The organism is Rugamonas rubra, assembly GCF_900114705.1.
Taxonomy (GTDB): domain Bacteria; phylum Pseudomonadota; class Gammaproteobacteria; order Burkholderiales; family Burkholderiaceae_D; genus Rugamonas; species Rugamonas rubra.
In genome coordinates this window covers 393,555-449,670 of sequence record NZ_FOTW01000004.1, presented here as the reverse complement: position 1 = coordinate 449,670, position 56,116 = coordinate 393,555, and the positions used below count along the sequence as shown (strand labels likewise).

Here is a 56,116-nt window from a genome sequence, read left to right as displayed (position 1 = left end):
CGCGTCGCAAGCCTGGATCAAATGAAAGCGCGACGAACCGACGGCGTTGGGATCGTCGCCGCTGCGGAAAGTCGCCTTGGTCGAAATTAATACCTTGTCGCGCCGTCCCTTGATCGCCTCGCCCAATACGGATTCGGCCACACCACCGGAATAGACATCGGCGCTATCGAACATGGTTAATCCGGCATCCAGACAAATATCCACCAAACGCTTCGCCTCGGCCACATCGGTATGTCCCCACGCGCCGAAAAACTCCCCCTTGCCGCCGAACGTGCCCGTGCCGAAACTTAATACCGGCACCTTGAAACCGGACGCGCCCAAGTAACGATGTTCCATTATTCACCTCTTCGCTAAGAAATTGTTTCTGGATTGAATGGGCCAGACACGACAGAGCCCCCGACTGTGCAATATACCGGGGAATGGATTTGTTCGCCGCCGCCTTCCCAATTTGTCCAAAGGGCCGGGGTAGGCGTTCACGAAACACACCTTCCCACCTCGCACTTATGCCAAAACTTAGCACGAATAAACCAGAATTCGGCTTGACACCAATGCCCAGGCCGCACAGCGCCAGACCGTTGGGCAAGTGAGAAGTGTCTGCGGGATGGCCCAGGCGGTGCGCCGTGGTGATGAACTATTTCCCTGAACAGGAAAAGCTGAATTGTCTCAACTATTTTTCGATGCCGAATCTTGATAAAGCCGAACTTCCTCAACTACCCAGTCGATAAAATGCTGCTGCTTGAGTTTAGATATATCCTGCTGTTGCCACACCAACCAATATGGATAGGCGTAAGACACAGCAATAGCGCTTATTTTGATCAAATCACCTTTTTCCAGTGCTCTCGACACCAAACTCCTACGTTCCAGCGCAACGCCTTGCCCCAATAAAACGGCGCCCAAGACGATATTCGAATCATTGGCGAACAAACCATCGCGGCTATTCGGCTCGGCTACGCCGGCCGCCTGACACCACTCCGTCCATGGCGCGTCCGGTGTGCGAACCAACGGACACGCCATGATTTCCCCGGCCGACGTTGGAATATCACCATCGCGAAAACGCGGCGAACACACCACGATTAACTCGTCCTCGAACAAGGCCACCTTTTCCATATCCGGCCAATGCCCCTGCCCCATGCGGATACCAATATCGACCAAGCCGCTGCGCAAATCCTGCACCGCCAAACTGGTCTGCAAACGCAGCCGATAATACGGATGCAGTGCACGGAAATTATCCAGCCGGGGCAATAGCCAATGCAGGGCAAACGACGGCAGGGTCGCGATGACCAATTCGCTGTCCTGCGGCCGCCCCTGCGCCAATTGCGTCGCCTGGACAATGCCGCGCAGCGCGGCGCGGATGTCCAGCGAATACAAGCGGCCCTCGTCGGTCAGCCGCAGCCCCCGCCCCTCGCGCACGAACAGCGCCAGCCCCATCAACTCTTCCAGCAGCTTGATCTGCTGGCTCACCGCCGAATGCGTGACATGTAGCTCGCGCGCCGCCAGCGTCACGCCGCCCAGGCGCGCCACCGCCTCGAAGCAACGCAGGGCGGTCAGGGGAGGCAAATGCATCATGTAAGAATTCCTAACGTAATCCGTCGATTATTATCGCTATTCGGATCGGCAGGCGCGGCATACACTGTTTCCTCGCGCTTTTTACCGCCATTGACGAGATCGCCGCGCAGAATCGGCCCGATCCGCCATCAAACTGATAGTTATTCTAACGGGGAAACAATGAAACTGATCGGAATGCTGGACTCACCCTACGTCCGCCGCGTCGCCATCTGCCTCAAGCTGCTCAAGCTCGACTTCGAACACCAGTCGATCTCCGTCTTCAGCACCTACGAGCAATTCAAACAGATCAATCCCGTGGTCAAGGCGCCAACATTGGTGCTCGACAACGGCCAAATCCTGATGGACTCGACGCTGATCATCGACTACCTGGCCCACTTGACGCCGGCCGGCGCCAAGTTGCAGCCGGAGGGCGCCGAGGCGCGCCTGCGCGCCTGCCGGCTGACCGGCCTGGCGCTGGCCGCCGCCGAAAAAGCCGTGCAGATCGTCTACGAACACAAGCGTCCCGAGGACAAGCAGTACACGCCCTGGCTGGCGCGCGTCAGCGAGCAACTGCTGGCGGCCTGCGGCGCGCTCGAGGCCGACCTAACCACCGCGCCCCTGCCGACGCCGGGCCAGCCGTTCGGCAATACCGAAGTGACCATCGCCGTGGCATGGAACTTCATCCAGATGATGATGCCGACGCTGGTCGCAGCCGACCATTTCCCCCAGCTCAAGGCCTTCTCGGCCCTGGCCGAACAGCGCGACGAATTCATCGGCACGCCGGCGGAATAGGCCATCAGGCCATCGGCCCCGCAATTCCAGGGATAAATATTTTCCCACCCAGTATTGTGCTTGCCGCCGCGCCGCCCCATGTTAGTTAGGCAAGAACACCCGTTCTTGCCCAACCACCCGGGAAAACATGCCGCAAGAAGCAACACCAACGGCGTCCGCCATCCATTGCGCCGACTGCGCCGTGCGCCGACTCTGCCTGCCGATGGAACTCGGCACGGCCGACGTGGACAAGCTCGACCGCATCGTCGGCCGCCGTTTCCCGCTTGCCCAGGGCGAGCGGCTGTACCGCACCGGCACGCCGTTCGCCAGCCTGTACGCCGTGCGCGAGGGGCAATTCAAGGCCTACCGCATCAACCGCGACGGCAGCGAGCAGGTCACCGGCTTCCACTTCAGCGGACAACTGCTGGGGCTGGACGCCATCGCCAGCGGCGTGCACAGCTGCGAAGTGGTGGCGCTGGAGGATTGCGCGGTGTGCGAGCTGCCCTTCGCCGACCTGGAGGCGCTGCTGGCCAAGATGCCGGCGCTGCGCCAGCAATTCCACCGCATGGTCGGCGAGGAGATCGCCCGCATGCAGAGCGTCGTGCTGCTGCTGGGAAAAATGAAGGCGCGCCAGCGCCTGGCCACGCTGATCGTCCGCGCCGCCTCGGTCTACGAGGCGCGCGGCTATGCGATCGACAAGTTCCAGCTGCGCATGACGCACGAGGACCTCAGCAACTACCTCGGCGTCACGCGCGAATGCGTCAGCCGGCAGTTGACCAAGTTCAAGCGGGAGGGATTGGTGCGGGTGGCGCCGCGCGAGCTGGAGGTGCTCGACTTGCCGGCGATCAAGGCGATCGCGGCGGGCGGGGTCCGCTAGCCGGCGGAGCCGGGCGGCCCCGGCCGCGCCGGCCGCGCCGGCGCGCTCAGTTCGCCGTCGGTTTCCCGCATTCGCCGCAAAAACTCGCGTCGGGTTCCAGGCCGGTGCCGCAGCCGGTGCAAAACTGCCGCGCCCCGAGCGCCGACGCCAGCGCGGCGGCCGCCACCGGCGCCGCCGGCAACAGCCCCGCCGCGCTGGCGCCACCGACCAGTTGCGCCATCACGCCGATCTGTTGCGCACGTTCGAAGTCCTGCGCCGAGCTCGGCGCAACCACCATCGAGCGCGCTTCGCCGAACTGTTTCAACGACGCGGCGAGCTCATCGGCCACGCCGGGCAGGCCGCGCATGCCGATCAACTGACGCTGGGCGTCCTTGCCGAAGATCACGGTGTCGATTTCGGACACCCAGACACGCATCGTCATCGACTCGACATTGATGACACTCTTGCTGGTCTGCACGTTGCCGGACAGCTGGTTGCCGACGCGCACGTCGGCGGACTCGAAACTGCCGCCGATGTCGACCCAGATCAACTCCGAGACGAAGTCGAAGCGGCCCCACAGCACGTGCGCGGCGCGGTAGCAGAACACGCCGATGATGAACTGGCTGAGCGAAAACGCCAGCGTCGTCGAGGCCGGCGCGGCGGCCACGATGTCGCGCGCGGCGACGAAGGCGCCGGCGGTGCCGGCGACCAGATACACCAGCGCCAGCCCGGTCAGGCAGGTCAGCCAAAAGAACTGCGGCTGCGACAAGGCGTGGCCGACGCCGGTGGCGATGCGGTTGGGTAGCGGACGCGGCTGGCTCTCCTCCAGCAACTCGGCCGTGAACTGGCCCTGCCGCCCTTGGATCTGCGGCGAGCGGCGCGTGTAGCGCCGGTTCGGAATATTGCTGTACCAACGGCCCATCAGCATGCGGTCGAGCTCCTCGACCAGCTTGTTCGGATGGGCGTTCATGGTCACCGTCTCGGTGACGCGCGCGGCGCCGACGGCCTGCGGCGGCGGCTGCAACTGCCTCCTCAGCGCCAGGCCGAAAACGGCGCATCCCAGCAGCGTGCACAGCAGCGCGCCGCAGACCACCCCGTTGATCGAAATACCGTCCAGCGCCGGCAGATGCGGCGACAGCAGGCCCAGCAACACAGGCCCCAGCACCGCCAGCACGATCAGGCTGACCAGCCCGCCCATGCCGACGTTGGCGGCCTCGGTGACGCCGCCGCCGTTGCCCCGCTGCACCATCGGCCGCATGATCTGGACGAACGCGAAGGCGCCGTAGGCCAGGCCGATCCAGCCGTTCAAGGGACCGGCTCCGAACATCAACCAGCACAGCAGGAAGCTGAGAAAGGTCGCGCTCAAGGCGAGGAAATTGTTGAACTGGGTTTGCGCCGACGCCTGGATCACCCTGGGCGCGAAGATCAAATGCGGCAACCAGGCGTACAGCAGGCCGTTGAGCGGCCCGGACGGCTCGTTGAAGGTCAGCGCGTTCTGCCGCAGCGTTTCCTTGTAGTAGGCCGCCCGCTGGCTGTCGCCGTCCTGCTCCGGCGCCACCGTGGCGGCCAGGCTGTCGGGCCGGTTGCGGCCGAAGAAATAGCGCAACTGGGTGAACGCGCGCGCCAACAGCGCGATGCCGAAAAACAGCAGGCTGGCGGCGATGCCCACCACGGCCAAGGCCCGCCCGTCGAGGCCGCGCGCGATGTTGTCGCGGATACCGAGCATGATGACGATGCCCACCAGGATCATCAAGCCGCCGGACAACAGCAGGGCCAGATTCTCCACCTTGTACGGATTGGGAAATTCGAAGACCTGGTTGTCCGGGTTGAATTCGTAACTCATAGACACTCGTGTGAAATGAAGGTGGTTAACGGAGCGCCGGCGCCGCCCATCAAGGGCGCGCCGGCGCGCACTGCCAAGGCCGGGCGACTACAGCGGGTTCTTGGCCCCGCATTCGCCGCAGAAAACATCGTCCGCCGCCAACGGCGCGTGGCAACTGGCGCAGGCGCGCGCGGTGGCGGCCGGCGTAGCCGCTGCGGCTGGTGCGACCGACGCGGCCGGCGCGGTCGGCGCGGCCTCCTGCGGCGCACGCTGCGCCGCCTTGACCTCCTGCAACTTGGCACTGGCGCGCTCGCGCGCCTCCTGCGCGCGTCGTTTGGCCTCGTCCACATGGCCGCGCAACTGCTCCTCGGCAGCATCGAAGTGCAGGCCTTCAATGGTTTGCAAATAGATCAGGCAAGTGCCGTTGATGAAGGTCAGGAAAGGAATGATCATGCCCACGGTGAACAGCAGCCCGGTGGCAAAAGCGAAGGCGCCGAAATAAGAGGTCGCGCCGTCCATGCCGTAGCCGCCCAAGCCGCCCAAGCCACCCATACCGCCCATACCGCCCATACCGCCCAGCATCATGCTTTGGACCATGCCCATCGCGTTACCGGAGGCGTTGATGCCGACCGCCGAGGACAAGCCCAGCGTCGTCATATAGCCGGTCATCAGCACAAAAGTCACCACGCCGGACAGGAACAGCACCAGCAGCGAGAGGATGACCAGTTGGGTAATCACCGGCAGCAAACGCTGGCGCACGATCACCAGCATGCGCGCCGCAGTTTCCCAGATCGTGTTGCCGGACCAAATGGCCGGCGCCGCCAGCGGCATCACCACGTAGAACATGCCGGCCGTGGTCAGCCCCAGGATCACCGTCAAGATAGGAAAGGCGACGCTGTAGACCAAGGGTCCGAGGCCGGGAATTTTACACACGGCCAACACCAGCAAGGTCGCCAGGGCCAAGCCGACAAAGGCCAGGAACAACAGTACGGCCAGCCCCAACAAGCGGTGAACGGTGAACAGCGCCTGCAGGAAGGCGTCGACCAGGCCGATGTCCTGGCCCTGGGAACGACGCATCAGGACGATGCCAACGGACGAGTAGCCGACCAGACCGAGCACCAGCGAGAGCAGGAAAAACAGGCCGCCCAACAACACGCTGCTCTTGGCCAGCCAGCCGCTCAGGGCCAGGAACAGGAAAAAGGCGAGACCGGCCAGGGCGCTCATCGCCAGTGCGCGCCAATTGGTGACGGCTTCGGCGGCGCGAAGTAGAGCGTAGGAGTTCGATCCGGATGGAGCGGCTGTGGTCATAATGGTTCCTGTAAGAGGTCGAATGGAGTGGCTCAGCGGTCAAGCGAGGCCAGAGTGCGCGCGCCGGACAACTCGGCCACCTGCATATTGGTTTCCTTGGCGATCATCGGACGGCCGTTGAGGAACACCTGGGTCTTCAAGCGGTAGATGCCCTGCGGCGCGCCCTGCGGCAAACGCAGCGTGAAACTGTTGTCGTACTCGCCGCTGCCGGCGCTGTCGTTGACTTTTTTCTCGCCGCGCTTGAACTCCTCGCCCGTCGGCGCGTAGGCGATCAGCACTTCGCGGATTTCCTGCACCGGCTCGTTCGCACCGGACACGGCGCGGATGGTCGACTGGATCTTGATCGCGTCGCCCGCCTTGACGATGCCGTTGGGGGTCACCAGGGTGGAGTAGGAATCGATTTTGGCGTTGGGCGGCAACTGGTTGCGGTTGCTCACCCGGTATTGGCGGTCCACCTCGGCGGAGGACTTGGTCTGGCGCGAGGCGATCTCGACGACGGCGCAGGCGGCCAGGCCGGCCACGGCGCCCTTCACGGCGCCGCTCTTGCCGCCAAGGAAGGCGCCCAGCAGCGCGCCGCCAGCGCCGAAGGCGGCGCAACGCATGGCGGTGTCGCTATTGCTCGACCCGCCGGCCGATTCGCCGCCGGTGGTGGCGCAACCGCTGAGCAACAAGCTGCCGGCGCAGACGGCAAGGATGGTTTTCTGGATGTTCATAATGTGTCCTGTGGGTTAGTCGATCGAACTGCCGGATTTCAATGCTTCCATTTGCCGAGTCTTGGCCCGCTCGATGAGCGCCGTGGCGGCGCCGTTGCGCGGCTCCAGCAGCAAAACGGTCTCCGCCGTGGCGATCGCCTTGTCGTACTGGCGGGCGGAGATGTAACCGTCGGCCCGGCTCAGCAAGGCGCCAACCTTGCGCGCCAAACCGTCGGCGGCGGCACCGTCGGCCAGACTCGGCACGACGCGCGCCGGCGCCGCAGGCGGCAAGGGCTTGGCCAAGGCCAGCGGTTTGGGTGCGACGGTCGGTGCCGGCTTGACGACGGGCGCCGGGATGGGAGCCGGGGCCGGCGCAGGGGCCGGGATTTCCTCTTGCACGGCGACAGGTGCTGGGCTGGCGGGTGCTGCCGGAACAGCCGGTGCCGAGCTTTCCGCCGCAGCCGCGCCAGTATCGGCCGGGACGGATGCGGCGGCATCGGTCGGCGCATCCGGCACGGCCACCGTGCCGGGTGCCTTCTGGCCGCTCCACCACAGATAGCCCCCACCTGCGCCGGCCACCGTCACCAGCGCCGCGAGCACGATTGCAGTGACCTTCAGCCTGTTGTCCGCTGGGGCACCGGACGATACCGTCTTCGCCACGTGTTCTGGTGCGATTTCAGGCTTAGGGGCGGGAGCGGGTGCGGGTGCGGGTGCGGGTGCGGGTGCGGGTGCGGGTGCGGGTGCGGGTGCGGGTGCGGGTGCGGGTGCGGGTGCGGACTGCAAATAGTGCGACTCGGCGGTGGCGGCAACATCGGAGGCGGTCGCAGCGAAGGCAACTGCCGCTGGTGGCAAACTCGGCTTGCCTAGTTCTACCGGCTTCGTCGCTGCGTCCACACTCACAGTGGTTCCACACTTCTTGCAAAATTTCGCACCGACGACTAGTGGATGGCCACAACTACGGCAATTCGCCGCGCCCGTGTCAACCGGAGATGCTGCGACGACACTATTCTGATCTGGACCCAGCGGCGCCGGCCAGACCGGAGGGAGGCTGGCCGGAAGAACCTCCTGTGACACCGTCGAGAGCGGCGCCGACGGCGCGGCACAACCGCATTTCTTACAGAATTTCGCGCCGGATGGCAAGCTGCCGGCGCAGTCGGGGCAATTCGCCACCGAGAGGGCATCTTGCGCGGCAAGCACACTGCCGCAGGCCTTGCAGAACTTCGTGCCGTCCTTGTTCGCGGTGCCGCATTTTCCGCAATTCGCCATCAATCACCCCTCTTGTCTAGATTTTATTAAAATTTCCATAAATCAATATTTCCGGAGGATAATAGCACTTATGGCAACGTGTGTCTAACGGGCAATACTAGAAACAAGACGGATGAGCATGTTTCCCATGTATTTCGTTAGAAAAGCGTGGAGTTGGCGCCAAACGCAAGCGAACGCCGCACTCCGCACAGTCGGAAGGCTGTTGCTTATTTGAAAAAGAGAGTGAGAAATTAGGCAAAACAATTTGCAGTGTGCCTGTGAGCGCGGTCGACGGCAATGCGGTGCGAGAGGTGTCGGAGCTGCGTTTGTGATGAATCAAGCAGATGTCCAAAGCGGCGGGAGGCGCCGGCCCAAAACGACAAGAGGGAGATGCGTTCGCCTCACGCATCCCCCTCTTGTCTTGTCGCCGCGCAAACCAACGTTGCGTGGTCTTCTCAGCTGGGCCACTACAGCATGGTGGCCGCTATCTCGCTATCGCAGATGATTGATTGCTTCCAACGTTTTCCCAACCGCATTGTGCGCGGCGATCCACCCCGAAGCCAGCAGCACGGACTGACATTCGGCACACTCGCTGAATGGAGCGCAATCGTGTTTCAACTCAACATAGTGGGCGCCGACGATCTGCTTTCCGGTATAGCTATCCACCTTGGCCGGCTTGGCCGACTTGGCCGACTTGGCGTTCAAGGAACCGATCGCCTTGCCCAGCGTGCCGACCTCCTGCGAAGGGTCCAGCCAACGCTCGAAGGCGCTGGCGTTTTGCCCGTCGGGCACGTACCAAGCCTTGCGGTCGGCGTTCCAGCGTGCGCCGAGCGCCTTTGCCTGGTCTTTTTCCGAGAACGGAACTTTTAGAAGAATCATTTTTTCAAGGCCACAAAAGACGGGGTCAACCACGGAACGAACAACGTTCCGCTTCAGTTGGCGTATTTTACGCTGGGAAGCCAAGGAGGATCGCATTCGCCACGCGAATGCAAGAAATACCGGCCGTACATGCTCTGCGGCGGTCAGCGCCCAAACGCTTGCACCCGCCCGACCGGAGTAGTAACATCACTACATTATCTAGGCATGCAAGGGTGTCGCCATGACCATTACCACCATATCAAGCCGCGAGTTCAACCAAGGGGCGAGCGAGGCAAAACGTGCCGCAAACAACGGGCCGGTGTTCATCACCGATCGCGGCCGACCGGCCCATGTGCTGATGAGCTTTGAGCACTATCAGCGGCTCACCAAGCAGCGGCGCAACATTGCCGATGCGCTGGCCATGCCGGGTACTGCCGACATCGAGTTTGAAGCGCCGCGTGTGCTCGTCGACACTCGGCCGGCTGACTTCTCGTGATGTTTGTTCTCGACACCAACGTGGTGTCCGAACTGCGTAAGGTGCGGCTTGGTACGGCCGATACGAACGTGACGGCATGGGCGGAAAGTGTCGATGCCGCCGACCTCTTTGTGTCGGCCATCACCATCATGGAACTGGAGCTTGGCGTGCTGTCGATTGAGCGAAAGGACGCCGCTCAGGGGGCCATGTTGCGCTCGTGGCTAGAGCAGCACGTATTGCCCGAGTTCTCCGGACGCACCCTGCCTATCGATACCGCCGTGGCACAACGCTGCGCCCGGCTGCATATACCCGACAAACGCGGCGAACGCGATGCACTCATCGCGGCAACCGCCCTTGTGCACGGCATGACGGTGGTCACGCGCAACGTCGCTGATTTTAGACCCACGGGAGTGGCCCTTTTCAATCCATGGGAAATATCGCAGTGACGGCAGGCAGATGTTTGCCGTTAGCGGCAGGATGAAGCACAAAACGTGACCGGAACCCAGCAGCCAAAGTCTTCCGTCGGAAACTAGGCGAGGACGGCGTCGTACCAAATTAAGCACTTAATTTAGTCGCGCCGTGCTATCATCTCTTACCAACTTTGACGGAGGGCGGTATGAATTTTTCAAACATTCAACCCATTAGCTACTTGAAGACGAACACTAGCGATGTGGTCAAGCAAGTGCTGGAGACCCATGACCCGGTGGCGATTACCGTCAATGGCAGAGTTCAGGCCGTTGTTCAAGACCCCGTTAGCTATCAAAAGACTCAAGACCAACTTGCTATGCTTCGGATTTTGGCTCTCGGCAGAAAGCAGATTGAAGAAGGCAAAGTAATTGATCATGATGATGTTGTCGCTCTTCTGGAAGCGGAAGACAACGAAAGCTGATTACACAAATGAAAATCATTTGGACTCAATACGCCCTGAACGACCTACAAGACATTCGTGAACACCTCAAAGTGAACCAATCCGCTACCTTCGTTAAGAAGGTGACTCAAGAGATTTTGGCCGAGGTCAATTCTATCCAAGAGTGGAAAACCAAAGGCACCTTTGTGCCAGAGCTGGAAGACCTTCATTTGACGACTCACCGTCAACTCTTGGCCGGTCAGAATCGTATCATCATCGAGCGCGGACACGACGATACTGTCTATGTTCATATGATTGCTCATACGCGCCGCGACTTGGAAGCTTTGATTCGTCGTCGCTTGCTCAACTCTTAGTTGCAGAAAGGATGCTCTTCGGAGCTTCCTTTTTTGATTGGCTGAACATGAACCGTGACTGTCAAGACCCGCTTGCTTGCACTCGCGCTGGCGTAGGCTTGCACATAGGTTAGCGAATACGCTAACCCCTTGATTTTATTGGTGGGCCTCCCGTGAGTCGAACACGGCACCAACGGATTATGAGTCCGCTGCTCTAACCAAGCATGAGCTAGAGGCCCAGTTTTGTACTGCTGCGCTGGGACCGTACCAACCTATCCTCCGACGCGCTCGTTACTGAAACGAACTCGCGAGGATATAGGCTGGCACGGGCTCTAGTCAAGTCTTAGTTACCTTCCAAGAAGCTTTTCAGCTTGTCGGAGCGCGACGGGTGGCGCAGCTTGCGCAGCGCCTTCGCCTCGATCTGGCGGATCCGCTCGCGCGTCACGTCGAACTGCTTGCCGACCTCTTCCAAGGTGTGGTCGGTCGACATCTCGATGCCGAAGCGCATGCGCAGCACCTTGGCCTCGCGCGGCGTCAGCGAGTCCAGCACATCCTTGACCACGCCGCGCATCGAGGCGTGCAGCGCCGCGTCGGACGGCGCCAGGGTGTTGTTGTCCTCGATGAAGTCGCCCAGGTGCGAATCGTCGTCGTCGCCGATCGGCGTCTCCATCGAAATCGGTTCCTTGGCGATCTTCATGATCTTGCGGATCTTGTCCTCCGGCATTTCCATCTTGATCGCCAGCGTCGCCGGATCGGGCTCGGCGCCCGTCTCCTGCAGGATCTGGCGCGAGATCCGGTTCATCTTGTTGATCGTCTCGATCATGTGCACCGGAATGCGGATGGTGCGCGCCTGGTCGGCGATCGAGCGGGTGATGGCCTGGCGGATCCACCAGGTGGCGTAGGTCGAGAACTTGTAGCCACGGCGGTACTCGAACTTGTCGACCGCCTTCATCAGGCCGATGTTGCCCTCCTGGATCAGGTCGAGGAACTGCAAGCCGCGGTTGGTGTATTTTTTCGCGATCGAGATCACCAGGCGCAGGTTGGCCTCGGTCATCTCGCGCTTGGCCTTGCGCGCCTTCATTTCGCCGGCCGCCATCTGGCGGTTGATGTTGCGCAGGTCCGGCAGCGGCAGCACGACGCGCGCCTGCAGGTCGATCAGGCGCTGTTGCAACTCCTTGACGGTCGGAATGTTGCGGCCCAGGATGGCGCTGTAGGCGTGGCCGGCGTCGACTTCGCCGTCGACCCAGTCCAGATTGGTTTCATTGCCAGGGAACACCTTGATGAAGTGGGCGCGCGGCATGCCGCACTTGTTCACGGCCACGTCGAGGATCTGCTTCTCGATGTGGCGCACCTCGTCGACCTGGCCGCGCAGGGTGTCGCACAGCTTCTCGACCACCTTGGCGGTGAAGCGGATGCCCAGCAGCTCGTGCGAGATCGCCTCCTGCGCCTTGACGTAGGCCTTGGAGTTGTAGCCGTCCTTTTCGAAGGCCTTGCGCATCTTGTCGAACTGCAGAGAGATGACGTCGAACTTCTCCAGCGCGGTGGTGCGCAGCGCCTCCAGTTGTTCGGCCGAGAAACCGGCGGCGCCCGAGGCGCTGGCCGCTTCTTCCTCTTCCTCTTCCTCGGCTTCCTCTTCCTCGGCCTCCTCCTCGTCGTCCTCGCTGGCCGCCGGGGCGGCCACCGGGGCGGCCGGCTCGCCTTCGCTCTCGTCGACCAATCCGTCGACAATCTCGTCGATCTTGATCTCTTCGGCGCGGATGCGCTCGGAAGCGGCGATGATCTCGGCGATCGTCACCGGGCAGGCGGAGATCGCCTGGATCATGTCCTTCAGGCCGTCCTCGATGCGCTTGGCGATCTCGATCTCGCCCTCGCGGGTCAGCAGCTCGACCGAACCCATCTCGCGCATATACATGCGCACCGGGTCGGTGGTGCGGCCGAAGTCGGAGTCGACCGTCGACAGCGCCGCCTCGGCGGCGGCCTCGGCCTCGTCGTCGCTGGTGACGGTGGCCACGTTGTCCGACAGCAGCAGCGTCTCGGCGTCGGGCGCGTGTTCGTAGACGGCGATGCCCATGTCGTTGAAGGTGCCGATGATGCCCTCGATCGCTTCAGGATCGACGATGTTCTCGGGTAGATGGTCGTTGATCTCGGCGTAGGTGAGGAAGCCGCGCTCCTTGCCGAACTTGATCAGGGTCTTGAGTTTCTGCCGGCGCCGCTCGAGCTCCTCCTCGGAGGCCTCGGTGTCGGACGAGAAGGCGTCCTTCAGCAGGGCCTTTTCCTTGGCTTTGCGGTCCTTGGCCTTGGCCTTGTCGACCGCCTTCAGCTCGGCGCGCTCGACCGCGTTGAGCGCGGCCACTTCGTCGTTTTCCGGCTGGAATTCCTTCGGCTTGCGCCCGCGCCGGCCCGGCACTTTCACCGACGGCAATACGTATCCCGACGTGTCGATCGCAGCCAAGGTGGCCGCGTCGGTGGTCTGGCTGACCGACGGCGGGTTGCTGGCGACACGCGTTTCCGCCTTGTCCGCGGTTTTCGCGGCTTGGCTGGTCACTTTGTTGGGCTTGGCAGCCACATTGGATTCAGGTTTCTTGATTGGCACAGGCGCTTTCGATTACACAACGACTTGCTTATTAGGATAAAGTTTCTTGCGGCCCTTTTGGGGCCTACGTCTTCGAACCTGCCGACTGCGCACGCTCGACATTACTACGACTACTTACACCTCGTTGGGCACGATCCGCGACCGCAACAGATCCCTACCTGGTCCCGTTCGGACCGATTTTGGCAGAAATTCTACTGCATTTGACGCGCGAGTGGGGGCGAGAACCATGAGTGGCTTACAGGCGGACAGAACTGCCGCCATCGACGGCGAGCGGTCCCGCGCCGTCTAAACCAAAGCTGGCCCCAGCCGCCGACGCCGCCTTGCTGCGCCGATCAAGAGCCTAACTTACTGAAAACAAATACAAATTCTGAATTAAAAAACAATGCCAAAAAACACAACACTTAGCGTTTTATTATAGCACGCTGTTTTGCAATTTCCAGGGGGCGAGAGGAGGTGGCGCCGGGCACCATTTTCACCCCTGCCCCATGCCAGTTAGCGGTTGGCCAGCTCGGCCTCGGCCTCGCGCAGCAATTGGTCTTGCTGCGAGGTGATTTCCCGGTAGCGCACGCCGATCTCGTCGGACGACAGGCCGGCGGCGAACAACTGGCTCAACTCCTGCTTCAGCGCGTCCATCTTGATCTGGCGGATCGCCCCCTTCAACCACAGCCGCACGGCGTCGAAGTCCGACTCCGGCTCCTTGACGATCTCGCTGATGATCTCGTCGTATTCGGCGCCCTGCGACTTCAAATGTTGCGCGAAAGCCGCAAAACCGCCGTGCTGGCCCAGCGACTGGCCGGCCGCCACCAGCTGCGCCAGCCGCTCGGCCGGCTCGGCGCCGAAATAGGCGAAGCTGGCCAGCGCCGCCTCGTCGATGTCCAGCGCCAGCGGCGGATGGGCCACCAGGTGGCGCACGATCTGCAGCTCCAGCCCCACCGGCACCGGCCGGCCGCTGCGCGGCGGCGCCTTGCGCGCCACGGCGACCGGCTTGGCCAGCTCGAACAGCACCTCGATCTCCGACGGCGAGCTCTGCGTCAACTGCGCCAGGCCGCGCACGATCTGCAGGCGCAGCGACGACGGCGTCATCGCCTGCAGCAGCGGCTTGGCGTCGAACTGGGCGCGCGCCCTGCCCTCCGGCCCGTTCAAATCATGCTCGCCGCACACCTCCTTGAGCAGGAACTGCGACAGCGGCATGGCGTCGTGGATCTCCTGTTCGAAGGCCTCGGCGCCGTTGGCGCGCACATAGCTGTCCGGGTCGTGCTCGGTCGGCAGGAACAGGAACTTGATCGTCTTGTTGTCCGACACGTGCGGCAGGCAGGCCTCCAGCGCGCGGCGGGCGGCGCGGCGGCCGGCCTTGTCGCCGTCGAAGCTGAAGATCACCGTGTCGGTTTGGCGCAACAGTTTCTGCACGTGGTTGGTGGTGCAGGCCGTGCCCAAGGTCGCCACCGCCTGCGGGAAACCCATCTGCGCCAGCGCAACCACGTCCATATAGCCCTCCGTCACCAGCACGTAGCCGGCGTCGCGGATCGCCTGGCGTGCCTCGAACAGGCCGTACAGCTCGAAGCCCTTTGAAAATAGCGGCGTTTCGGGGGAATTCAAGTACTTCGGCTCGCCGTGGTCCAGCACCCTGCCGCCGAAGGCGATCACCTGGCCCTTGGTGTTCTTGATCGGAAACATGATGCGTTCGCGGAAACGGTCGTAGCGCTTGCGGTTGCCGCCGTCCTCGTCGACCTTGTCGATCACTAGGCCGGACTCGGCCAGCACCACCGCCTCGTAGTCGGGGAACACCGAGCGCAGGTTGTCCCAACCGCTAGGCGCGAAGCCCAGGCCGAAGCGGGCGGCGATCTCGCCGGTCAGGCCGCGGTTCTTCAGGTAGGCGATGGCGCCGGCGGCGCCGCGCAACTGGCCGCGGTAGAAGTCGCAGGCGTGCGTCATGGCCTCGGTCAGCGCCATGCTGTGCGCCTGCATCTGGGCGCGCTGGGCCGGCGGAATCTTGTCGTCCTGCTCGGGCACCACCATGCCGACGTTCTGCGCCAAATCCTTGACGGCGTCGACGAAGCCCATGCCGGAGTATTCGATCAAAAAGCCGATCGAGGTGCCGTGCGCGCCGCAGCCAAAGCAGTGGTAGAACTGCTTGGTCGGGCTGACCGTGAAGCTGGGCGATTTTTCACTGTGGAAGGGGCACAGGCCCATGAAGTTGGCGCCGCCTTTTTTCAGCTGCACATAGCGGCCGACGACGTCGACGATGTCGACGCGGTTCAGCAGGTCGGAGATGAAGGATTGTGGTATCACTTGGCTGGGCGGTCTTGTTATGGATCAGACTATACCGCCGCACCCCGCACCGGACTTGATCCGGCGCAGAGTGTGGCGCGGGGGACGGCAGCAACCCACAAGGGCAAGGACCAGGGTCAGACCCTAGGGTCTGACCCTCGACTCCGCCGCAGCTTGGGCTCGGGACGCCGGCGCTCTTGCCTTAGGCCGGCGCCAGGGCCTTCTTGATCAGGGCCGAGACGGCGCCCATGTCGGCGCGGCCGGCCAGCTTCGGCTTGACGATGGCCATCACCTTGCCCATGTCCTGCGGACCGGTGGCGCCGGAGGCGGCCACGGCGGCGGCCACCTCGGCGGCCACCTCCTCGTCGGACAGGCCGGCGGGCATGTAGGCCACCAGCACGGCCAGCTCGGCCTTTTCGATGTCGGCCAGGTCGGCGCGGCCGCCGGCTTCGAACTGGGTGATCGAATCCTTGCGCTGCTTGATCATTTTCTCGACGATCGCCACCACCTGGGTGTCGTTGACTTCGATGCGCTCGTCGACTTCCTTGCGCTTGATCTCGGCGAGCAGCAGGCGGATCGTGTTGAGCTTGCCGGTTTCCTTGGCGCGCATCGCGGCTTTCATGTCTTCGGTGATTTGTTCTCTCAAGCCCATCGTTTTCTCCTGGAATGACACAATATGAATCACAATATTAATGCGTTATAAATGCGAAAACCCGCTGCGGCGAACCGGAGCGGGCAGGCGACTCATTTGGACGGAACCGCATCCAAACGAAACAGAACACAACCCGTGGCGGCCAATGCGCCGTACTACCGGGGCCTGTTCTGAATGAACAGTCTTAGAATAATTTTTTCGGCAGTTGCTGGCTGCGGATGCGCTTGTAGTGGCGCTTGACTGCAGCTGCCAGCTTGCGCTTGCGCTCAGCCGTTGGCTTTTCGTAGAACTCGCGTGCGCGCAGTTCGGTCAGCAGACCGGTTTTTTCGATGGTGCGTTTGAAGCGACGCATTGCGACTTCGAACGGCTCGTTTTCTTTAAGGCGAATAGTGGTCATGTAAAAATTCAAACCGTTGATTTATAGGAAGAGAGAGATAGTAGCAGCTTTTTGCCAGAAATGGAAGAGGTCTGGCAGCCGAACCGGCCTGGAAAGCGCATTTCGTCGTGAAAACAACGTCGCTGGACCAGGCGGAATATCCGCGTCGCCAAGCATGTTTGCGGCGACTGGGTTCGCTCTCCGAAGGGAAATTATAGCAGCAATGCGGGCCGCCGCCGACTCCGTTGGCAAACCAGGCAAACGAAGCGGCGCCGGCGCAACAGTCGGCGCTGCCCGCCGGGCGCTGCCGGGCCGCCTTGGAGCGCCTAGACCGCCTGCCCCGCCGCCACGCCCGAGGCCCAGGCCCACTGGAAGTTGTAGCCGCCCAGCCAGCCGGTGACGTCGACGCTCTCGCCGACGAAGTACAGGCCCGGCACCTTGTTGGCCATCATGGTCTGCTGCGACAGCTCGCGCGTGTCGACGCCGCCGCGCGTCACCTCGGCCTTGCGGTAGCCCTCCGAGCCGCTCGGCACGATGGTCCACTGGTTGACGGCCAGGCCCAGCTTGCGCAGCGCGGCGTCCGGCAGGTCGGCCAGGCGGGCGTCCAGCGCCAGCCCGTGGGCCTGCAGCAGGCCTTCGGCCAAGCGGGTCGGCAGCCACTGCGACACCACGTTGCCGAGCTGCTTCTTGATGCTGCCCTTGCCCTCGATCAAGGTCTGCGCCAGGTCCATCTCCGGCAGCAGGTTGACGACGATGGGCGTGCCGGGCTGCCAGAAGCTGGAGATCTGCAGGATCGCCGGGCCGGACAGGCCGCGGTGGGTGAACAACAGGTCCTCGCGGAAGCGCGCGCCGCTCGGGTTGCGGCCCTTCAGCGAGCCGGTCTCGACGTCGACCTCCAGCGCGATGCCCGACAGCGCGGCGAACGGCGCCCAGCTGGCGTCGTCGAAGGTCAGCGGCACCAGCGCCGGGCGCGGCTCGACCAGCTTCAGCCCGAACTGTTTGGCGACGCGGTAGCCGAAGTCGGTCGCGCCTATCTTCGGGATCGACAGGCCGCCGGTGGCGATGACCACGCTGTCGGCCTCGATGTCGCCGCTGTCGGTGCGCAGCGTGAAGCCGCCGCCGTCGATCCGCTCGACCGCCTCGACCTTGCACGGCATGCGCCAGTGCACGTCGCCGGCGGCGCACTCGTCCTTGAGCATCTCGATGATCAGCTCGGCGGACTCGTCGCAGAACAACTGGCCCTTGTGCTTCTCGTGGTAGCCGATGCGGTATTTTTTCACCAGCGCGAGGAAGTCCTGCGGCGTGTAGCGCGACAGCGCGCTCTTGCAGAAGTGCGGGTTCTGCGACAGGAAGTTCTGCGGCCCGGCGTTGATATTGGTGAAGTTGCAACGGCCGCCGCCGGAGATGCGGATCTTCTCGGCCAGCTTGCCGGCGTGGTCGATCAGCACCACGCGTTTGCCCCGCTGCGCGACCACCGCCGCGCACATCATGCCGGCCGCGCCCGCCCCGATTACCGCCACATCAAACTGTTTTGCCATATTCAACCCCGCACCTGCACTGTTTCAAAGGCGTGATTGTAAACGGCTTTGCCGCCGGGGCCGCCGGCCGGCGCTGGGCAGGCGCTATTCGGAAGGTTTGCGTTCGAAAACGGCCATGCTCGCATTCGACACCGATTTCGGCTCGAATGAATTGCAAACGACTGGGCGCGCATGTTCACACTGCCTGCAAATGAGCTTGCAATCGACGGCACCAGCTCGCATTCCATGCACGCATGACTTGCGCCAACGGCAATAACGGCCCACATCGGCAAACCCGCCGCCAGCATGCGCTCGCGGATCTTGACCATGCGCTTCGGTTCGAGCTGGCCGCTGAACATTGCACGGATCTCCGTCACCTCGATACTGAACGTTCGGTGATGAGATTGAGTCGATAGCCGTGACACGACAGAACCGCCCCACCAATTCCGACCGATGATACTGACATCGAATAGAGCGAGACAATTATGACCAACGTAAAGCAAGTACAGGCTGTTCGCATGAAGATGACGGAACGGGCGCAGCAGAAAATGGATCTGCATTTTCCAGGCTGGCCTGATTTCTGGGTGTGGAGCCGCAAACGTGACGCCGGATACATCAGCATTCCTCGCATCTTGCCTATCGCAATGCAGACGATTTGCGTTCAAGACACGTGGCAGGCCGAGCGCGATGCAGCAGCAGCCAAGGTTGCAGCCGCCATGCCGCAGCCAGCGCCAGCGCCGCCCCAGTCCAGCCAATCAGGGGGGGGGAGGAGATGGGGCAACAAAAATTTGAGGCCAGAATGCGAATGGCCCACCGAAGTGGGCCATTCTAACTCTCTTGTTTCTGGGGGGAGGCTCACGCCAACAAGTCCCAGAACTCACAGCAAAAATTATATCCCCTTTCGTGAACATGCACCATTTTTTCAGAAGCAAGGTTTACATGGCACTCTCATCACACCAAATCACGGTCATCACATCCACCCTTTCTCCGGCGAGGATGGGGACGTATTTCAGTGCAACAGGTTTTGGGGCTGAAGCGACAGCGCTTGACATCTACGCCTGGAACGCCCTAGTTTCTGGTGCCTTCTTCTCGGCTCTGCACGTTTGTGAAATTGTTATTAGAAATGCAATCTCACATGCACTCGAGCTTAAGTATGGCAGCAGCTGGCCTTGGGACGCTGGTTTCGAGCGCACGCTGTCCAAGTGGTACAAGGGCGAACTGCAATTAGCCCGGAAGGGCATTCCCATTGGTTCCACCGGCAAGGTTATCGCTGAATTGAAGTTTGGCTTTTGGTGCAAGCTGTTCACCGCAGGTCAAGACCAGCATATTTGGAACGCACACTTGAATACCGTGTTCCCGTTCCTCCCCTTCCCGCTGAAAGTGTCGACCGCCCGGAAGATGCTGTACGACGACATGGAGGCGTTGCGGGGTTTCCGCAACCGTATTGCCCACCACGAACCGATCTTCGCGTACCCGCTTGCACAGCACCAGGCGCGGATACAGCGGCTCATCAAGCTGCGCTGCGAGCAAACCGAGCAATGGTTGTCACAGTGGGAAATCGTGACCTTCGCCCTGGCTGCGCGCCCGTAAAAGGGGGGCTATTCGAGCGGCTCGCTGACGCGCTGGCGCGACTGCAGCGTGCGCGACACCAGCAGGCACTGCGCCACCTGCTCGGCGATCGATTCCGGCACCGGCACCTCGCCGCGCAGCACGGCGGTTATCCAGGCGGCGGTGGTGGCGGCGTCGCGCTCCTCCGGCAGCGCCGGCAGCGCGCCCACCTGGGTCTGCTTGGGCACCAGCATGCTGCGCAGGCCGCCGTGGAACCAGTCGATCTGCTGCGCCTTGTTGGCGTTGGCCACCGTCTCGCCCTCGGTGCCACGCATCAGGAAGGCGTCGCCGCGCTCGTGCAGCGCCGCCGTGGTGAAGTACTCGCCCAGCATCTCCAGGTATTCCGGGTGGGTGTAGGAGACCAGCCGCAGCGCCGGCCCGGCGAAGGGCTGCATGATCTTGACCAGGGTGTGGGTCGAGTTGCGCACGCCGAGGATGCGGCGCAGCGACAGCATGTGCGCCAAGGGCGGCGCCAACTTGTCGATGGTGATGAAGGCGACGTGGCCCTGCGCCAGCGCCTCCTCCGCCTCGGCGTGGTCCTGCGCGGCGGCCACGCCGAGCGCCTCGAACACCTCGGCCGAGGCGACCCGGCCGGCGTCGCGCGCCACGCCGTGCACCAGCACCGGCACGCCCTCGCGCGCCAGCAACATGGCCAGCAGCGGCGTCAGGTTGGCCATCTTGCGGGCGCCGTTGTAGCTGGGGATGCAGACCGGCGCGAACGGGCCCGGCGGCGCCGTCAGCGGCGCGAAGCAGGCCTCGGCGGCGTCGAGGAAGCCGGCGATCTCCTCCACCGACTCGCCCTTGATGCGCATGGCCAGCAGCACGCCGCCCAGCTCGAGGTCGGAGACGCGGCCGACCAGCATGGCGGCGTACAGGTCGTGGGCGTCGTCGCGCGTCATGCTGCGCGCGCCGTTCTTGCCGCGGCCGATCTCTTTGATCAGGCGGGCGGCCGGGAAGGGGTCGTGGAGTGTCGTCATGCCCGACAGCTTACACGCAAACCGGCCACACCTTCCAGCCCAGCGTCGACGGCGCTTCGCCCGCCGGCAAAAGGCTTTCCGCGTGGAAACGCGCGTGGCCGAAAAGCCGCGCCGGGCCGGCCAAGCGGGCCACTGTCGAGGCCAAAATGCTGCATTTCAGCTACACTATGAATCCCCCGACGCAAACATTGCGCCATCATTGTAGATAGAGAAGCAGAGAACCATGATCTCCCCAGACATCGAAAACATCAACGTCACCTCGTTCGCGCCGATGCCGACGCCGGCCGCGCTGCACGCCAAGCTGCCGTTGACCGAGCGCGCCTCGGCCACCGTGATGAAGGGCCGCGAGGCGCTGCGCAACATCATCGACCGCAAGGACAAGCGCCTGTTCGTGGTGGTCGGGCCGTGCTCGATCCACGACCCGGTCGCCGGCCTCGACTACGCCCGCCGCCTGCTGCAACTGCAGGCCGAGGTGGCCGACACCATGCTGCTGGTGATGCGCGTGTACTTCGAGAAGCCGCGCACCACCACCGGCTGGAAGGGCTACATCAACGACCCGGACATGGACGACTCCTTCCGCGTCGACGCCGGCATGGAGAAGGCGCGCCAGTTCCTGCTCGACGTCTGCGAGCTGGGCCTGCCCACCGCCACCGAGGCGCTCGACCCGATCTCGCCGCAGTACCTGGGCGACCTGATCGCCTGGACCGCCATCGGCGCCCGCACCACGGAGTCGCAGACCCACCGCGAGATGTCGTCCGGCCTGTCGACCCCGGTCGGCTTCAAGAACGGCACCGACGGCGACATCAGCATCGCCATCAACGCCATCCTGTCCTCGGCCCACCCGCACTCCTTCCTGGGCATCAACAGCGCCGGCAACGTCGCCGTCGTACGCACCCGCGGCAACGCCTACGGCCACGTCGTGCTGCGCGGCGGCGACGGCCGGCCCAACTACGACTCGGTCTCGATCGCCATCGCCGAGCAGGCGCTGGACAAGGCCAAGCTGCCGGCCAACCTGGTGGTCGACTGCTCGCACGCCAACAGCTACAAGAAGCCCGAGCTGCAGCCGCTGGTGATGGCCGACGTGGTCAACCAGATCGTCCACGGCAACCGCTCGCTGGTCGGCGTGATGATCGAATCGAACATCGTCGGCGGCAACCAGAAGATCCCGCAGGACCTCAGCGAGCTCAAATACGGCTGCTCGGTGACCGACGGCTGCATCGACTGGGACACCACCGAGAAGATGCTGCGCGACGCCCACGCCCAGCTCAAGCAGCGCCCCTAGGCCGTCCCGCCGCGCCGGCGCGGCCTAGCCGAACACCGGCACGCGCGCATGCGGCGCGAAGGAACCGGCCAGCGCCGCCTCGGCGCGGCTGGCCGGTTCGTTCAGCTCCTCCAGATCCAGATAGATCCTGCCGTCCTCCAGCCGCACCGTGTACGAGCGCGGATAGCCCTCCTGCCCCTGCGGCGCGCAGGCCAGCGCCAGCGCCTTGTTCCAGCGCCGCCGGCCGGCGGCCGGCGTCTCGCTCGGCGGCGCGGCGCGCACCGGCGTGCCGTCCAGGTAGGGTCCGCCCTCCAGCAGCGCGACCACGCGCTCGTCCTCGCCGCGCATCAGCAGCACTCCCGGCAGGTCCTGCCAGGCCAAGCCGCGCGGCACCTGCCGCGTGCCTAGCGGCGCCAAGTCCTTGAGCCGGCAGATCAGTTTCCATTGTCCAGACATCGTTCACCTCCCTCGTAAAGCCATCCATCCTTGATGCAAGAACGGTGCCACGCGCCGGCCGCGTTTTTCTCTCAACATTGAGAAAAATGCACAGCCATAGTGCGCCGACCTGCGCCAGTTCGGGGAGTCGGGCCGGGCACTTTCCTTTACAATGGCGGATTACTCCTTCAAATGTGCACCCTTCATGATCGTTCTCGGCGTCGAATCCTCCTGTGACGAAACCGGCCTTGCGCTGTACGACACGCAACACGGCCTGCTGTCCCATGCCCTCTACTCGCAGGTGGCAATGCACGAGGAGTACGGCGGCGTGGTGCCCGAACTGGCCTCGCGCGACCACATCCGCCGCGCCATCCCGCTGCTGCAGCAGGCGCTGGCCGACGCCAAGCTGGCGCCCCAGGACATCGACGCCATCGCCTACACCCAAGGTCCCGGCCTGGCCGGCGCGCTGCTGGTGGGCTCCTCGGTGGCCTGCAGCCTGGGCCTGGCGCTGGACAAGCCGGTGCTCGGCATCCACCACCTGGAGGGCCATTTGCTGTCGCCGCTGCTGGCCAAGGAGCCGCCGGAGTTCCCCTTCATCGCGCTGCTGGTCTCGGGCGGCCACACCCAGCTGATGCGGGTCGACGGCGTCGGCCAGTACACCCTGCTCGGCGAGACGCTCGACGACGCCGCCGGCGAGGCATTCGACAAGTCGGCCAAGCTGCTCGGCCTGGGCTATCCGGGCGGCCCGGCCATCTCGCGCCTGGCCGAATTCGGCGACCCGCTGGCCTACAAGCTGCCGCGCCCGATGCTGCACTCGAAGGACTTCAATTTCAGCTTCTCCGGCCTGAAGACGGCGGTGCTGACGGTGGTGAAGAACCATGAAGAGAAGGTGATCGCCAACATCTGCGAGCAGGACAAGGCCAACATCGCGCGCGGCTTCGTCGACGCCATCGTCGACGTGTTGACCGCCAAATGCGTCAACGCGCTCAAGCACACCGGCCTGAAGCGGCTGGTCATCGCCGGCGGCGTCGGCGCCAACAGCCAGCTGCGCGCCTCGCTCAACGAGGCCGCCGCCAAGAAGCGCTTCAAGGTCTACTACCCCGAGCTGGAGTTCTGCACCGACAACGGCGCCATGATCGCCTTCGCCGGCGCCATGCGCCTGCAAATCAACCCCGACGCGGCGCAGCGCGACTACTCCTTCAACGTGCGGCCGCGCTGGCCGCTCGACGAGATCAAGGTGGTCTGAGCCGTCCAACCCCGCAACACCCGCCAGCCGACTGAGCCCGCGGCGCGGACTGGGGTCAGACCCCGTACGGGGTCTGACCCCGCCTCACCCGGGGTGCGCCAGCATACCCACAACACCAATCACGCCGCCTCGCGCTGCGCCGGCCGCGCCTGGCGCTGGTAGAGGAAGTGCAGCACGCTGGTGCGGTACTCGATGTACAGCGGGTCCTGCGCCAGCGCCAGCCGGTCGCGCGGTCGCGCCAGCCGCACCTGCAAGATCTCGCCGATGGTCGCCGCCGGCCCGTTGGTCATCATCACGATGCGGTCCGACAGCAGCACCGCCTCGTCCACGTCGTGCGTCACCATCACCACCGTCGACTGCGTCGCCGCGACGATGCGCAACAGCTCGTCCTGCAAATGCGCGCGGGTGAGCGCGTCGAGCGCGCCGAAGGGCTCGTCCATCAACAACACCTTCGGCTCCATCGACAGCGCGCGGGCGATGCCGACGCGCTGCTTCATGCCGCCCGAGATCTCGTGCGGCCGCTTGGCCGCCGCCGCCGTCAAGCCGACCATGGCCAACGCCGCCATCACCCGCTCCTTCAACTGCGCGCCCGACTCCTTGCCGCCGAAGACACGCTCGACCGCCAGATGCACGTTCTCGTAGCAGGTCAACCAGGGCAGCAGCGAATGGTTCTGGAACACCACCGCCCGCTCCGGCGACGGCCCGGCGATCTCGCGCCCGCCGCACAGCAGCACGCCCTCGCTGGCCGTGGTCAGCCCGGCGATCAAATTGAGCAGGGTCGACTTGCCGCAGCCGGAGTGGCCGATCAGGGTGATGAACTCGCCCTTCTGCACCGTCAGGTTGACGTCGCTGAGGGCGTGGAAGCTGCCCTTCTTGGTGTTGAAGACCATCTCGGCGTGCGTGATCTCGATGAATTTATTGGCGCCCATGTCAGCCCTCCACTTCTTCGTAGGTGAACGATCTGGCCACGGCGACCAGGATCTGCTCCAGCACCAGCCCGACCACACCGATGATGACGATGGCGATCAGGATGTGCGGCACGTTCAGGTTGTTCCACTCGTCCCAGACCCAGAAGCCGATGCCCACGCCGCCGGTCAGCATCTCCGCCGCGACGATCACCAGCCAGGCCGTGCCGATGGCCAGGCGCACGCCGGTCAGCATGTAGGGCAGCACGGACGGCAGCAGGATCTTGGTGACGATCTTCCACTCCGACAGGTTGAGCACGCGCGCCACGTTCATGTAGTCCTGCGGCACGCGCTGCACGCCGACGGCGGTGTTGATGATCATCGGCCAGATCGAGCAGATGAAGATCGACCAGATGGCGGCCGGGTCGGCCGACTTGAACACCAGCAGGCCGATCGGCAGCCAGGCCAACGGCGACACCGGCTTCAACAGGCTGATGATCGGGTTGAACATCCCGCCGAGGAACTTGAAGCGGCCGATCAGGAAGCCGAGCGGAATGCCGATCACGGCGGCCAGGCCGAAGCCCATGCCGACCCGTTTGAGCGAGGCCAGCACGTTCCAGCCGATGCCCTGGTCGTTCGGCCCCTTGCGGTAGAAGGGATCGGAGAACAGGCGCACGGCCTCCTGCCAGGTGACCAGCGGCGTCGGGATGCCGTTGTTCCCGCTGGCCAGGATCTGCCACACCAGCACCAGCAGGGCCAGGCCGAGCAGCGGCGGCAGGTACTTCATCACGTGGGGACGCAGACGCGACTTGCCGCCGGCCAGCACCACGCCCTTGGCGGCCAGGCGCGCGCTGCGCGGCGGCTTGGCCGGCGCCGCCGCGACGGGTGCCACGGCCGATGCCGTCGCTGCCGTCGCTACGGCCGTTGCCGCCGGAACGGCGGCTGCCGGCGCGTCCGCCGCCACCGCCGGCGCGGCCAGATTGTTGAACACTGCGCTCATATGCGGTCCCTCCTCAGGCTTTGATTTTGAACGAGTCGGCGTAGGCCTTGGGGTTCTTGCCATCCCAGACCGTGCCGTCCATCAGCTTGGTGCTACGCATTGGCGACTTCGGCACGCTGACCTTGGCCATCGCGGCGGCGTCCGTATAGACGCCGATCTGGTTGATCTGCGTCGCCACCGCCAGGTAGTCCGGCTCGCTCTTCAGCAAGCCCCAGCGCTTCTGCTGCGTGAGGAACCACATGCCGTCGGACAGGTAGGGGAAGTTGACGCTGCCGTCGTTGAAGAACTTCATATAGTTCGGGTCGTCCCAGGTCTTGCCCAGGCCGTTCTGGTAGCGTCCCAGGATGCGCTGGTTGATCACGTCGACCGAGGTGTTGACGTAGGACTTGTCGGCGATGGTCTCGGCCATTTTCTGCTTGTTCGACAGCGAGGCGTCGATCCAGCGGCCGGCGTCGAGGATGGCGGCGGTCAGCGCGCGCGCCGTATTCGGATACTTCTTGACCCACTCAGCGCTGGTGCCGAGCACCTTCTCCGGGTGGTCGCGCCAGATGTCCTGGGTGGTGGCGGCGGTGATGCCGACGCCGTCGACAATGGCGCGGTGGCCCCACGGTTCGCCGACGCAGAAGCCGTCCATGTTCCCAACCCGCATATTGGCCACCATCTGCGGTGGCGGCACGGTGATGATCTTGGCGTCCTTGAACGGGTTGACGCCGTGCGCCGCCAGCCAGTAGTACAACCACATGGCGTGGGTGCCGGTCGGGAAGGTCTGGGCGAAGGAGTACTCGCGCTTGTCGGTGGCCATCAGCTTGGCCAGCGAGGTGCCGTCCACCGCGCCCTTGTCGGCGATCTTCTTCGACAACGTGATGGCCTGGCCGTTGTGGTTCAGGTTCATCAGCACCGCCATGTCCTTCTTCGGCCCGCCCACGCCGAGGTGGACGCCATACACCAGGCCATACAGCACATGGGCCGCGTCGAGTTCACCGTTGACCAGCTTGTCGCGCACGCTGGCCCAGGAAGACTCCTTGCTCGGCACGATCTTGATGCCGTACTTCTTGTCGAAGCCGAGCACCGAGGCCATCACCACGGAGGCGCAGTCGGTCAGCGGAATGAAGCCGACCTTGACCTCCTCTTTTTCCGGCTTGTCCGAGCCGGCGGCCCAGGCGCCGCCTCCGACCAGGCAGCCCAGCCCGGTGGCGCCGACGGCGGCGCCGGCTTTCAGTAGTTGGCGGCGGATCGGCTTAAATGGGGTATCGCTGCTCATCGTATCCTCGTGCTGGTCGCTATGGGCCGCCGGGTGGCGGCCCTTCCACCTCTCTACAGCAATTGGTGTGCCAGCAAACGCGGAGAGCATCGCGCCCCGATTCGAGACGTTTGCGCTCCGTGTTGGCGCGCAGGACGACGTTGATGAATTTTTCGGCACCGTTTTTGTGCACAGCAGCATCGCGCGCGCACCGCCAGCGCGCAGGCGCCAGTTAGCCGTTCAGCGCCTGGTCGGCGCGCAGGCGGGCGACGATCAGGTCGATGAAACTGCGCAGCCTGGCCGAGCCACGCCGGCCGTCGCGGTGCACCACGCTGATCGGCACGGCTTCCGGCTCGTAGTCGCGCAGCAGCGGCACCAGCTGGCCCGTCTCGACGTGGCGCGCGGCCTGGTAGGACATCAGCCGGGTGATGCCCAGCCCCAGCACGGCCGCCTCGATGGCGCCGTCGTTGGTGCTCACCACCAGGCGCGGCTTGACCCGCACCGACACCGTCTGGCCCTGCCGGCCGAACTTCCACTCCGGCGACATGCTCACGCTCGATGCCAGGATCACCGTGTGGCGCGCCAGCTCGGCCGGCGAGTGCGGCACGCCGTGCCGCTCCAGGTAGGCCGGCGCGGCGTAGACCATGCGCCGCACCCGGCCCACGCCGATCGCCTGCATGCTCGAATCGGGCAGCTCGCCGATGCGCACGCCGACGTCGAGCCCCTCCTCCAGCAGATTGGTGACGCGGTCGACCAGCAGCGCCGACACCTCCATCGCCGGATAGCGCGCCAGATAGTCGACGATGCCGGGCATGACGTACAGCTTGCCGAACAGGACCGGCGCGGTGACGGCCAAGTGGCCGCGCGGTTCGGCGTTGGTGCCGGCGGCCGCCTCGTCGGCCTCGTCGACCTCGGCGATGATGCGGCGGGCGTCGTCCAGATAGCGCCGGCCGGCCTCGGTGACGCGCACGTGGCGCGTGGTGCGGTCGAGCAGCTTGACGCCGAGGCGCTCCTCCAGCGCGGCGATGGCGCGCGTGACGGCCGGCGGCGACATGCCGAGGCGGCGCGCGCCGCCGGCGAAGCTTTGCTCGTCGCCGACGGCGACGAGGACGGTCATCAAATGTAGTCGGTCCATGGCGGGCGTCATTTTCCTTGCGGGTGGTGGGCCGGCCGGCGCGGCCGGTAGGCGGGGAACAGGCGCGCGCCGGCGGCGGCGATGAAGTCGATGAAATGGCGCACCCGCAGCGGCATCTGGGTGCGCCGCTGATAGTACAGGAACAGGCCGTGCTCGCTGCTAGCCTGCTGCGGCAGCAGGCGCACCAGGGCGCCGCTGGCCAGGTCGGCCTCGGCCATGTAGCCTATCAGCTGGCCGACGCCGGCGCGCACCGCCTCCAGCTCGCCCTCCACCGTGTTGAAGCTGGCCACCACCGGCACGTCCTGGTAGACGGTGGCGCCGTCGATGGTCAGCTCCCACGGCATCAGCCGGCCCGTGTTCGGGTGGCGGAAGCCGGTGCAGCGGCGGCCCGCCCCGGCCAACTCGGCGACGTCGCGCGAACAGGCGCACGCCCAGGTTCTCCTCAAGCTGGCGCACCGCCTTGCTAACGGCCTGCGGCGTCAGGCCCGCCTCGGCGGCGGCGGCGCTGAAGCTGCCGGCGCGGACGACGCCGATGAACAGGGTGATGACGCGGGCTTTATCCATGCCGGTGCGGCCTTCCATTTACAACCAACAGATGAAAATAAAACAGCTTTCCTATGGCTAGTGTAGCAGCTCCGCCCACCCTACACTGGCCCCTGTACATTCCACAGCCCCTCCCCTCTCAAAGGAAAACGATCATGGCAAACGCAAACAACGGCAACAATAGCAACAACAAGGTATGGCTCATCACCGGCGCCTCGCGCGGCTTCGGCGCGCTGATCGCGCGCGACGCGCTGGCCCGGGGCGATGCCGTGGTGGCCACCGCGCGCGACCCGCAAACCGTCATCGACGCGCTGGGCCAGCACCCGCAATTGCTGGCACTGAAGCTGGACGTGCGCCACGAGGCGCAGGCGATCGGCGTGGCGCAGCGCGCGCTGGAGCGCTTCGGCCGCATCGACGTGTTGGTCAACAACGCCGGCTACGGCCTGCTCGGCGCCGTCGAGGAGGCCAACTCGGAGGAGGTGCGCGCGCTGTTCGACACCAACGTCTTCGGCCTGCTCAACGTCAGCCGCGCGGTGCTGCCGCTCATGCGCCGGCAGGGCAGCGGCCACCTGGTCAACCTGTCGTCGGTGGGCGGCTACCGCTCCTACGCCGGCTGGGGCATCTACTGCGCCAGCAAGTTCGCCGTCGAGGCGCTGAGCGAGGCGCAGGCGATGGAGCTGGCGCCGCTGGGCATCCACGTCACGGCGGTCGAGCCGGGCTACTTCCGCACCGACTTCCTCGACGCCGCCTCGCTGGTCAGCACGCGCAACCGCATCGATGCCTACGCCGAGACGGTCGGCGCCATGCGCGCCCACGCCGCCGGCGTCAACCACCGCCAGCCGGGCGACCCGCAAAAGCTGGCCAAGGCGGTGCTGACCCTGGTCGACAGCGCCGCCCCGCCGCTGCGCCTGCAACTGGGCAGCGACACCGTGGCCGGCGTGCGCGAGAAGAACCGCGCGGTCGAGGCGGAGATGGCGGAGTGGCTGGCGCTGGCCATCTCCACCGACCACGACGACGTGGCGGCGGCGGTCAAGGCATAGCCCCCTTAAGGCGCCAGCGGCTCCAGAACCACCCAACGGCAGAAAGCCAGGGTCAGACCCTCAGGGTCTGACCCTAGGTGCGCGCCTGAGGGTCTTGTTGGCTTGGCTGCGTCGCTTGCAAGGCGGCGCCGCCGCGTCAACGCGACGGCCGCCCGGCCCTCGCAAGGACTGGCGCCCTTGCCGGCGCCACGGCGGCCGGCGGCGCCAGCAGGTCGGCGCGCGGATAGCCCCAGCCGGGCACGTTCTGCGGACAGGCCGCCTGCCGGCTGTCGGCGATGCGCAACGATGAAAAATTGCCGCGCGGCGTGCCGGCGAAGCGGTAGTCCGACAGCTCGCCGTCCGCCAGCGCCGGGGCGCGGGCGAAGCGCAGCCAGGCGTCCACATAGCAGCTGTCGCGCCGCAGCCCGCGCAGGGCGGACAGGCTGGCGCGGCGCTCGCCGTATTGGATCAGCGCCGCCGTCAGCGGCTGTGCCGGCGCCTGGTCGAGCAGGCCGCGCGGGCAGGCCTGCGGCGCCAGCCACTGCGGCGCCAAACTGAGCACGCCGCGCCGCATGCGGTAGCGGTCGGCCGCCTCGTCGAGCTCCACCGCGACAAAGTTCCAGCACAGCGGCTGGCTGGGGAAGGCCGTCATCGCCACGTCGACCGTGCGCGCAGCCGGATCGATCTGCCGCAGCGCGGCGCGGATGCGCTGCGCGCCCAGCACCGAGCCGACGCCCTGCGCGCCGACGAAGACGACGCCGAGCAGCAGCGCCAGCAACAGGGCGCCGCGTCCGCGCGCGCCGTCGCGCCGCTGCAGCGCGGCCATCAGCGCGGCGACCGCCAGCAAGGCGGCCAGCGCGCCCGGCGCCAGATAGCCCTTCCACGTGAAGAACAGCAGCGCCGCCGCCAGCAGGCCCAGGCCGAGCGCGCGCGCCGTGCGCGCCCCCGTCAGCCAGGCCAGCGGCACGCCGAAGGCGACCCAGAACAACGGCTCGACGATGAACACCATGTCGCCGTAGAACCAGCGCCCGTCGAAGGGATAGAAGGGGTGGATGCCGTAGGAGTTGGTGAAGTCCATCAGCAGGTGCAGGCCGAGGCCGAGCAGGATGCTGGCCGCCAGGCCGACCCGCGCCGCGCCGCTGCGCCGCAAGAGCGCGCGCGCCGCCGGCCACAGTCCCCACAACAGCGCCAGCAGCAGCAAGGCCTGCGGCAGCGCGAACAGCAGCGTGTGGGTGTGGCCCCGGTGGTTCAGCAGATAACCGAGCGGGTCGGGCAGCAGCTTGGTGAGGAACAGGTCGAGGTCGGGGAAGTTGCTGGCCAGCGCGCAGGCTGTCAGCAGCAGGCGGTGGCGCGTGCGCTGGCCGGCGCTGTCTGGCTCGGGCGCCAGGCTGCGGTGGATCAATTCGCCGGCGCCCAGGCCGATCAGCGAGTGGGTGATGTTGTCCATCGTTCCTGGTCGGCTTCAATCCGGCGCCAGCAGCTGCTCCAGCCGGCGCGGGTAGTGGTTCAAAAAATCGCGGGTGACCGCGTAGTGTTCGGTGTCCTCGTAGGCCACCTCGTTGATGCCGGCGTCGTCGAAGCGCAGAATCTTCGCGTTCGGGTAGGCCAGCAGGATCGGCGAATGGGTGGCGATGATGAACTGCGACTGCTCGCCCACCAGCCGGTGGATCGCCGTCAGCGCGGCCAGCTGCCGGCTGGGCGACAGCGCCGCTTCCGGCTCGTCGAGCAGGTACAGGCCGCGGCCGCGGAATTTGTTCAGCAACACCGCCATGAAGGCCTCGCCGTGCGACTGCTGGTGCAGGGACTTGCCGCCGTAGCCCGCCAGATAGCCGGTCTGGTCGGCCAGGGTGGCGACGTTGGAAAAACTCTCGGCGCGGAAGAAGTAGCCGTCGCTCGGCACCTGGTAGCTCTTCGACAGGCGCAGCGACTGGTGCAGCGGGCTCTGCTCGCCGGCCGAATTGAGCCGCACGTTGCGGGTGCCGCCCTCGATGCTGTAGCCCAGCGCCAGCGCGATCGCCTCCAGCAGGGTCGACTTGCCGGCGCCGTTCTCGCCGATGAAGAAGGTCACGTCGGCGTGGAAGGCGACGCTGTCGAGCTGGCGCAGGGCCGGCACGTTGTACGGGTGGCGCCGCAGGTCGATGTCGGCGCCGTAGCTCGCCCTGACCTGCTGCAAATACGGCCTGGCCTGCAGCGCCATGCTAGCGGCTTCCGCCGGCGGCGGCGTTCCAGAGGGCTGTTGGCATGTTCGTTTCCAGTGCCGGGCTCACGACGCGACGCGGTTGCGGCCGCCGTCCTTGGCGCGCCGCAGTGCCTCGTCGGCCTGGCGCAGCAGGCTCTCGGCGTCGGCGATGCCCATGTGGTCGAAGGCGCCTACGCCGATGCTGGCGGTGACTTCCACCACGCGCGCGCCGGCCGTGTGCAGCTGCGCCGCCAGCTTGGCGCGCAGCGTCTCGGCCAGCTTGCCGGCGCCCTCGCGCGGCGTGTTGGGCAGCACCACGCACAGCACCTCGCCGCCGTAGCGGCCGGCGATGTCGATCACCCGCACGCTCTCGCGCAGCAGGCGGCCGACGTTGGCCAGCACCATGTCGCCGGCGGCGTGGCCGTAGCCGTCGTTGACGCCCTTGAAGTCGTCCAGGTCGATCATCAGCGCCGACAGCGGCGTGCGGAAGCGCTTGGCGCGCGCCACCTCGAACTGCAGGCGCTGCAGCAGCGAGCGGCGGTTGTGCAGGCCGGTCAGCTCGTCGCCCAGCGCCAGCTGCTCCAACTCGCGCTGCGAGCTGTCGAGCGTGCGCTGGTTGGCGCGCAGCTCGATCAGGGCCATCACCTGGCGGCCCAGCCGCGCCAGCGTGCGGCGCTGCTCCTCGTCGAGCGCGCCGGGCCGGCTGTCCATCACGCACAGCGAGCCGATCTGGAAGCCGTCCGGCGAGGTCAGCGCCACGCCGCTGTACATGCGCATGTGCGGCGCGCCGACGGTCAGCGGCAGGTGGGCGGTGCGGTAGTCCGCGCTCAAATCGGCGATCTCGGTGGCGGCCTCGCCCAGCACCGCCAGCGCGCAGTAGCTGTCCTGGCGCGGCACGCTGCCCAGCGGCAGGCCGTGGCCGGCCTTCAGCCAGACCCGCTCGGCGTCGACCAGCGCGACGGCGGCGTAGGGCACGCCGCACAGCTTGGCGGCCAGCTCGGCGAGGAAGCTGAAGTCGTCGCAGGGCGGCGTGTCGAGGATCTTGTAGCGCTGCAGCGCGGCGACGCGGAACTGGTCGGCCGGCGGTCTGGCGACGCCGAGTATGTGGATTTTTTGTGCTGCCGGCATGAGCCTCCCTGGATCGCCGCTGCGGGTACCCGCGCTATGGTGGCCTGAGTGTAGCGCAAAAGCGCGGCGGCGGGAGACTTGGCCGCCGCCGCCGTGGCCGGCCGTTTAGGCCGCCGCCAGAATCTGCCGCAGCGCCTGTTCGAACACCTCGGCCGGCTGGCCGCCGGAGATCAGGTGGCGGTCGTTGATGATCACCGCCGGCACCGAGTTGATGCCCTGTTGGATATAGAAGTGCTCGCGCTCGCGCACCTCGTCGGCGTAGCGGTTGGACGCCAGCACCTCGGCGGCGGCGGCCTCGTCCAACCCGGCGGCGCCGGCCACCCGCGCCAGCACCTCGCGCGAGCTGGGGTTTTCGCCCTGGGTGAAGTAGGCCTCCAGCAGCGCGTGCTTGAGCTCCTTCTGGCGCCCCTCCAGCTCGGCCCAGTGCAGCAGGCGGTGGGCGTCGAAGGTGTTGTAGATGCGGCTGCGCTGGTCCATCGCGAAGGTGAAGCCGACCTCGGCGCCGCGCGCCCGTATCATTTCGCGCGACTGCGCCTGCTGTTCCGGCGTGGCGCCGTACTTCTCGGCGATGTGCTCGCCGATGTCCTGGCCCTCGGCGCCCATCTTCGGATTCAACTCGAAGGGCTGGAAGTGCAGCTCGGGCTGGGCCGCCGCGCCGATGTTGGCCAGCGCCGCCTCGAGCGACTTCAGGCCGATGGCGCACCAGGGGCAGGAGACGTCGGAGACAAAGTCGATCTTGATGGGTGTACTCATGGGTGGGCCTTCGCAATGGGTGGGCGCCGCCCGGCGGCGCTATGGCAAGCATATGATGGCAGCAAAAGCGAAATCAAGTCGCCGACGGGATCAATTGCAATTATTGAAATAATTACACTGAACTGGCATCCATTGTTCCGCCGAGAGGAATTCGACGCCGCATAGCAAAAAACCAGGCCTCGGCCTGGTTTCTGGTATGCCACCCAACTGAAGAAGGGCTTACTTCTTCCTGCCCTTGGCCGGGCTCGCTTCCTTGGCGGCGGCGCCCTTGCCGCCGATACGGCTTTCCTTGCCGGCCAGAAGGTTGCTGATATTCTGGCTGTGGCGGTAGGCCAACAGTACGCTCATCGCGGTGACGGCGAACAACTGCGGCTCGACGCCGAACAGCAGGCCGTAGTAGAACGGCGCGAACAGCGCGGCGATCAGCGCGGCCAACGAGGAGTAGCGGAAGGCGAAGGCGACCGCCAACCAGGTCACCAGGGTGGCCAGGCCCAGCCACGGGTTCAGGCCGAGCAGCACGCCCAGCGCGGTGGCCACGCCCTTGCCGCCGACGAAGCGGAAGAACACCGGCCACAGGTGGCCGAGGAAGACGGCGATGGCCACCAGCGCCACGGCCATGTCGCCCACGCCCAGTTGCTCCTGGTAGCGGTAGGCCAGCCAGACCGCCAGCCAGCCCTTGGCGCCGTCGCCCAGCAGGGTCATGATGGCGGCGCCCTTGTTGCCGCTGCGCAGCACGTTGGTGGCGCCCGGGTTCTTCGAGCCGTAGGTGCGCGGGTCGGCGATGCCGAACAACTTGCTCATCACCACGGCAAAGGAGATCGAGCCGATCAGATAGGCGGCCACGGTCATCAGTACTGTATTCATTGTTTCCCTCTAATTATTGTTCCCGGGGCTCTCCGCCGGGGCTGCTGAATATACACCATGCGCGTGTCTCCACGCCAACAAAGTGCGGCGGTATTGACGCAGGGCAAGCGCGTCGGCCCTCAGTCGGCCAGGGCGCACTGCACCGGCTTGGCCGCCAGCACGTCGAGCAGCACCCGCGGCGCGATGCCGATCAGGAAGCCGCGCCGCCCGCCATTGATATATATCGTTTCCAGCGCCAGGATGCCCTGCTCGACGTACACCGGCATGGCCTTCTTGGTGCCGAACGGCGAGGTGCCGCCTATCATGTAGCCGGAGTGGCGCGTCGCCACCTCCGGCTTGCACGGCTCGACCGACTTGCAGCCGATCGCCCGCGCCAGGTTCTTGGTCGACACCTTGCAGTCGCCGTGCATCAGCACGATCAGCGGCTTGGCCGCCTCGTCCTGCATCACCAGCGTTTTGACGACGTGGTGCTCGGCCACGCCCAGCTCGCGCGCCGAGACGCTGGTGCCGCCGTGCTCCTCGTAGGGATAGGGGTGCTCCGAGAAGGCGATCTTGTGCTTGCGCAGCAGCTGCGTCGCCTGGGTTTCGGAAATATGCTCTTTTTTGGCCATGCGTGATACGCTAAAGATTCAATGAGGAGTATCGAATTATGCAGCAAGAACTTCGCTTTGCCACCTTCAACGTGTGCAACCTGGCGCCGGCCGGGGCGAAACTGTATGACAACCTGGCGCCGCTGACGGCGCAGGAGTACGAGGCGAAGGTCGCCTGGACCGCCCACCAGCTCGACCAGCTCGACGCCGACGTGATCGGCCTGCAGGAGATCTTTTCGCTGGCGGCGCTGCGCGACGTGCTGGCGCGCAGCAGCCGCTACCGCGACGCCATGCTGGCCGGCGTCGAAGCCGAGGCCGGCGCCGAGCGCCTGACGCCGCAGGTGGCGCTGGTCTCGCGCCTGCCGCTGGCGGCCACGCCGGCGGCCTACCCGGCCTTCCCCGACGGCGTCGCCATGCCGGCCGGCAGCCGCGACGCCGACCGCTTCGCCCGCGCCCCGCTGCACGCCCAGATCCTGCTGCCGGACCGGCGCGTGCTCGACGTCATCGTGGTCCATCTGAAATCCAAGCGGCCCGACTACCGCAACGGCGACTGCGGCGACGACCCGCTGCTGTACGCCCAGGCCAACCTGCGCTCGCTGATCCGCCGCGGCACCGAGGCGGTGGCGCTGCGCGTGCTGCTGAGCCAATTGAGCGAGGCGGAACGGGGCGGGCGCCGGCCGCGCATCGTGCTGGGCGACTTCAACGACACCGCCGACGCCGTCACCACCACCATCGTGCTGGGCGCCGGCGCCTGGTGCCAGCCGGGCGACGAGCTGAGCGGCCGCATGTTCGACTGCAACCAGATCCAGCTGCGCCAGGACCGCTTGCGCCACGTCGGCTACACCAACATCCACGAGGGCCACTACATGACCATCGACCACGTGCTGGTGTCGGAGGAGTTCAACCCGGCCTCGCGCTACGCCATCGGCGAGGTGCTCGACGTCAGCTACCTGAACGACCACCTGCTGCAGCAACGCCCGGAGACCTCGGACCACGGCCAGGTGCTGGTGCGCCTGCGCCTGTACGGCGCGCGCGACCGGGCCGAGGCTTGAGGCCGGCCCAAGAACAGCGACGGCACGAATCGAGGGTCAGACCCTAGGGTCTGACCCTGGCGCTCCGCCCGGCGCCGGCACCCTGCCCTCGGCGGCCTGCGCGGCGACGGCCCCGTCGGCGTCGGCGCCGTTCGCCGCGCCGTTCGCCGCCGCCAGCGCGATGTAGCGCCCCTGGTAGCGGTCGCAGCCGTGCTGGCGCAGGAACGCCAGCTGCTCCGCCGTCTCCACCCCCTCGGCCACCACGGTCAGCTTCAGGCTGCGCGCCACGCCGATGATGGCGGTGACCACGGCGGCGTCGCCCGGCTCGGCGGCCAGGTCGGCCATGAAGGAGCGGTCGATCTTCAGCTTGTCGACCGGGTAGTCGCGCAGGTGGCCCAGGCGCGAGTAGCCGGTGCCGAAGTCGTCGATGGTCAGGCCGACGCCGAGCGCGCGCAGCGCCTGCAGCTTGGCCGGCGCGGCGCCGCCCTGGCGCATGATGATCGCCTCGGTCAGCTCCAGTTCGAGCAGGCCGGGCGCCAGGCCGCTCACCTCGAGCGCCTCGGCCACGCTGTGCGCCAGGTTGTTCTGCATCAGCTGGGCCAGCGAGATGTTGACCGCCACCACCAGCGGCCGGCCCTGCTCCTGCCAGCGGCGCGCCTGGCGGCAGGCCTCGCGCAGCACCCAGTTGCCGATGCCGACCATCAGGCCGCAGTCCTCCGCCACGGCGATGAAGCGCTCCGGCAGCAGCAGGCCCAGTTGCGGGTGGCGCCAGCGGATCAAGGCCTCGGCGCCCAGCGTGGCGCCGCTGGCGATGTCGACCTCGGGCTGGAACTCGAGCTCGAACTGGCCCTCGCGCAGCGCGCCGCGGAGGCCGTTCTCGAAGGCGACCCGCTCGACGATCTGGGCGTTCATCTCGGCGCTGAAGAACTGGAAGCGGTTGCGCCCGCCCTCCTTGGCGTGGTACATGGCCAGGTCGGCGTTCTTCACCAGGGTCTCGATGTCGGCGCCGTCGTCGGGGAAGATGCTGATGCCGATCGAGGTGGTGACGTCGAGCCGGTGCAGCTCCAGCTCGTAGGTCTGGGTGATCGCCTGCAGCACGCTGGCGGCGACGTGGGCGGCCTGGTCGATGCCGCCGATGTCGGCCAGGATGATGACGAACTCGTCGCCGCCCTGGCGGCTCACCGTGTCGACCGCGCGCACGCACTTGACCAGCCGCGCCGCCACCTCCTTGAGCAGCAGGTCGCCGACGTGGTGGCCCAGGGTGTCGTTGATGTGCTTGAAACGGTCCAGGTCGAGGAACAGGATGGCCAGCATGCTGTGGTTGCGCCGCGCCGCCGTCAGCGCCAGGCTGAGGCGGTCGAGCAGCAGCACCCGGTTCGGCAGGTCGGTCAGGAAGTCGTGCTCGGCCTGGTGGCGGGTGGTCTCCTCGGAGCGCTTGCGTTCGCTGATGTCCGACAGGATCAGCATATAGTTCGACACCACGCCCTGCTGGTCGGCGATGGCGGCCAGCGACAGCCAGGCCGGATAGCGCGCGCCGCCGCGGCGCTGCGCCCAGATCTCGCCCTGCCAGTGGCCCTGGTCCTGCATCGCGCACCAGATCTGGCGGAACAACTCGCCGTCCTCGATGCCGACGCGCTCGCCGTCGAGGGCCTGGCCGACCATCTCGGCCGGACTGAGCCCGGTGACGGCGGCGTAGGCCTGGTTGACGGCGATCACGCTGGGGCCGCGGTCGGCCAGCAGGATGGCGTCGCGGCTGTTCTCGAACACCTGGGCGGCCAGGTACAGGCGCTGCTCGGCCAGCTTGCGGGCGGAGACGTCGCGCACCACCGCGTAGAACAGGAACTCGTGGTCCAGCGTGATCGAGGTCAGCAGCACCTCGGCCCAAAACTGGCGCCCGCCGCAGCTGGTGTAGCGCCAGTCGTAGCGCCAGTTGCCCAGGCGGTGGGCCTGCTGCGCCATGGCCAGCCCGGCCTGGGCCGACAGCGCGCCGCCGTCCTGGCGCAGCGGCGAGAAGTCGGCCAGGCTCTTGCCCAGCATGCGGCCGGGGTCGGCGCAGTCGAACAGCGCCAGCGCGGCCGGATTGAGTTCGGCGATGCGGTCGCGCTCGATGACCAGGATGGCGTCGCTGGACTGCTCGAACATCTGGCGGAAGTTGGCGCCCACCGACAGCAGCGCGCCCTCCTCGCGGCGGCGCGCGGTGACGTCGATGTCCATGCAGAACACCTGTTGCAGCTCGCCGCCGCGGTAGACCGGGAACATGCTCGAGTAGACCCACAACAGGCGTCCGGCGGCGCTGCGCAACTGCCAGTCGCGCGCCGGGCTGGGCCGGCCGCTGTGCCACACCTGCTCCAGCGCGGCGGCGTGCTCGGCGGCGCGCTGCTGCGGCTGCAGCAGCTGCGCCAGCGGCTGGCCCAGCGCCTGCTCCGCCGCCACGCCGTACAACTGGACGCAGGTCTGGTTCCAGAAACACACCCGGCCGCCGCGGTCGACGCTGTGCACCGCCACCAGCGGGGTCAGTTCGATCGCCGCGACGATGCGGGCGATCAGGTCCAGCGCCTGCTGGCCCGGCCGGCCGGACTCGCCTTGGGCCGGCGCGGCCACGCTACATTCCTGGTCACCCACCTTGGCCTCGCTCGCGTTGCGGTTGCGCCTTTGCAGGCAGACAGCCCATTCTTGCCCGCCACAGGATTGCGCGCTTGACGTGGCGCAAGGAAGGCCGAAGCGCCTGTATCGCGGCGCAAGTGTCGTTACCGGCGACCAACACCGGGCCGGCGCCGGTCCCGCCGGCGCGCGGCCCGTCGCGCCAAAACGGCCGTTGATCCGCCTTTTCTGCAGTTCAGGCCCGCCTTTTGCCGCCCTGTCGCACGGCGCTGGCGCTACACTTGTCAAATCCATACAGTGCCACCATGCGCACTACCGCGGTTCTCCAGGGAGGGCAGGCGTGTCTTCCCACCAACCACCGCCGTGGTGCGCACCCCGCAAGCTTGAGCGCCAGCCTGACCGTCCGCGCCGCGCCCGCTGTTTTTCGCGCCGTGCCCTTGTTGCGATCTTGCCGACCTTGGCAAACCTTGACCAGAAAACAATATGAAACTTGAGACCCTGCCCCCGTCCCTCCCCACCGCAACGCGCGGCAAACGCTGGCGCGCCCCGCTGATCGGCCTGGTCGTGCTGGCCCTGGCCGGCGGCGGCTGGACCGTCGTGCAGTCGCGCGCCAAGCCGGCCGCCGCCGACGACGCCAAGAAAACGCCCAAGCAGGAGGTCTTCGAGCTGTCCGGCGGCGACGTCGCCGCCGTCGAGGCGCGCGCGCTGGCGCTGAGGCTGCCGCTGTCGGGCTCGCTGCAACCGCTCAGCCAGGCCACCGTCAAGGCCAAGGTGTCGGGCCAGATCGAGGCCACCACGGCGCAGGAGGGCACCGCCGTGGCGGCCGGCCAGCTGCTGCTGCGGCTCGACACGGCCGAGCTGCGCGCCCGCCTGAGCCAGCAGCAGGCCGCGCTCGACGAGGCGCAGGCCAAGCTGTCGCTGGCCAGCAAGAACGAGGTCAACAACCAGGCCCTGCTCAAGCAGAACTACATCTCGCAGAACGCCTACGACAGCACGCACAACAGCGTCGAGCTGGCGCGCGCCGGCGTCAAGGCCGCCTCGGCCCAGGTCGAGCTGGCGCGCATCGCGCTGGCCGACGCGGCGATCCGCGCGCCGATCGGCGGCATCGTCAGCAAGCGCCACGTCCAGGCCGGCGAGAAGGTGGCGCCCGACATGGCCGTCTATACCATCGTCGACCTGTCCGAGCTGGTGCTCGAGGCCCAGGTGCCGGCCGCCGAGATCCCGCGCATCAAGATCGGCCAGGAGGTGCAGTTCAAGGTCGACGGCTTCCAGGGCCGCGACTTCGTCGGCAAGGTGGCGCGCGTCAACCCGACCACCGAGGCCGGCTCGCGCGCCATGCTGGTCTACATCGCCGTGGCCAACGCCGACGGCGCCCTGCGCGGCGGCATGTTCGCCAAGGGCGCCATCACCACCGCCCGCTCGGCGGTGATGCCGCTGCTGCCGCTGCAGGCGCTGCGCGAGGAGCAGGGCCGCCAGGTCGTCTACAAGGTGGAGCACGGCAAGATCGTCGCCCAGGCGGTCAAGCTGGGCCTGCGCAACGAGGACGAGGGCTACGCCGAGGTGCTCGACGGCCTGGCGCCCGGCGCCAGCGTGATCGTCTCCAAGCTCGACGGCGTCAAGCCGGGCAGCCAGGTCAAGCTGCCGGCCGCGCCGGCGGCGCCGGCCAAGGACCAAGCGGCCATGCTGGCGCGGAAGGACTAGGCCATGTGGATCACTAAAACCAGCATCCAAAATCCGGTCTTCGCCACCATGGTGATGGTGGCCCTGGTCGTGCTCGGCCTGTTCTCCTACCAGGGCCTGGGCGTCGAGAGCATGCCCAGCGTCACCTTCCCCTTCGCCGCCATCGAGGTCAACTACCCGGGCGCCTCGCCCGAGGCGGTCGAGAACGACATCACCCGGCCGGTCGAGGACGTCGTCAACACGGTCAGCGGCATCAAGACCATCCGCGCCAACTCGTGGGAGGGCAAGGCCGGCATCTACCTCGAGTTCGAGCTGTCGACCAATATGGACAAGGCCATGCAGGAGCTGCGCGACAAGGTCGCGCTGGTGCGCCCGCGCTTCCCCAAGGAGGCCAAGGACCCCTACATCGCCCGCGCCGAGGGCGACAACGAGCGCGCCATCGCCACCCTCAGCCTGACCGCCGGCGAGCACACCCTGCGCGAGCTGTCGACCATGACCGAGCAGATCATCAGCAAGCGCTTCCAGAGCGTGGCCGGGGTCGGCCAGGTCAAGCTGAACGGCACCACCGCGCGGCAGATCCTGATCAGCCTGCGCCCCGAGGACATGACGGCGCAGGGCGTCGGCGTCGACGAGGTGATCCGCGCCATCCAGGCCAGCAACACCAACCTGCCGGCCGGCAACATCAGCTTCGGCGCCGCCGAGCAGCTGGTGCGCGTCGAGGGCAAGATGAAGCAGGCGCGCGACTTCAACAAGATCATCGTGGCGCGCCGCGCCAACGGCCCGGTCTACCTCGAGCAGGTCGCCGGCGTGGTCGACGGCGAGCAGGAGGAGCTGTCGATCTCGCGCCTGAACGGCCAGCGCGCCATCAGCATCGAGATCACCAAGGTGCAGGACGCCAACGTCGTCGAGGTCGGCACCGGCATCCAGCGCATCACCCGCGAGCTGCAGAAGTCGCTGCCGGCCGACATCAAGCTGCGCCTGCTCGACGACGAGTCCGAGCGCGTGCAGAACCAGCTCAACAACGTCAAGCACACCATCGTCGAGGGCGCCGTGCTGACCATGGTGATCGTCTTCTTCTTCCTGCACTCCTGGCGCAGCACCATCATCACCGGCCTGACCCTGCCGATCTCGGTGATGGCCAGCTTCATCGCCATGAAGTTCTTCGGCTTCACCCTGAACTTCCTCACGCTGATGGCGCTGTCGCTGTGCATCGGCCTGCTGATCGACGACGCCATCGTGGTGCGCGAGAACATCGTGCGCCACCTCGGCATGGGCAAGAGCCACTTCAAGGCGGCCAACGACGGCACCAACGAGATCGGCCTGGCCGTCATGGCCACCACCTTCGCCATCGTCGCCGTGTTCATCCCGGTGGCCTTCATGAAGGGCATCATCGGCCGCTTCTTCCTGCAGTTCGGCATCACCGTCGCCGTCGCCGTGCTGGTCTCGCTGTTCGTCAGCTTCACGCTCGACCCGATGCTCTCCTCGGTCTGGCGCGATCCGGTCAAGGACCGCTTCAAGTACCTGCCGTGGCTGGGCCGCTTCATGGCCTGGATCGAGACCGGCATCGACCGCCTGCACGTCTGGTACGGCCGGGTGCTGGCGCTGGCCCTGCGCTGGCGCAAGAGCACCCTGGCGGCGGCGCTCGGCCTGTTCGTCGGCAGCCTGATGCTGGTGCCGATGATCGGCGGCGAGATGTTCCCCGAGACCGACGAGGGCTGGATCAACCTGACCTTCAAGACCCCGGTCGGCTCCAGCCTGGAATACACCAACAGCAAGGTGCTGCAGGTCGAGGAGGCGCTCAAGGCCTTCCCCGAGATCGACAGCCGGATCGCCGTCGTCGCCCCGCCGGGCGACGTGCGCAACCACGCCCGCATCGACCTCAAGCTGGTCGACCACAAGCTGCACAAGCGGCGCACCCAGAAGGAGCTGGAGAAGCTGATCCGCGAGCGCATGTCGACCATCGCCGGCATCACCCTGTCGTTCGGCCAGAAGCCGATCTTCATCGCCATCCTCGGCGTCGACGAGGGCAAGCTCGACGACGTGGCCCACCGGCTGATGGACAAGATGCGCAAGATCAAGGGCGTCGCCGACCTGGAGTACAGCCAGGAGGGCGCCACCCCGTCGACCACCATCAAGCTCAACAACGAGCTGGCCAGCGACCTGGGCCTGTCGGTGCAGCAGATCGGCAGCGCGCTGCGGCCCTTCGTCGCCGGCGACACGGTGAGCCACTGGCTGGCCGGCGACGGCCAGAACTACGACGTCAACGTGCAGCTGCCCAAGTCGGGCCGGCAGAAGATCGCCGACCTGGCCGACCTGTCGCTGGCCTCCAGCCGCAACGACGCCAACGGCCGGCCGATCATGGTGCCGCTGCGCCAGGTGGTCGAGTTCGTGCCCTCGTCGAGCCCGCAGGTGTTGAAGCGCCAGGCGCTGCAACGGCGCGTCGCGGTGTACGCCGGCGTCGAGGGCCGTCCCGGCGGCGACGTCGACCAGGACGTCAAGAAGGCGATGGAGTCGATCGAACTGCCGGCCGGGGTGCGCTTCGACGTGGCCGGCAACGCCCAGCAGATGGAAGAGACCATGGCGGGCGCCATGATGGCGCTGGGCATCGCGGTGATCTTCATCTACCTGGTGCTGGCCTCGCAGTTCGGCAGCTTCCTGCAGCCGATCGCCATCATGGTGTCGCTGCCGCTGTCGCTGATCGGCGTGCTGCTGGCGCTGCTGGTGACCGGCAGCACGCTGAACATCTTCTCGGTGATCGGCTTCATCATGCTGATGGGCCTGGTGACCAAGAACGCCATCTTGCTGGTCGACTTCACCAACCACGGCCAGCGCGCCGGCAAGGGCCAGTACGAGGCCATCATGGAGGCCGGCCAGGTGCGCCTGCGGCCGATTTTGATGACCACGCTGGCGATGGTGTTCGGCATGCTGCCGATGGCCATCGGCATGGGCGACGGCGGCGAGACGCAGGCGCCGATGGGCCGCGCCGTGATCGGCGGCGTGCTCACCTCGACCCTGCTGACCCTGGTGGTGGTGCCGGTCGCCTACACCTACCTGGACAGCCTGGGCAAGCGCGCCAAGCGCTTCTTCCAGGGCGCGCCGGAGCCGCACGGCGTGGCCAGCATCGACGAGCACCACGGCGCGCCGCAGCAGGAGCACAACAAGGAGCACAACGCGGCCTGAGCCGCCGCAACGGTCGCTTGACTCGTCCCCGCGCTGGCGGGGACGATGCGGCGGCCTTGCCCTTGCCGTTAAAAGACCAAACCGGGCCTGCGCCCGGTTTTTTTATGCACTGCATCAAGCTTGCATCCAGCCTAGAACCCCGGGGTCAGTGCCGACATTCGGACACGACCTCAACCATAGACCCTACGCCACCAAGCTTCTTTACTGCTGAGTCAGTGTCCGAATGTCGGCACTGACCCCGGTTCCCTGACCCCGGTTCCCGGTTCCGGTTCCTGAACCAGGTTCCCCTAAAAGCAAAAATGCCGCCCAGCATCAACTGAACGGCATTTTAGCCAGTCTCTTCGGCATCGGCGGTGACAGGCGAAACCCGCCCACGCTGGGGCCGGGGCTGCTCTAGCGCCTTTCGCCGTCCGCCGCAGCGCCTTATGCCGCCGGCGTCTCGCCCTCGGCGGCGTCGCCGTCAGCGTCGGCCTCATCCGGCTCCGCTTCGCCCTCGCCGCCCGGCGTGTTCTTCAATTCTGCCTTGCGCTTGGCTTTTTCGTCGGCCTTCTTCTTCTTCTCTAACTCGCGTTGCCGCTTCTCGTACTGGAAATTTGTCTTTGCCATTTGCTACCTCTATATTCACGATGTTGACTTACTTAGGTCACATTATGACGCAGATATGACCGACACAAGTAATCCAGAACAGCAAAACCCCCGCTCAGCCACGCGGATGGTGCTCGGCGTGCAGGCGTTTCAGTCGTTCCCGCGCCACATGGGTATAGATCTGCGTGGTCGAGATGTCGGAGTGTCCCAGAAGCAACTGCACGACGCGCAGGTCGGCGCCGTGGTTCAACAGATGGGTGGCGAAGGCGTGGCGCAGGGTGTGCGGCGACAGCGGCGCCGTGATGCCGGCCTTCTGCGCGTGCTTTTTAATCAACACCCAGAACATCTGCCGCGTCATCGCCCCGCCGCGCCGGGTAACGAACAGGGCGTCGTCGACCTGGCCGTCGAGGATCACGCCGCGCGCCTCCTTCATGTAGCGCTCCAGCCACAGGCGCGCCTGCGCGCCGAACGGCACCAGCCGCGTCTTGGCGCCCTTGCCGGTGATGCGCAGCACGCCGTCGTTCAGGCTCAGCTCCAGGGTCTTCAAGGTGGTCAGCTCGGACACCCGCAAGCCGCTGGCGTACATCAACTCCAGCATGGTGCGCTCGCGCAGGCCGAGCGGCGTGGCCACGTCGGGCGCGGCCAGCAGCGCCTCCACCTGCGCCTCGCTGAGCGTGTGGACGAAGCGCGTCGCCTGCTTGGCCGAGGCTAGGTTCAGGCAGGGGTCGGCGGCGATGTGGCGCTGCCGCAGCGCCAGCTGGTAGAAGCGCTTGAGCACCGACAGGCGCCGGTTCGACGAGCTGGCCTTGGTCTCCTCGTGGCGCGCGGCGAAGTAGGCGTCGATGTCGGGCGTGGTCACGGCGTGCAGGTTGGCCAGCTCGGGCCGCTTGACCTCGAGCCAGCGGGCGAACAGGCGCAGGTCGCGCCGGTAGGCCTCCAGGGTGTTCTTCGACAGGCCGTCCTCCAGCCACAGGCTGTCGCAGAACTCGTCGATCAGAGCAGGGTTGTCTGTTGCCATGCGTATTCGCTCGCCCCCTCGTGTGCCAGCAGCCAGCGCTTGACGCCGAGCAGGAAGCCGTTCTGGTCGTCGCTGTGGGCGAAGCCGCCCAGGCCGGAGGCCGACGTCACGCGGTGGCAGGGCACCACCAGCGGGAACCAGTTGGCGCCGCAGGCCTGGCCCACCGCGCGCGGCGCCGAGCCGATATGGCGCGCCAGCTCGCCGTAGGTGCGCACGCTGCCGCGCGGAATCGCGGCGATGCTGTCCCACACCTTGCGCTGGAACTCGCTGCCGACCCGCGCCAGCGGCAGCGCGAAGACGAAGTCCGGGTCGGCGCAGTAGCGCGCCAACTGGCCGGCGGCCAGCTCGGCCACCGCGTCCTGCGCCGGCTTGGCCTCGAAGTGCGGCGCCAGGTAGCACAATTCGGTCACCAGCTGGCCCGCCGTGCGGACCCCGAGCTTGCCGAAGGGCAGCTCCACGATGGCGGAAAAAAGCTCGCTACCCTGTTGTTTTTTCATCACGCAAGTTGTCCTTTTGTCTCATCCAAACTACAGCGCTTGTGGCAATTCTGCACACATTGTAGAACCTCTGGACGAAAAAAAGCGCACCTTGCGGTGCGCCCCGAAATCCTGCTTCACGTTTCCGGCCGTTTGACTCTGGCTGTAGCGCGCTTGTGGTGCGCTTGCAGCGATGATGCCAACAGCATTCTGTAAAACGTGTGTCTCCTCGATATATGGCCGGCTTTGAAGCCGTTTTTATACACACTCCCCACCAACTAATACTGCGTGTCCTTTGCTCGTCGGGAACATATCCTTATGAGTTATATGTCCGACAGCGACGCCATCATAACGTACCTGAATGGCTTTTTCCCAGCTTTTTTTGAGCGCCGGAACACGCCTAGTTTAAGAGTAAATTAAATTTGGCAACCACAGCGAAATCTGTGGTACGTAAGTGATCAACACCAGGAAGCCGAGCATAGTCAGCAGCCACGGCAGCACGGCGACGGTCAACTCGGAGATGCCCATCTTGGTGATGCCGGAGGCCACGTACAGGTTCAGGCCGACCGGCGGATGGCACATGCCGACCTCCATATTGACCACGATCAGGATGCCGAAGTGCACCGGATCGATCCCCAGCTTCATCGCCACCGGGAACAGGATGGGCGCCATAATCAGCACGATCGACGACGGTTCCATGACGTTGCCGGCCAATAGCAGCAAAATATTGACAACCAGAAGGAACGTGACGACCCCCAGGCCCTGGCCGGTGATCCATTCCGCCATGGCCTGCGGGATGTTTTCGCTGGTCATCAGGAAGGAGAACAGCACGGCGTTGGTGATGATGTAGAGCAGCATCGCCGACATCGCCGCCGAGTCCAGCAGCACCTTGCCGACTTGTTTGATCTTCAAGTCCTTGTAGACGAACACGGCGATGACGAAGGCGTAGACGGCGGCCATCGCGGCGGCCTCGGTCGGCGTGAAGGCGCCGGTGTAGATGCCGCCCATGACGATGACGATCAGCAACAAGCCCCAGGCGCTCTTCTTGAAGGCGGCGAAACGCTCTCCCCAACTGGCCTTGCGCAGGCGCGGATAGTTGTGCTTGCGCGCCAGGAACCAGGTGGTCAGGCCGAGCAGGAAGGCCAGCATGATGCCGGGGATGACGCCGGCCATGAACAGCTTGCCCACCGAGGTGTTGGTGGTGACCGAGTACATCACCATCACGATCGACGGCGGGATCAGGATGCCCAGCGCGCCCGAGGTGGTGATCACGCCGGCGCCGAAGCCCTTCGGATAGCCCTGCTTGACCATGGCCGGCAGGATGATCGAACCGATCGCCACCACCGTCGCCGGGCTCGAGCCCGAGACGGCGGCGAACAGCGCGCAGGCCAGCACGCCGGCCAGCGCCAGGCCGCCGTGCCAGTGGCCGACCATCGAGCTGGCGAAGTTGATCATGCGCCGCGCCACCCCGCCATGGGTGAGGAAGTTGCCGGCCAGGATGAAGAACGGGATCGCCATGATCTCGAACTTCTCGATGCCGGTGAAGATCTTCAGCGCCACCGATTCGATCGGCACGCTGGTCATGGTGAACAGGAAGGTCAGCACGGTCAGGCCGAGCGAGATGGAGATCGGCATGCCGGTCAGCATCAGCGCCAGCAGCAGGACGAAAATGATCATGGCGTTCATGCTTTGGCTCCCGGCGCGTCGTGCGCGAGTTCTTCTTCCAGTCCCTCGACGTGGGAATGGTCATGTTTGGGCAGCGCCCCGGTGCGGGCGTAGGACACCACCACCTGCAGGAAGCGGAAGCACATCAGGTAGGAGCCGAGCGGCACGGCCAGGTAGACGATCCACATCGGCACTTCCAGGTCGGACGAGGTCTGGTCGGTGTGGCCGATTTCCCACACGAAGCTGGCGCCCAGGGTGCCGACGATGCCGGTGAAGACGGCGCCGGCGAGCAGGCCGAAGAACACGAAACGCTTGTGCCAGCGCGGGTTCATGCGGTTGATCAGCACGTCGACGCCGACGTGGATGCCGGTGCGCACGCCGTAGGCGGCGCCGAACTTGGCCATCCAGACGAACATATAGATGCACAGCTCTTGCGCCCAGCTGGTGTTGATTTGAATTAGGTAGTCTTGCAGGCCGGGGATGGGCAGGCCGGCCAGGTAGCGGTGCAGCACCGCGATGAAGACGATGATGGTGGCCGCGCCCATCAGGGACGCGATCAACCATTCTTCCAGGTGGTCCAGGAATTTCATGGTGGTCTTTCAGAGAAGGGAAACAAGGCGGGACGGCGCTGCCGTCCCGCGCGGGCGCAGAATTACTTGGCCGCTTCCTTGTTGATGGCCGAGATCAGGTCTTTCCCGATACGGCCTTCCATGTCCTTCTGCACCGGCAGCAGCAGGCGGCGCCATTCGGCCTGCTCCTTCACGCTGAGGGTGTAGATCGCGGTCTTGCCGGTCTTTTTGATCGCTTCCAGGGCCAGGTCGTTGTCGCGCTGGGCGATGGCTTTTTCGAAGGTGGTGGCTTCCTTCATCGCCTTGTCGAGGGCGCTGCGGATGTCCGGCGGCAGGCCGTCCCAGAACTTCTTGTTGACGATCACGGCGTAGCCCAGGTAGCCGTGGTTGGACACCGTGACGTGCTTTTGCACCTCGTGCATCTTCTGCGTGTACATGTTCGACGGCGGGTTCTCGGTGCCGTCGACCACGCCGGTCTGCAGCGCCTGGTAGACCTCGGAGAAGGCCAGCACCTGCGGGTTGGCGCCCAGCGCGCGCATCTGCGCGTCGAGCACCTTGGACGACTGGATGCGCATCTTCAGGCCCTTGAAGTCGGCCGGCGCGCGCAGCGGCTTGTTGGCCGACATCACCTTGAAGCCGTTGTCCCAGAAGGCCAGGCCGGTGATGCCCTTGCCTTCGAGTTTTTTCAGCAGGCCCTTGCCGATCTCGCCCTCGGTCACGTTGTACAGCGCGGTCTTGCTGGGGAAGATGAACGGCAGGTCGAAGGCCTCGAACTCCTTGACGCCCAGCGGGCCGAACTTGGCCAGCGACGGCGCCAGCATCTGCACGGCGCCCAGTTGCAGCGCCTCGAGCTCTTCCTTGTCCTTGTACAGTTGGCTGTTCGGATACAGCTCGACCTTGACGCGGCCGTTGGTGCCCTTCTCAGCCAGCTGCTTGAAGCGCTCGGCGGCCTGGCCCTTCGGCGTGTCGATGGCGACCACGTGGCTGAACTTGATGACGATGGGCGCTTGCGCGGAGGCGTTGAGGCAGAAGGCGGCGCACAGCGCGGCCAGGGTGGCTTGCAATTTCATAGTGTCTCCAAGGTGGATAAATACTTTATTATTGTGCCCAGGCCCAATAACGAATCGGCCGGATTATCGCCGATATTCACCGAATGCGTTCTGCGGCGCAACTGTGGAAAACCACAATACCGCCACAAGCGCCAGCCGCTACCCTGACCGGCCCATGCCCATGCCCCCCACCCTAGCCCGCCGCCTCCAGTTCAGCACCCCGCTGCGCTGGCTGCTGCCCGTCGTTCTACTGTTGTTTTTTCTGGCGATTCTCATCTGGCTGCCCTGGCAGGCGCGCCAGATGGAGAGCAACGAGCGGCAGGAGCAGCTGATCGCCGACACCCTGTGGGTCGAGCAGACCATCCGCTTCCAGCTCGGCCGCGACGAGGACAGCCTGCGCGGCCTGGCCGGCGAGATCGCCGCCGGCCAACTGTCGGGCGAGCGCCTGCGCGAGCGCATGGCGCGCCTGCTGAAGAACGGCCACGAGCTGCAAAAAATCGTCTGGATCGACCCGCAGGGCCGCGTCCAGGCCGCCAGCGACGGCGAGCCGGCGCCGGGCGCCCCGGCCGCCCTGTCCGAGGCCTCGCGCACCACCGCCGACCAGGCGCGGCGCACGCGCAACGGCCGCTACGTGCAGCCGGAGGCGCAGACGGCCGCGCCGCGCGCCGCGCCGGCCGCCGTGATGATGGACTACCACCAGCCGATCTACCGCGGCGAGACCTACCTGGGCAGCCTGGTGGCGACCTACCAGACCGCCGACCTGCTCGAGGAAATGGTGCCCTGGTGGTTTGCCCAGGACAACCAGGTGACCCTGATCGACCGCGACGACAAGGTGCTGGCGCGGCGCGCCGCCGCCGGCCCGGGCCACGGCGTCTACACCCACAAGCGCGCGCTCGACCTGCCCGGCGCCACCATCACCCTGGTCACCGACAGTGTCAAGAGCGCGCCCAAGCTGCTGCCCAACCTGCTGGTCGGCTCGGTCATCGTGCTGTCGCTGGGGCTGCTGTGGAGCCTGCTCGCGCTGTGGGGCCACATCTCGCGCCGGCTGGCCGCCGAGGGCGCGCTGCGCCAGCAGATGTCGTTCCGCACGGCGATGGAGAACTCGCTGGTGACCGGCCTGCGCGCGCGCGACCTGGAGGGCCGCGTCACCTACGTCAACCCGGCCTTCTGCCAGATCGTCGGCTACCCGCCGGAGGAGCTGGTGGGCAAGCTGCCGCCCATGCCCTACTGGGCGCCGGAGGCCATGGCCGAGTACCAGCAGCGCTTCGCCGGCGTGCTGGCCGGCACCATCACGCCGCAGTTCGAGACCATCTTCCAGCGCGCCGACGGCGAACGGGTGCCGGTGCTGATCTTCGAGGCGCCGCTGGTCGACAAGGACGGCCGCCAGACCGGCTGGATGGGCTCGATCCTCGACATCTCCGACCGCAAGCGCATCGAGGAGCTCAACCGCCAACAGCAGGAAAAGCTGCAGGCCAGCGCCCGCCTGGCGACGATGGGCGAGATCTCGTCGATGCTGGCGCACGAGCTGAACCAGCCGCTGGCGGCCATCTCCAGCTACACCACCGGCGCCCTCAACGTGCTGGCGCGGGCCGAGCAGTCCGGCGCGGCGGTCGACGGCGCCATGCTGCGCCCGGCCTTGGAGCAGGCCGGCGCCCAGGCCCAGCGCGCCGGCCAGATCATCCGCAGCGTGCACGAGTTCGTCAAGAAGCGCGAACCGGAGCGGCAGGCGGTGGCCATCGCCGGGCTGCTCGACGGCATCCGCGCGCTGATCGAGCTGCAGGCGCGCCAATACTACGTCGCCTTCCAGACCAGCCTGCCGGCCGGGCTGCCGCCGGTGCTGGCCGACCGCATGCTGATCGAGCAGGTGCTGCTCAACCTGACGCGCAACGCCATCGAGGCGATGGCCCACATTCCGCCGCAGCGCCGCGTGCTCAGCGTGCTGGCCGAATATGACGCCGGCGCCGGCCAGGTGGTGGTGTCGGTGATCGACCAGGGCCACGGCATTCCGCGGGAGGTGGCCGAGCGGCTGTTCTCGCCCTTCTTCTCGACCAAGGCCGAGGGCATGGGCATGGGCCTGAACATCTGCCGCACCGCCATCGAGTTCCACGGCGGCACGCTGAACCACCGCGCCAACCCGAACGGCGGTACCATATTCACATTCGCGCTGCCGGCCGCCCCGGACCGGACGGCGCCAGAAGGAGACAAATAACATGCTGCATATCGTCGACGATGAAGCGGTGGTGCGCGATTCGCTGTCCTGGCTGGCCGCCTCGCGCGCCATCCCGGCGCGCGCCTACGACTGCGCCGCCCAGTTCCTGGACTACGTCAAGGAGGGCCAGTTCGACCCCGAGGGCGACTGCGTGCTGCTCGACGTGCGCATGCCGGACATGAACGGCGTCGCCCTGTTCGACCTGCTGGCCGGGCGCGGCCTGGCGCAGCGCCTGCCGGTGATCTTCCTGACCGGCCACGGCGACGTGCCGATGGCGGTCGACACGCTCAAGCGCGGCGCCTTCGACTTCTTCGAGAAGCCCTTCAACGACAACCAGCTGATGGACCGCGTGCAGGAGGGTCTGGCCGGCTCGCGCCAGGCCAGCGCGCTGGCGGCGGTGCACGCCCGCCTGGCCACGCTGTCCTCGCGCGAGCGCGAGGTGCTCGAGCTGATCCTGGCCGGCAAAATGAACAAGGTGGTGGCCGACCAGCTGGGCATCAGCATGCGCACCGTCGAGGTCCACCGCGCCCACATCTTCGACAAGATGCAGGTCAAGACGGCGGTCGAGCTGGCTGGTTTGTTGAAGTAGGGGGTGGAGTGCGCCTGTTGCCAATGGCGCCAGTTGAAGACGCCGGCAACGCCAACACCACCCAACTGCGTGAATCCAGGGACGGACCCGGCGGGTCCGTCCCTGGGTTTTGCCGCAGGGTTTTCTTAGCCTAGCCGCATTCAGGCCTATTCATGGCAGGCCAGCGCCCACTCCACATGCTCGCGCACCAGTTCCGACTCGTGCGCGCGGCGCGACAGCAGCGCCGCGACGATGGCCGCGTCGCCCTTGACGCCGGCCGCCGCCGCGTTGCCCATGCCGACCGCCAGGTTGCGCAGCCAGCTGACGTGGCCGATGCGGCGGATCGGGCTGCCCTCCATCTTGCGGTTGAACTCCTCCTCGCTCCAGGCGAACAACTCGACCATCGAGGCGCTGCCCAGGCCGTGGCGCTCGTCGAAGTCGGGCAGCACGGCGCGCTGGGCGAACTTGTTCCACGGGCAGACGCTCTGGCAGTCGTCGCAGCCGTAGACGCGGTTGCCGATCAGCGGCCGCAGCTCGACCGGAATGGCGCTCTTCGACTCGATGGTCAGGTAGGAGATGCAGCGCCGCGCGTCGAGCCGCCCCGGACCGAGGATGGCCTGGGTCGGGCAGGCCGTGATGCAGGCGTCGCAGCCGCCGCAGTGGGCGCCCACCGGCTCGTCGACCGGCAGCGGGATGTCGACCAGGATCTCGCCCATGAAGAACAGCGAGCCGCCGTCGCGGTTGATCAGCAGGGTGTGCTTGCCGCGCCAGCCCAGGCCGGCCTTCTGCGCCAGCGGCAGCTCCATCACCGGCGCCGAGTCGGTGAAGACGCGGTAGCCGAACTCGCCGCACTCGGCGCGGATGCGGTCGGCCAGCTGCTGCAAACGGGCGCGCAGCACCTTGTGGTAGTCGCGACCCCGGGCGTAGACCGAGATCACCGCCGCGCCCGGGTCGGCCAGCCGCGCCGCCTCGGCCGCGCGCCAGTCGCCGACCGTCGCCGCATCGGTGGCGGTGGCGGCTTTCGCGCCGCCCCCCGCTACGTCCTTCGGCAGGTAGTTCATGCGCGCGCAGATGACCCGCACCGTGCCCGGCACCAGCTCGTCCGGACGGGCCCGCTTCATGCCGTGGCTGGCCATGTAGTCCATTTCACCGTGCATGCCGGCGTCCAGCCAGGCCTGCAGGCCGGCCTCCTGGGCGCTCAGGTCGATGTCGGCGACGCGCAGCTCGGCGAAGCCCAGCTCGACGCCCCATTGCTTGATGCGGACGGCAAGTTCGGCTAATTTGGATTCAGACAGGGACATCGGCGTAGACAGGCTTTACAATGCAGGCAGGCGGGCCGGCGCGGCCCGCGAACGATCTTCAGACCCACATTCTATTCCATGCCGCATTTTAAAGCCCACCTCCACGACGAAGAAGCCACCGCCGCCCTGGGCGCCGCGCTGGCGCGCGCCCTGGCGCCCGGCCTGGCGATCCACCTGCACGGCGACCTTGGCGCCGGCAAGACCGCGCTCACCCGCGCCCTGCTGCACGCCGCCGGCCACGTCGGCCACGTCAAGAGCCCGACCTACACGCTGTCCGAGCCCTACCAGGTGCAGATCGGCGGACGCGCCGTCGGCGTCATCCACTTCGACCTGTACCGCATGGGCAGCGCCGAGGAGTTTCTCGACGCCGGCTTCCGCGAGGACTTCAACGGCGACAACATCTGCATCGTCGAGTGGCCGGAAAAGGCCGACCCGGTGCTGCCGCCGCCGGACCTGAATATTTTCCTGGCCGTTGCCGGCCAGGGCCGTGATGTAGAATTGCAGGCGTCGACCGCCTTGGGTATCTCATGTCTTCAACGCCTCAAATTCGCCCCCAACCTGTGAGCGAGCGCACCATCACGCGCCGCACCGTGCTCAAGGCCGGCGGCACGCTGCTGCTGTCTGTGCTGTCGCCGCTGCCCGCGCTCGCCGCGCAGATCCTGGCGGTGCGGGTCTGGCCGGCCGACGACTACACCCGCGTCACGCTGGAGAACGACGCCAGCCTGAAGGCCAGCCACTTCGTGGTCAAGGACCCGGAGCGGCTGGTGGTCGACATCGAGGGCCTGGAGCTAAACCCCACGCTGAAAAGCCTGGTCGCCAAGATCCAGTCCAACGACCCCTACATCAAACAAGTGCGCGTCGGCCAGAACCGGCCCAACGTGGTGCGCCTGGTGTTCGACCTGAAGGAGGAGATCACGCCGCAGGTGTTCACGCTGGCCCCGGCCGGCAACTACAAGCACCGCCTGATCTTCGACCTGTATCCGGTCAAGCCGGTCGATCCGTTGACGGCGATGATCGAAAAACGCGACTGGTCGAGCGACACGCCGACGGCCAGGACGCCGGCCGCCAAAGCCGAGCCGACACCGCCTAAAACCGCCGAAGCCCCCGCCCACCTTCCGGAAGTGCACAAGGGCGAGCTGACCAAGCCGGACATCGCCGCCATCATGCGCGGCGACGGCAAGGTTGATGGCAAGGCCGACGGCAAGCCAGGCACCAAGGCCAAGGCCGAGGCCGAGGTCAAGGCCGAAGAGAGGGCCGAAGCCAGGGCCGAGGCGAAAGCCGAAGCCAAGCTGGAGGCCAAACAGGAGGCCCGCGCCGAGGCCAAGGGCGGCCCGGCGCAGAAGATGGTGCGCATGCTGACCATCGCCCTCGACCCCGGCCACGGCGGCGAGGACCCCGGCGCCTCCGGCAAGAACGGCAGCCGCGAGAAGGACATCGTGCTGTCGATCGCCAAGCGGCTCAAGGCCAAGCTGGAGGAGCATCCCAACATGCGCGTCATGCTGACCCGCGACGGCGACTACTTCGTCCCGCTCGGCACCCGCGTCGACAAGGCGCGCAAGGTGCAGGCCGACCTGTTCGTCTCGATCCACGCCGACGCCTTCGTCGAGCCGAGCGCGCGCGGCTCGTCGGTGTTCGTGCTGTCGGAAAAAGGCGCCAGTTCGGGCGCCGCGCGCTGGCTGGCCAACAAGGAAAACCTGGCCGACGCCATCGGCGGCGTCAACGCCTCCGGCCACGACAAGCAGCTCGCCAGCGTGCTGTTCGACCTGTCCACCACGGCGCAGATCAACGACAGCCTCAAGCTGGGCAAGGCGGTGCTGGGCGAGATCGGCGGCATCAACCGCCTGCACAAGGGCTCGGTCGAGCAGGCCGGCTTCGCCGTGCTGAAGGCGCCGGACATCCCGTCCATCCTGATCGAGACGGCCTTCATCTCCAACCCGGAGGAGGAGGCCAAGCTGCTCGACAACGGCTACCAGGACCAGATCGCCGACGCCATCGTCAAGGGCATCCGCCGCTACTTCGCCAAGAATCCGCCGCTGTCGAAAAACCGCCTGACCTGAGCGCAGTCCAACACACCGACCCACAAAGGAAGCAGACGATGGCAGTAGTGACGATGGTTGAATACGGCAGCCTGCCGGCGGTGCGCATTAGCGCCGCCGACGGCGCCCAGGCCACGGTGGCGCTGTTCGGCGCCCACCTGCTGTCTTGGCAAACGGCCGACGGCAAGGAACGCCTGTTCTGCAGCAGCCAGTCGGCGCTCGACGGCAGCAAGGCCATCCGTGGCGGCGTGCCGGTCATCTTCCCCCAGTTCAATGTGCGCGGCGACGGCCAGCGCCACGGCTTCGCCCGCGTCAGCGCCTGGCGCCTGGCCGACAGCGGCACTGACGGCGCGCTGGCCTGGGCCGAGTTCGCGCTGACGCCGGACGACCTGGCGCCGGCCACGGCGCAGGCCTGGCCGCACGCCTTCGCGGTGCGCCTGCGCTGCGCGCTGCAGGGCGACACGCTGGAGATCGACTTCAAGGTGCGCAACACCGGCGCCGAGGCCTTCCCCTTCGGCGTCGCGCTGCACACCTACTTCGACGTCGGCCAACTGGACGCCGTCCGCATCGACGGCCTGCAGGGCGCCCGCTACACCGACCACCAGTTGAACACCAGCGTGCAGGAGCAGGCCTCCTTGCGTTTCGAGCAGAAGCACGACCGCCTCTACCAGGCGCCGCCGGCGCTGACGCTGCACACGGCCGACGCCGCGCTGCGCCTGGAGCAGCAGGGCTTCAACGAGTGGGTGGTGTGGAATCCGGGCGCGGCCGACGCGGCGGCGCTGGCCGACCTGGCCGACGACGAGTATCTGCGCTTCGTCTGCATCGAGCCGGCGCGGGTCGACCAGCAGGCGCTGGCCGCCGGCGCCGAGTGGAGCGGCCGCCACCGCATCGTCTGCGCGCCGCGCGGCTAGCTTCCTCGCGAGCGAGCGGAACGCCGGCTTGAACCCCGCACGCTAGGGGTCTGACCCCGCATGGGGTCAGACCCCGGCTTCCGCGTCCCGGGTGGGGGTGCCTAGTTCGATTCCTTGATCATCCGTCCCGAGCCGGGCTGGACGGGGCGCGCGTTGAGCGGATACAAGCGGCTGAA

The 56,116-nt window shown here is 66.2% G+C and carries 53 protein-coding genes, 1 tRNA gene and 2 pseudogenes (2 of these 56 only partly in view); 18 read left to right on the top strand and 38 right to left on the bottom strand.

Annotated elements, in window-relative coordinates; translation table 11 throughout:
- Positions 1-336, bottom strand: partial view of an aldo/keto reductase gene (locus BM252_RS02080; protein ID WP_093382933.1) — the 5' portion only. The gene continues 690 nt to the left of window position 1, outside the view; only the first 336 of its 1,026 coding nucleotides appear in the window; its start codon is at positions 334-336; the stop codon falls past the left edge of the window.
- Between the two features lie 327 nt (positions 337-663).
- Positions 664-1,566 carry a LysR substrate-binding domain-containing protein gene (locus BM252_RS02075; RefSeq protein ID WP_093382930.1) on the bottom strand — a complete coding sequence of 301 codons (903 nt, stop codon included), beginning with the start codon at positions 1,564-1,566 and terminating at the stop codon, positions 664-666.
- A gap of 159 nt (positions 1,567-1,725) precedes the next feature.
- On the opposite strand from BM252_RS02075, the gene BM252_RS02070 reads away from it, so the two are divergent.
- Together BM252_RS02070 and fnr are read left to right on the top strand one after the other, a co-directional pair.
- Positions 1,726-2,337 carry a glutathione S-transferase family protein gene (locus BM252_RS02070; RefSeq protein WP_093382927.1) on the top strand — a complete coding sequence of 204 codons (612 nt, stop codon included), beginning with the start codon at positions 1,726-1,728 and terminating at the stop codon, positions 2,335-2,337.
- Between the two features lie 127 nt (positions 2,338-2,464).
- The gene (gene fnr / locus BM252_RS02065) at positions 2,465-3,193 is read left to right on the top strand and encodes a fumarate/nitrate reduction transcriptional regulator Fnr (protein WP_093382925.1); all 729 of its coding nucleotides are present in this window, start codon (positions 2,465-2,467) and stop codon (positions 3,191-3,193) included.
- A gap of 46 nt (positions 3,194-3,239) precedes the next feature.
- On the opposite strand, the gene BM252_RS02060 is transcribed toward fnr, so the two are convergent.
- From BM252_RS02060 to BM252_RS02035, 6 genes and pseudogenes are all read right to left on the bottom strand, one after another.
- Positions 3,240-5,015: a zinc ribbon domain-containing protein gene (locus BM252_RS02060; protein WP_093382922.1), complete on the bottom strand. Its 1,776-nt coding sequence runs from the start codon at positions 5,013-5,015 to the stop codon at positions 3,240-3,242.
- Positions 5,016-5,102: 87 nt separating this feature from the next.
- On the bottom strand, positions 5,103-6,302 hold the full coding sequence (locus BM252_RS02055; RefSeq protein WP_093382920.1) for a hypothetical protein: 1,200 nt from the start codon (positions 6,300-6,302) through the stop codon (positions 5,103-5,105).
- Between the two features lie 32 nt (positions 6,303-6,334).
- A complete protein-coding gene (locus tag BM252_RS02050) occupies positions 6,335-7,015 on the bottom strand; it encodes an alpha-2-macroglobulin family protein (RefSeq protein WP_093382917.1) in 681 nt (226 codons plus the stop codon).
- 15 nt (positions 7,016-7,030) lie between these two features.
- Positions 7,031-7,654, bottom strand: a complete 624-nt coding sequence (locus tag BM252_RS31545) for a flagellar basal body-associated FliL family protein (protein ID WP_245774037.1) — start codon at positions 7,652-7,654, stop codon at positions 7,031-7,033.
- Between the two features lie 456 nt (positions 7,655-8,110).
- Positions 8,111-8,260: pseudogene (locus BM252_RS32165) on the bottom strand (double zinc ribbon domain-containing protein); the annotation flags it as partial.
- 471 nt (positions 8,261-8,731) lie between these two features.
- Positions 8,732-9,151, bottom strand: coding sequence for a DUF5710 domain-containing protein (locus BM252_RS02035; RefSeq protein ID WP_245774036.1), 420 nt, complete (start codon positions 9,149-9,151; stop codon positions 8,732-8,734).
- A gap of 187 nt (positions 9,152-9,338) precedes the next feature.
- Between BM252_RS02035 and BM252_RS02030 the strand changes: the two genes are divergently transcribed.
- The 4 genes from BM252_RS02030 to BM252_RS02015 all read left to right on the top strand — a co-directional run bounded on the left by BM252_RS02030 (position 9,339) and on the right by BM252_RS02015 (position 10,793).
- On the top strand, positions 9,339-9,593 hold the full coding sequence (locus BM252_RS02030; RefSeq protein WP_093382910.1) for a type II toxin-antitoxin system Phd/YefM family antitoxin: 255 nt from the start codon (positions 9,339-9,341) through the stop codon (positions 9,591-9,593).
- On the top strand, positions 9,590-10,018 hold the full coding sequence (locus BM252_RS02025; protein WP_217429857.1) for a type II toxin-antitoxin system VapC family toxin: 429 nt from the start codon (positions 9,590-9,592) through the stop codon (positions 10,016-10,018). Before BM252_RS02030 ends, BM252_RS02025 begins: the two co-directional genes overlap by 4 nt.
- A gap of 170 nt (positions 10,019-10,188) precedes the next feature.
- Positions 10,189-10,461: a type II toxin-antitoxin system Phd/YefM family antitoxin gene (locus BM252_RS02020; protein ID WP_093382905.1), complete on the top strand. Its 273-nt coding sequence runs from the start codon at positions 10,189-10,191 to the stop codon at positions 10,459-10,461.
- Positions 10,462-10,469: 8 nt separating this feature from the next.
- Entirely contained in the window at positions 10,470-10,793 is a 324-nt protein-coding gene (locus tag BM252_RS02015) for a type II toxin-antitoxin system RelE/ParE family toxin (protein WP_093382902.1), read from the top strand.
- A 139-nt stretch (positions 10,794-10,932) separates the two neighbouring features.
- On the opposite strand, the gene BM252_RS02010 is transcribed toward BM252_RS02015, so the two are convergent.
- From BM252_RS02010 to BM252_RS30830, 7 genes are all read right to left on the bottom strand, one after another.
- Positions 10,933-11,011 (bottom strand) — tRNA-Ile (locus BM252_RS02010).
- A 104-nt stretch (positions 11,012-11,115) separates the two neighbouring features.
- Complete coding sequence (rpoD, locus tag BM252_RS02005) at positions 11,116-13,365, bottom strand: RNA polymerase sigma factor RpoD (protein WP_093382899.1); 2,250 nt, start codon at positions 13,363-13,365, stop codon at positions 11,116-11,118.
- A gap of 492 nt (positions 13,366-13,857) precedes the next feature.
- Positions 13,858-15,654 carry a DNA primase gene (gene dnaG / locus BM252_RS02000; protein ID WP_093382896.1) on the bottom strand — a complete coding sequence of 599 codons (1,797 nt, stop codon included), beginning with the start codon at positions 15,652-15,654 and terminating at the stop codon, positions 13,858-13,860.
- A gap of 181 nt (positions 15,655-15,835) precedes the next feature.
- Entirely contained in the window at positions 15,836-16,285 is a 450-nt protein-coding gene (locus BM252_RS01995) for a GatB/YqeY domain-containing protein (protein ID WP_093382894.1), read from the bottom strand.
- A 184-nt stretch (positions 16,286-16,469) separates the two neighbouring features.
- Complete coding sequence (gene rpsU / locus BM252_RS01990) at positions 16,470-16,682, bottom strand: 30S ribosomal protein S21 (protein WP_008451879.1); 213 nt, start codon at positions 16,680-16,682, stop codon at positions 16,470-16,472.
- A 305-nt stretch (positions 16,683-16,987) separates the two neighbouring features.
- On the bottom strand, positions 16,988-18,199 hold the full coding sequence (locus BM252_RS01985) for a BaiN/RdsA family NAD(P)/FAD-dependent oxidoreductase (RefSeq protein ID WP_093382891.1): 1,212 nt from the start codon (positions 18,197-18,199) through the stop codon (positions 16,988-16,990).
- A 2-nt stretch (positions 18,200-18,201) separates the two neighbouring features.
- Positions 18,202-18,738 carry a hypothetical protein gene (locus tag BM252_RS30830; RefSeq protein WP_174900383.1) on the bottom strand — a complete coding sequence of 179 codons (537 nt, stop codon included), beginning with the start codon at positions 18,736-18,738 and terminating at the stop codon, positions 18,202-18,204.
- Between the two features lie 379 nt (positions 18,739-19,117).
- Here BM252_RS30830 and BM252_RS01980 point away from each other — a divergent pair, with 379 nt between their 5' ends.
- The gene (locus tag BM252_RS01980; protein WP_139236238.1) at positions 19,118-19,768 is read left to right on the top strand and encodes a hypothetical protein; all 651 of its coding nucleotides are present in this window, start codon (positions 19,118-19,120) and stop codon (positions 19,766-19,768) included.
- An 8-nt stretch (positions 19,769-19,776) separates the two neighbouring features.
- Here BM252_RS01980 and ybiB read toward each other — a convergent pair whose 3' ends face one another.
- Entirely contained in the window at positions 19,777-20,763 is a 987-nt protein-coding gene (ybiB, locus tag BM252_RS01975; protein WP_093382886.1) for a DNA-binding protein YbiB, read from the bottom strand.
- 223 nt (positions 20,764-20,986) lie between these two features.
- Here ybiB and BM252_RS01970 point away from each other — a divergent pair, with 223 nt between their 5' ends.
- Positions 20,987-22,045 carry a 3-deoxy-7-phosphoheptulonate synthase gene (locus BM252_RS01970; protein WP_093382883.1) on the top strand — a complete coding sequence of 353 codons (1,059 nt, stop codon included), beginning with the start codon at positions 20,987-20,989 and terminating at the stop codon, positions 22,043-22,045.
- 24 nt (positions 22,046-22,069) lie between these two features.
- Here BM252_RS01970 and BM252_RS01965 read toward each other — a convergent pair whose 3' ends face one another.
- Complete coding sequence (locus tag BM252_RS01965; protein ID WP_093382881.1) at positions 22,070-22,480, bottom strand: Rieske (2Fe-2S) protein; 411 nt, start codon at positions 22,478-22,480, stop codon at positions 22,070-22,072.
- A 184-nt stretch (positions 22,481-22,664) separates the two neighbouring features.
- Between BM252_RS01965 and tsaD the strand changes: the two genes are divergently transcribed.
- Positions 22,665-23,705 (top strand): tRNA (adenosine(37)-N6)-threonylcarbamoyltransferase complex transferase subunit TsaD, encoded by a 1,041-nt coding sequence (gene tsaD / locus BM252_RS01960; protein WP_093382879.1) that lies wholly within the window; start codon positions 22,665-22,667, stop codon positions 23,703-23,705.
- Between the two features lie 119 nt (positions 23,706-23,824).
- On the opposite strand, the gene BM252_RS01955 is transcribed toward tsaD, so the two are convergent.
- From BM252_RS01955 to BM252_RS32090, 6 genes and pseudogenes are all read right to left on the bottom strand, one after another.
- On the bottom strand, positions 23,825-24,634 hold the full coding sequence (locus BM252_RS01955) for an ABC transporter ATP-binding protein (protein ID WP_093382877.1): 810 nt from the start codon (positions 24,632-24,634) through the stop codon (positions 23,825-23,827).
- A 1-nt stretch (position 24,635) separates the two neighbouring features.
- Positions 24,636-25,610, bottom strand: coding sequence for a nitrate ABC transporter permease (gene ntrB / locus BM252_RS01950; protein ID WP_093382874.1), 975 nt, complete (start codon positions 25,608-25,610; stop codon positions 24,636-24,638).
- Between the two features lie 13 nt (positions 25,611-25,623).
- A complete protein-coding gene (locus BM252_RS01945; protein ID WP_093382872.1) occupies positions 25,624-26,871 on the bottom strand; it encodes a CmpA/NrtA family ABC transporter substrate-binding protein in 1,248 nt (415 codons plus the stop codon).
- Positions 26,872-27,082: 211 nt separating this feature from the next.
- On the bottom strand, positions 27,083-27,985 hold the full coding sequence (locus tag BM252_RS01940; RefSeq protein WP_093383277.1) for a LysR family transcriptional regulator: 903 nt from the start codon (positions 27,983-27,985) through the stop codon (positions 27,083-27,085).
- An 8-nt stretch (positions 27,986-27,993) separates the two neighbouring features.
- Positions 27,994-28,329 carry a LysR substrate-binding domain-containing protein gene (locus BM252_RS32095; protein ID WP_342742453.1) on the bottom strand — a complete coding sequence of 112 codons (336 nt, stop codon included), beginning with the start codon at positions 28,327-28,329 and terminating at the stop codon, positions 27,994-27,996.
- 118 nt (positions 28,330-28,447) lie between these two features.
- Positions 28,448-28,549: pseudogene (locus BM252_RS32090) on the bottom strand (helix-turn-helix domain-containing protein); the annotation flags it as partial.
- Positions 28,550-28,683: 134 nt separating this feature from the next.
- Between BM252_RS32090 and BM252_RS01930 the strand changes: the two are divergent.
- Positions 28,684-29,568, top strand: a complete 885-nt coding sequence (locus BM252_RS01930; protein WP_093382869.1) for an oxidoreductase — start codon at positions 28,684-28,686, stop codon at positions 29,566-29,568.
- 136 nt (positions 29,569-29,704) lie between these two features.
- Here BM252_RS01930 and BM252_RS01925 read toward each other — a convergent pair whose 3' ends face one another.
- From BM252_RS01925 to ybaK, 6 genes are all read right to left on the bottom strand, one after another.
- Entirely contained in the window at positions 29,705-30,994 is a 1,290-nt protein-coding gene (locus BM252_RS01925) for a metal-dependent hydrolase (RefSeq protein ID WP_093382867.1), read from the bottom strand.
- Between the two features lie 15 nt (positions 30,995-31,009).
- Positions 31,010-31,744 carry an AAA family ATPase gene (locus tag BM252_RS01920; RefSeq protein ID WP_093382864.1) on the bottom strand — a complete coding sequence of 245 codons (735 nt, stop codon included), beginning with the start codon at positions 31,742-31,744 and terminating at the stop codon, positions 31,010-31,012.
- 66 nt (positions 31,745-31,810) lie between these two features.
- Positions 31,811-32,854, bottom strand: coding sequence for a sensor domain-containing diguanylate cyclase (locus BM252_RS01915; RefSeq protein ID WP_093382861.1), 1,044 nt, complete (start codon positions 32,852-32,854; stop codon positions 31,811-31,813).
- A gap of 105 nt (positions 32,855-32,959) precedes the next feature.
- Positions 32,960-33,607, bottom strand: coding sequence for a DsbA family oxidoreductase (locus BM252_RS01910; protein WP_093382859.1), 648 nt, complete (start codon positions 33,605-33,607; stop codon positions 32,960-32,962).
- Between the two features lie 219 nt (positions 33,608-33,826).
- Positions 33,827-34,471: a glycerol-3-phosphate 1-O-acyltransferase PlsY gene (gene plsY, locus BM252_RS01905; protein ID WP_093382856.1), complete on the bottom strand. Its 645-nt coding sequence runs from the start codon at positions 34,469-34,471 to the stop codon at positions 33,827-33,829.
- A gap of 119 nt (positions 34,472-34,590) precedes the next feature.
- Positions 34,591-35,082: a Cys-tRNA(Pro) deacylase gene (gene ybaK / locus BM252_RS01900; RefSeq protein ID WP_093382854.1), complete on the bottom strand. Its 492-nt coding sequence runs from the start codon at positions 35,080-35,082 to the stop codon at positions 34,591-34,593.
- 38 nt (positions 35,083-35,120) lie between these two features.
- On the opposite strand from ybaK, the gene BM252_RS01895 reads away from it, so the two are divergent.
- Entirely contained in the window at positions 35,121-36,113 is a 993-nt protein-coding gene (locus BM252_RS01895) for an endonuclease/exonuclease/phosphatase family protein (RefSeq protein WP_093382851.1), read from the top strand.
- A gap of 36 nt (positions 36,114-36,149) precedes the next feature.
- Here BM252_RS01895 and BM252_RS01890 read toward each other — a convergent pair whose 3' ends face one another.
- Positions 36,150-38,693, bottom strand: a complete 2,544-nt coding sequence (locus BM252_RS01890; protein WP_245774034.1) for a sensor domain-containing protein — start codon at positions 38,691-38,693, stop codon at positions 36,150-36,152.
- A gap of 483 nt (positions 38,694-39,176) precedes the next feature.
- Here BM252_RS01890 and BM252_RS01885 point away from each other — a divergent pair, with 483 nt between their 5' ends.
- The gene (locus BM252_RS01885) at positions 39,177-40,394 is read left to right on the top strand and encodes an efflux RND transporter periplasmic adaptor subunit (RefSeq protein WP_093382846.1); all 1,218 of its coding nucleotides are present in this window, start codon (positions 39,177-39,179) and stop codon (positions 40,392-40,394) included.
- A 3-nt stretch (positions 40,395-40,397) separates the two neighbouring features.
- Positions 40,398-43,553: an efflux RND transporter permease subunit gene (locus tag BM252_RS01880; RefSeq protein ID WP_093382844.1), complete on the top strand. Its 3,156-nt coding sequence runs from the start codon at positions 40,398-40,400 to the stop codon at positions 43,551-43,553.
- Positions 43,554-43,976: 423 nt separating this feature from the next.
- Here BM252_RS01880 and BM252_RS01875 read toward each other — a convergent pair whose 3' ends face one another.
- The 6 genes from BM252_RS01875 to BM252_RS01850 all read right to left on the bottom strand — a co-directional run bounded on the left by BM252_RS01875 (position 43,977) and on the right by BM252_RS01850 (position 48,936).
- Positions 43,977-44,159 carry a hypothetical protein gene (locus tag BM252_RS01875; RefSeq protein WP_093382841.1) on the bottom strand — a complete coding sequence of 61 codons (183 nt, stop codon included), beginning with the start codon at positions 44,157-44,159 and terminating at the stop codon, positions 43,977-43,979.
- A 94-nt stretch (positions 44,160-44,253) separates the two neighbouring features.
- The gene (xerD, locus tag BM252_RS01870; RefSeq protein WP_093382839.1) at positions 44,254-45,156 is read right to left on the bottom strand and encodes a site-specific tyrosine recombinase XerD; all 903 of its coding nucleotides are present in this window, start codon (positions 45,154-45,156) and stop codon (positions 44,254-44,256) included.
- Positions 45,132-45,653, bottom strand: coding sequence for a methylated-DNA--[protein]-cysteine S-methyltransferase (locus tag BM252_RS01865; protein WP_093382836.1), 522 nt, complete (start codon positions 45,651-45,653; stop codon positions 45,132-45,134). The genes xerD and BM252_RS01865 overlap by 25 nt, the downstream gene beginning before the upstream one ends.
- A 384-nt stretch (positions 45,654-46,037) precedes the next feature.
- A complete protein-coding gene (locus tag BM252_RS01860) occupies positions 46,038-47,318 on the bottom strand; it encodes a TRAP transporter large permease (RefSeq protein WP_093382833.1) in 1,281 nt (426 codons plus the stop codon).
- Positions 47,315-47,887, bottom strand: a complete 573-nt coding sequence (locus tag BM252_RS01855) for a TRAP transporter small permease (RefSeq protein WP_093382831.1) — start codon at positions 47,885-47,887, stop codon at positions 47,315-47,317. Before BM252_RS01855 ends, BM252_RS01860 begins: the two co-directional genes overlap by 4 nt.
- Positions 47,888-47,949: 62 nt before the next feature.
- A complete protein-coding gene (locus BM252_RS01850; RefSeq protein ID WP_093382828.1) occupies positions 47,950-48,936 on the bottom strand; it encodes a TRAP transporter substrate-binding protein in 987 nt (328 codons plus the stop codon).
- 154 nt (positions 48,937-49,090) lie between these two features.
- Between BM252_RS01850 and BM252_RS01845 the strand changes: the two genes are divergently transcribed.
- Positions 49,091-51,124 carry a PAS domain S-box protein gene (locus BM252_RS01845; protein ID WP_093382826.1) on the top strand — a complete coding sequence of 678 codons (2,034 nt, stop codon included), beginning with the start codon at positions 49,091-49,093 and terminating at the stop codon, positions 51,122-51,124.
- A 1-nt stretch (position 51,125) separates the two neighbouring features.
- Positions 51,126-51,713, top strand: coding sequence for a response regulator transcription factor (locus BM252_RS01840; protein ID WP_093382823.1), 588 nt, complete (start codon positions 51,126-51,128; stop codon positions 51,711-51,713).
- A gap of 146 nt (positions 51,714-51,859) precedes the next feature.
- On the opposite strand, the gene queG is transcribed toward BM252_RS01840, so the two are convergent.
- Positions 51,860-52,993: a tRNA epoxyqueuosine(34) reductase QueG gene (gene queG, locus BM252_RS01835; RefSeq protein WP_093382821.1), complete on the bottom strand. Its 1,134-nt coding sequence runs from the start codon at positions 52,991-52,993 to the stop codon at positions 51,860-51,862.
- A 78-nt stretch (positions 52,994-53,071) separates the two neighbouring features.
- Between queG and tsaE the strand changes: the two genes are divergently transcribed.
- Genes tsaE through BM252_RS01820 form a run of 3 tightly spaced genes read left to right on the top strand, consistent with a single transcriptional unit; the run spans position 53,072 to position 55,940 of the window.
- A complete protein-coding gene (gene tsaE / locus BM252_RS01830) occupies positions 53,072-53,557 on the top strand; it encodes a tRNA (adenosine(37)-N6)-threonylcarbamoyltransferase complex ATPase subunit type 1 TsaE (protein WP_093382818.1) in 486 nt (161 codons plus the stop codon).
- A complete protein-coding gene (locus BM252_RS01825; protein ID WP_093382816.1) occupies positions 53,521-55,050 on the top strand; it encodes an N-acetylmuramoyl-L-alanine amidase in 1,530 nt (509 codons plus the stop codon). The genes tsaE and BM252_RS01825 overlap by 37 nt, the downstream gene beginning before the upstream one ends.
- A gap of 38 nt (positions 55,051-55,088) precedes the next feature.
- Entirely contained in the window at positions 55,089-55,940 is an 852-nt protein-coding gene (locus tag BM252_RS01820; RefSeq protein ID WP_093382813.1) for a D-hexose-6-phosphate mutarotase, read from the top strand.
- A gap of 101 nt (positions 55,941-56,041) precedes the next feature.
- On the opposite strand, the gene BM252_RS01815 is transcribed toward BM252_RS01820, so the two are convergent.
- Positions 56,042-56,116: the 3' portion of a carbonic anhydrase gene (locus tag BM252_RS01815; RefSeq protein WP_093382811.1), read on the bottom strand. It continues 984 nt past the right edge of the window; 75 of the gene's 1,059 nt are visible here — the last part of the coding sequence; the start codon falls outside the window, past its right edge — the gene reads right to left on this strand; its stop codon occupies positions 56,042-56,044.

Bases quoted from the DNA above. Each gene is read 5' to 3' on its own strand.
- BM252_RS02075 (WP_093382930.1), bottom strand. From the start codon at position 1,566: ATGATGCATTTGCCTCCCCTGACCGCCCTGCGTTGCTTCGAGGCGGTG.
- BM252_RS02070 (WP_093382927.1), top strand. From the start codon at position 1,726: ATGAAACTGATCGGAATGCTGGACTCACCCTACGTCCGCCGCGTCGCC.
- fnr (WP_093382925.1), top strand. From the start codon at position 2,465: ATGCCGCAAGAAGCAACACCAACGGCGTCCGCCATCCATTGCGCCGAC.
- BM252_RS02060 (WP_093382922.1), bottom strand. From the start codon at position 5,015: ATGAGTTACGAATTCAACCCGGACAACCAGGTCTTCGAATTTCCCAAT.
- BM252_RS02055 (WP_093382920.1), bottom strand. From the start codon at position 6,302: ATGACCACAGCCGCTCCATCCGGATCGAACTCCTACGCTCTACTTCGC.
- BM252_RS02050 (WP_093382917.1), bottom strand. From the start codon at position 7,015: ATGAACATCCAGAAAACCATCCTTGCCGTCTGCGCCGGCAGCTTGTTG.
- BM252_RS02030 (WP_093382910.1), top strand. From the start codon at position 9,339: ATGACCATTACCACCATATCAAGCCGCGAGTTCAACCAAGGGGCGAGC.
- BM252_RS02020 (WP_093382905.1), top strand. From the start codon at position 10,189: ATGAATTTTTCAAACATTCAACCCATTAGCTACTTGAAGACGAACACT.
- BM252_RS02015 (WP_093382902.1), top strand. From the start codon at position 10,470: ATGAAAATCATTTGGACTCAATACGCCCTGAACGACCTACAAGACATT.
- BM252_RS01995 (WP_093382894.1), bottom strand. From the start codon at position 16,285: ATGGGCTTGAGAGAACAAATCACCGAAGACATGAAAGCCGCGATGCGC.
- rpsU (WP_008451879.1), bottom strand. From the start codon at position 16,682: ATGACCACTATTCGCCTTAAAGAAAACGAGCCGTTCGAAGTCGCAATG.
- BM252_RS01985 (WP_093382891.1), bottom strand. From the start codon at position 18,199: ATGGCAAAACAGTTTGATGTGGCGGTAATCGGGGCGGGCGCGGCCGGC.
- BM252_RS30830 (WP_174900383.1), bottom strand. From the start codon at position 18,738: ATGCAGATCCATTTTCTGCTGCGCCCGTTCCGTCATCTTCATGCGAAC.
- BM252_RS01980 (WP_139236238.1), top strand. From the start codon at position 19,118: ATGGCACTCTCATCACACCAAATCACGGTCATCACATCCACCCTTTCT.
- ybiB (WP_093382886.1), bottom strand. From the start codon at position 20,763: ATGACGACACTCCACGACCCCTTCCCGGCCGCCCGCCTGATCAAAGAG.
- BM252_RS01970 (WP_093382883.1), top strand. From the start codon at position 20,987: ATGATCTCCCCAGACATCGAAAACATCAACGTCACCTCGTTCGCGCCG.
- BM252_RS01965 (WP_093382881.1), bottom strand. From the start codon at position 22,480: ATGTCTGGACAATGGAAACTGATCTGCCGGCTCAAGGACTTGGCGCCG.
- tsaD (WP_093382879.1), top strand. From the start codon at position 22,665: ATGATCGTTCTCGGCGTCGAATCCTCCTGTGACGAAACCGGCCTTGCG.
- BM252_RS01955 (WP_093382877.1), bottom strand. From the start codon at position 24,634: ATGGGCGCCAATAAATTCATCGAGATCACGCACGCCGAGATGGTCTTC.
- ntrB (WP_093382874.1), bottom strand. From the start codon at position 25,610: ATGAGCGCAGTGTTCAACAATCTGGCCGCGCCGGCGGTGGCGGCGGAC.
- BM252_RS01945 (WP_093382872.1), bottom strand. From the start codon at position 26,871: ATGAGCAGCGATACCCCATTTAAGCCGATCCGCCGCCAACTACTGAAA.
- BM252_RS01940 (WP_093383277.1), bottom strand. From the start codon at position 27,985: ATGGACCGACTACATTTGATGACCGTCCTCGTCGCCGTCGGCGACGAG.
- BM252_RS32095 (WP_342742453.1), bottom strand. From the start codon at position 28,329: ATGCCGTGGGAGCTGACCATCGACGGCGCCACCGTCTACCAGGACGTG.
- BM252_RS01930 (WP_093382869.1), top strand. From the start codon at position 28,684: ATGGCAAACGCAAACAACGGCAACAATAGCAACAACAAGGTATGGCTC.
- BM252_RS01925 (WP_093382867.1), bottom strand. From the start codon at position 30,994: ATGGACAACATCACCCACTCGCTGATCGGCCTGGGCGCCGGCGAATTG.
- BM252_RS01920 (WP_093382864.1), bottom strand. From the start codon at position 31,744: ATGGCGCTGCAGGCCAGGCCGTATTTGCAGCAGGTCAGGGCGAGCTAC.
- BM252_RS01915 (WP_093382861.1), bottom strand. From the start codon at position 32,854: ATGCCGGCAGCACAAAAAATCCACATACTCGGCGTCGCCAGACCGCCG.
- BM252_RS01910 (WP_093382859.1), bottom strand. From the start codon at position 33,607: ATGAGTACACCCATCAAGATCGACTTTGTCTCCGACGTCTCCTGCCCC.
- plsY (WP_093382856.1), bottom strand. From the start codon at position 34,471: ATGAATACAGTACTGATGACCGTGGCCGCCTATCTGATCGGCTCGATC.
- ybaK (WP_093382854.1), bottom strand. From the start codon at position 35,082: ATGGCCAAAAAAGAGCATATTTCCGAAACCCAGGCGACGCAGCTGCTG.
- BM252_RS01895 (WP_093382851.1), top strand. From the start codon at position 35,121: ATGCAGCAAGAACTTCGCTTTGCCACCTTCAACGTGTGCAACCTGGCG.
- BM252_RS01885 (WP_093382846.1), top strand. From the start codon at position 39,177: ATGAAACTTGAGACCCTGCCCCCGTCCCTCCCCACCGCAACGCGCGGC.
- BM252_RS01880 (WP_093382844.1), top strand. From the start codon at position 40,398: ATGTGGATCACTAAAACCAGCATCCAAAATCCGGTCTTCGCCACCATG.
- BM252_RS01875 (WP_093382841.1), bottom strand. From the start codon at position 44,159: ATGGCAAAGACAAATTTCCAGTACGAGAAGCGGCAACGCGAGTTAGAG.
- xerD (WP_093382839.1), bottom strand. From the start codon at position 45,156: ATGGCAACAGACAACCCTGCTCTGATCGACGAGTTCTGCGACAGCCTG.
- BM252_RS01865 (WP_093382836.1), bottom strand. From the start codon at position 45,653: ATGAAAAAACAACAGGGTAGCGAGCTTTTTTCCGCCATCGTGGAGCTG.
- BM252_RS01860 (WP_093382833.1), bottom strand. From the start codon at position 47,318: ATGAACGCCATGATCATTTTCGTCCTGCTGCTGGCGCTGATGCTGACC.
- BM252_RS01855 (WP_093382831.1), bottom strand. From the start codon at position 47,887: ATGAAATTCCTGGACCACCTGGAAGAATGGTTGATCGCGTCCCTGATG.
- BM252_RS01850 (WP_093382828.1), bottom strand. From the start codon at position 48,936: ATGAAATTGCAAGCCACCCTGGCCGCGCTGTGCGCCGCCTTCTGCCTC.
- BM252_RS01845 (WP_093382826.1), top strand. From the start codon at position 49,091: ATGCCCATGCCCCCCACCCTAGCCCGCCGCCTCCAGTTCAGCACCCCG.
- BM252_RS01840 (WP_093382823.1), top strand. From the start codon at position 51,126: ATGCTGCATATCGTCGACGATGAAGCGGTGGTGCGCGATTCGCTGTCC.
- queG (WP_093382821.1), bottom strand. From the start codon at position 52,993: ATGTCCCTGTCTGAATCCAAATTAGCCGAACTTGCCGTCCGCATCAAG.
- tsaE (WP_093382818.1), top strand. From the start codon at position 53,072: ATGCCGCATTTTAAAGCCCACCTCCACGACGAAGAAGCCACCGCCGCC.
- BM252_RS01825 (WP_093382816.1), top strand. From the start codon at position 53,521: ATGTCTTCAACGCCTCAAATTCGCCCCCAACCTGTGAGCGAGCGCACC.
- BM252_RS01820 (WP_093382813.1), top strand. From the start codon at position 55,089: ATGGCAGTAGTGACGATGGTTGAATACGGCAGCCTGCCGGCGGTGCGC.